General features: G+C 66.1%; 44 protein-coding genes (1 of these 44 running past the window's edge). 24 read left to right on the forward strand and 20 right to left on the reverse strand.

Annotation, left to right across the window (positions count from 1 at the left end; translation table 11 throughout):
* Positions 1–257: contractile injection system protein, VgrG/Pvc8 family (locus V0R62_RS23015; protein ID WP_330105353.1), on the reverse strand; the 257-nt coding region annotated here is incomplete at its 3' end.
* 357 nt (positions 258–614) lie between these two features.
* On the opposite strand from V0R62_RS23015, the gene yiaY reads away from it, so the two are divergent.
* A complete protein-coding gene (gene yiaY, locus V0R62_RS23020) occupies positions 615–1,763 on the forward strand; it encodes an L-threonine dehydrogenase (RefSeq protein ID WP_330105354.1) in 1,149 nt (382 codons plus the stop codon).
* A 55-nt stretch (positions 1,764–1,818) separates the two neighbouring features.
* On the opposite strand, the gene V0R62_RS23025 is transcribed toward yiaY, so the two are convergent.
* The 4 genes from V0R62_RS23025 to V0R62_RS23040 form a co-directional block, all read right to left on the reverse strand.
* The gene (locus tag V0R62_RS23025; RefSeq protein WP_330105355.1) at positions 1,819–3,012 is read right to left on the reverse strand and encodes a hypothetical protein; all 1,194 of its coding nucleotides are present in this window, start codon (positions 3,010–3,012) and stop codon (positions 1,819–1,821) included.
* A gap of 87 nt (positions 3,013–3,099) precedes the next feature.
* Positions 3,100–3,567: a VOC family protein gene (locus V0R62_RS23030; protein ID WP_330105356.1), complete on the reverse strand. Its 468-nt coding sequence runs from the start codon at positions 3,565–3,567 to the stop codon at positions 3,100–3,102.
* A 269-nt stretch (positions 3,568–3,836) separates the two neighbouring features.
* Positions 3,837–5,456 carry an NADP-dependent glyceraldehyde-3-phosphate dehydrogenase gene (locus V0R62_RS23035; protein ID WP_330105357.1) on the reverse strand — a complete coding sequence of 540 codons (1,620 nt, stop codon included), beginning with the start codon at positions 5,454–5,456 and terminating at the stop codon, positions 3,837–3,839.
* Between the two features lie 97 nt (positions 5,457–5,553).
* Entirely contained in the window at positions 5,554–8,685 is a 3,132-nt protein-coding gene (locus V0R62_RS23040) for a dermonecrotic toxin domain-containing protein (RefSeq protein WP_330105358.1), read from the reverse strand.
* 136 nt (positions 8,686–8,821) lie between these two features.
* On the opposite strand from V0R62_RS23040, the gene V0R62_RS23045 reads away from it, so the two are divergent.
* Entirely contained in the window at positions 8,822–11,065 is a 2,244-nt protein-coding gene (locus tag V0R62_RS23045) for a putative bifunctional diguanylate cyclase/phosphodiesterase (RefSeq protein ID WP_408005732.1), read from the forward strand.
* 162 nt (positions 11,066–11,227) lie between these two features.
* Here V0R62_RS23045 and V0R62_RS23050 read toward each other — a convergent pair whose 3' ends face one another.
* On the reverse strand, positions 11,228–11,593 hold the full coding sequence (locus tag V0R62_RS23050) for a response regulator (protein WP_330105359.1): 366 nt from the start codon (positions 11,591–11,593) through the stop codon (positions 11,228–11,230).
* 256 nt (positions 11,594–11,849) lie between these two features.
* On the opposite strand from V0R62_RS23050, the gene V0R62_RS23055 reads away from it, so the two are divergent.
* From V0R62_RS23055 to V0R62_RS23075, 5 genes are read left to right on the forward strand one after another with little or no spacing between them, the layout of a single operon-like run.
* Positions 11,850–15,317, forward strand: coding sequence for a response regulator (locus V0R62_RS23055; RefSeq protein WP_330105360.1), 3,468 nt, complete (start codon positions 11,850–11,852; stop codon positions 15,315–15,317).
* 4 nt (positions 15,318–15,321) lie between these two features.
* Positions 15,322–16,143: a CheR family methyltransferase gene (locus tag V0R62_RS23060; protein WP_330105361.1), complete on the forward strand. Its 822-nt coding sequence runs from the start codon at positions 15,322–15,324 to the stop codon at positions 16,141–16,143.
* Positions 16,140–16,715 carry a chemotaxis protein CheB gene (locus V0R62_RS23065; RefSeq protein WP_330105362.1) on the forward strand — a complete coding sequence of 192 codons (576 nt, stop codon included), beginning with the start codon at positions 16,140–16,142 and terminating at the stop codon, positions 16,713–16,715. Before V0R62_RS23060 ends, V0R62_RS23065 begins: the two co-directional genes overlap by 4 nt.
* Positions 16,709–17,935, forward strand: a complete 1,227-nt coding sequence (locus tag V0R62_RS23070; RefSeq protein WP_330105363.1) for a hybrid sensor histidine kinase/response regulator — start codon at positions 16,709–16,711, stop codon at positions 17,933–17,935. Before V0R62_RS23065 ends, V0R62_RS23070 begins: the two co-directional genes overlap by 7 nt.
* Before the next feature lie 44 nt (positions 17,936–17,979).
* Positions 17,980–18,357 (forward strand): response regulator, encoded by a 378-nt coding sequence (locus tag V0R62_RS23075; RefSeq protein WP_330105364.1) that lies wholly within the window; start codon positions 17,980–17,982, stop codon positions 18,355–18,357.
* Positions 18,358–18,488: 131 nt separating this feature from the next.
* Here the strand turns inward: V0R62_RS23075 and pvdN are convergent, their stop codons facing one another.
* Together pvdN and pvdM are read right to left on the reverse strand one after the other, a co-directional pair.
* Positions 18,489–19,769, reverse strand: coding sequence for a pyoverdine-tailoring periplasmic protein PvdN (gene pvdN / locus V0R62_RS23080; RefSeq protein ID WP_330105365.1), 1,281 nt, complete (start codon positions 19,767–19,769; stop codon positions 18,489–18,491).
* Positions 19,762–21,135, reverse strand: coding sequence for a pyoverdine-tailoring dipeptidase-like protein PvdM (pvdM, locus tag V0R62_RS23085; protein ID WP_330105366.1), 1,374 nt, complete (start codon positions 21,133–21,135; stop codon positions 19,762–19,764). The genes pvdN and pvdM overlap by 8 nt, the downstream gene beginning before the upstream one ends.
* A gap of 214 nt (positions 21,136–21,349) precedes the next feature.
* Between pvdM and V0R62_RS23090 the strand changes: the two genes are divergently transcribed.
* Positions 21,350–21,796: a hypothetical protein gene (locus tag V0R62_RS23090; RefSeq protein WP_330105367.1), complete on the forward strand. Its 447-nt coding sequence runs from the start codon at positions 21,350–21,352 to the stop codon at positions 21,794–21,796.
* A 51-nt stretch (positions 21,797–21,847) separates the two neighbouring features.
* Here V0R62_RS23090 and pbpG read toward each other — a convergent pair whose 3' ends face one another.
* Positions 21,848–22,774, reverse strand: a complete 927-nt coding sequence (gene pbpG, locus V0R62_RS23095) for a D-alanyl-D-alanine endopeptidase (RefSeq protein ID WP_330105368.1) — start codon at positions 22,772–22,774, stop codon at positions 21,848–21,850.
* Between the two features lie 727 nt (positions 22,775–23,501).
* Here pbpG and V0R62_RS23100 point away from each other — a divergent pair.
* Entirely contained in the window at positions 23,502–23,927 is a 426-nt protein-coding gene (locus V0R62_RS23100; protein ID WP_330105369.1) for a GNAT family N-acetyltransferase, read from the forward strand.
* Between the two features lie 23 nt (positions 23,928–23,950).
* On the opposite strand, the gene V0R62_RS23105 is transcribed toward V0R62_RS23100, so the two are convergent.
* Positions 23,951–24,265, reverse strand: coding sequence for a hypothetical protein (locus V0R62_RS23105; RefSeq protein ID WP_330105370.1), 315 nt, complete (start codon positions 24,263–24,265; stop codon positions 23,951–23,953).
* Between the two features lie 159 nt (positions 24,266–24,424).
* Here V0R62_RS23105 and V0R62_RS23110 point away from each other — a divergent pair, with 159 nt between their 5' ends.
* From V0R62_RS23110 to V0R62_RS23120, 3 genes are read left to right on the forward strand one after another with little or no spacing between them, the layout of a single operon-like run.
* The gene (locus V0R62_RS23110; protein ID WP_330105371.1) at positions 24,425–25,069 is read left to right on the forward strand and encodes a secretin and TonB N-terminal domain-containing protein; all 645 of its coding nucleotides are present in this window, start codon (positions 24,425–24,427) and stop codon (positions 25,067–25,069) included.
* Positions 25,066–25,608 carry an RNA polymerase sigma factor gene (locus tag V0R62_RS23115; RefSeq protein WP_330105372.1) on the forward strand — a complete coding sequence of 181 codons (543 nt, stop codon included), beginning with the start codon at positions 25,066–25,068 and terminating at the stop codon, positions 25,606–25,608. Before V0R62_RS23110 ends, V0R62_RS23115 begins: the two co-directional genes overlap by 4 nt.
* 29 nt (positions 25,609–25,637) lie before the next feature.
* Positions 25,638–26,540, forward strand: a complete 903-nt coding sequence (locus V0R62_RS23120; RefSeq protein ID WP_330105373.1) for a FecR family protein — start codon at positions 25,638–25,640, stop codon at positions 26,538–26,540.
* Here the strand turns inward: V0R62_RS23120 and V0R62_RS23125 are convergent.
* Complete coding sequence (locus V0R62_RS23125) at positions 26,533–27,126, reverse strand: PulJ/GspJ family protein (RefSeq protein WP_330105374.1); 594 nt, start codon at positions 27,124–27,126, stop codon at positions 26,533–26,535. The genes V0R62_RS23120 and V0R62_RS23125 overlap by 8 nt on opposite strands.
* Entirely contained in the window at positions 27,123–27,557 is a 435-nt protein-coding gene (gspH, locus tag V0R62_RS23130) for a type II secretion system minor pseudopilin GspH (protein WP_330105375.1), read from the reverse strand. Before gspH ends, V0R62_RS23125 begins: the two co-directional genes overlap by 4 nt.
* 115 nt (positions 27,558–27,672) lie before the next feature.
* On the opposite strand from gspH, the gene V0R62_RS23135 reads away from it, so the two are divergent.
* Positions 27,673–28,113, forward strand: a complete 441-nt coding sequence (locus tag V0R62_RS23135; protein WP_330105376.1) for a type II secretion system protein N — start codon at positions 27,673–27,675, stop codon at positions 28,111–28,113.
* Here V0R62_RS23135 and V0R62_RS23140 read toward each other — a convergent pair.
* Positions 28,095–28,574: a GNAT family N-acetyltransferase gene (locus V0R62_RS23140; RefSeq protein WP_330105377.1), complete on the reverse strand. Its 480-nt coding sequence runs from the start codon at positions 28,572–28,574 to the stop codon at positions 28,095–28,097. The two genes, V0R62_RS23135 and V0R62_RS23140, sit on opposite strands and share 19 nt — an antisense overlap.
* A 244-nt stretch (positions 28,575–28,818) precedes the next feature.
* On the opposite strand from V0R62_RS23140, the gene V0R62_RS23145 reads away from it, so the two are divergent.
* The 4 genes from V0R62_RS23145 (at position 28,819) to V0R62_RS23160 (ending at position 33,215) form a co-directional block, all read left to right on the forward strand.
* Positions 28,819–29,439 carry a LysE family translocator gene (locus tag V0R62_RS23145; RefSeq protein ID WP_330105378.1) on the forward strand — a complete coding sequence of 207 codons (621 nt, stop codon included), beginning with the start codon at positions 28,819–28,821 and terminating at the stop codon, positions 29,437–29,439.
* Positions 29,440–29,457: 18 nt separating this feature from the next.
* The gene (locus tag V0R62_RS23150; RefSeq protein ID WP_330105379.1) at positions 29,458–30,330 is read left to right on the forward strand and encodes an alpha/beta fold hydrolase; all 873 of its coding nucleotides are present in this window, start codon (positions 29,458–29,460) and stop codon (positions 30,328–30,330) included.
* A gap of 250 nt (positions 30,331–30,580) precedes the next feature.
* A complete protein-coding gene (locus V0R62_RS23155) occupies positions 30,581–31,717 on the forward strand; it encodes an HlyD family secretion protein (RefSeq protein WP_330105380.1) in 1,137 nt (378 codons plus the stop codon).
* Positions 31,707–33,215 carry an MDR family MFS transporter gene (locus V0R62_RS23160; protein WP_330105381.1) on the forward strand — a complete coding sequence of 503 codons (1,509 nt, stop codon included), beginning with the start codon at positions 31,707–31,709 and terminating at the stop codon, positions 33,213–33,215. The genes V0R62_RS23155 and V0R62_RS23160 overlap by 11 nt, the downstream gene beginning before the upstream one ends.
* 3 nt (positions 33,216–33,218) lie before the next feature.
* Here the strand turns inward: V0R62_RS23160 and V0R62_RS23165 are convergent, their stop codons facing one another.
* Entirely contained in the window at positions 33,219–33,824 is a 606-nt protein-coding gene (locus tag V0R62_RS23165; protein ID WP_330105382.1) for an START domain-containing protein, read from the reverse strand.
* A gap of 147 nt (positions 33,825–33,971) precedes the next feature.
* Positions 33,972–34,808, reverse strand: a complete 837-nt coding sequence (locus V0R62_RS23170; protein ID WP_028692239.1) for a bifunctional allantoicase/(S)-ureidoglycine aminohydrolase — start codon at positions 34,806–34,808, stop codon at positions 33,972–33,974.
* A 255-nt stretch (positions 34,809–35,063) separates the two neighbouring features.
* Between V0R62_RS23170 and V0R62_RS23175 the strand changes: the two genes are divergently transcribed.
* A complete protein-coding gene (locus V0R62_RS23175) occupies positions 35,064–35,972 on the forward strand; it encodes an NHL repeat-containing protein (RefSeq protein WP_330105383.1) in 909 nt (302 codons plus the stop codon).
* A 973-nt stretch (positions 35,973–36,945) separates the two neighbouring features.
* Positions 36,946–38,508: a threonine ammonia-lyase, biosynthetic gene (gene ilvA, locus V0R62_RS23180; RefSeq protein ID WP_330105384.1), complete on the forward strand. Its 1,563-nt coding sequence runs from the start codon at positions 36,946–36,948 to the stop codon at positions 38,506–38,508.
* A 27-nt stretch (positions 38,509–38,535) separates the two neighbouring features.
* On the opposite strand, the gene V0R62_RS23185 is transcribed toward ilvA, so the two are convergent.
* The gene (locus V0R62_RS23185; protein ID WP_330105385.1) at positions 38,536–39,117 is read right to left on the reverse strand and encodes a LysE family translocator; all 582 of its coding nucleotides are present in this window, start codon (positions 39,115–39,117) and stop codon (positions 38,536–38,538) included.
* Positions 39,118–39,376: 259 nt separating this feature from the next.
* On the opposite strand from V0R62_RS23185, the gene V0R62_RS23190 reads away from it, so the two are divergent.
* Positions 39,377–40,948 carry a TerC family protein gene (locus V0R62_RS23190; protein ID WP_330105386.1) on the forward strand — a complete coding sequence of 524 codons (1,572 nt, stop codon included), beginning with the start codon at positions 39,377–39,379 and terminating at the stop codon, positions 40,946–40,948.
* On the opposite strand, the gene rarD is transcribed toward V0R62_RS23190, so the two are convergent.
* Both rarD and V0R62_RS23200 read right to left on the reverse strand, forming a co-directional pair.
* Entirely contained in the window at positions 40,911–41,798 is an 888-nt protein-coding gene (gene rarD, locus V0R62_RS23195; protein WP_330105387.1) for an EamA family transporter RarD, read from the reverse strand. The two genes, V0R62_RS23190 and rarD, sit on opposite strands and share 38 nt — an antisense overlap.
* Before the next feature lie 34 nt (positions 41,799–41,832).
* Positions 41,833–43,428 carry an EAL domain-containing protein gene (locus tag V0R62_RS23200; RefSeq protein WP_330105388.1) on the reverse strand — a complete coding sequence of 532 codons (1,596 nt, stop codon included), beginning with the start codon at positions 43,426–43,428 and terminating at the stop codon, positions 41,833–41,835.
* 314 nt (positions 43,429–43,742) lie between these two features.
* Here V0R62_RS23200 and hppD point away from each other — a divergent pair, with 314 nt between their 5' ends.
* Positions 43,743–44,819: a 4-hydroxyphenylpyruvate dioxygenase gene (hppD, locus tag V0R62_RS23205; RefSeq protein WP_330105389.1), complete on the forward strand. Its 1,077-nt coding sequence runs from the start codon at positions 43,743–43,745 to the stop codon at positions 44,817–44,819.
* Between the two features lie 93 nt (positions 44,820–44,912).
* Here the strand turns inward: hppD and V0R62_RS23210 are convergent, their stop codons facing one another.
* Entirely contained in the window at positions 44,913–45,599 is a 687-nt protein-coding gene (locus V0R62_RS23210; protein ID WP_330105390.1) for a type 1 glutamine amidotransferase domain-containing protein, read from the reverse strand.
* Positions 45,600–45,744: 145 nt separating this feature from the next.
* Here V0R62_RS23210 and V0R62_RS23215 point away from each other — a divergent pair, with 145 nt between their 5' ends.
* Together V0R62_RS23215 and V0R62_RS23220 are read left to right on the forward strand one after the other, a co-directional pair.
* Positions 45,745–46,194, forward strand: coding sequence for a nucleoside deaminase (locus tag V0R62_RS23215; protein ID WP_234561421.1), 450 nt, complete (start codon positions 45,745–45,747; stop codon positions 46,192–46,194).
* Positions 46,184–48,247 (forward strand): hybrid sensor histidine kinase/response regulator, encoded by a 2,064-nt coding sequence (locus tag V0R62_RS23220; RefSeq protein WP_330105391.1) that lies wholly within the window; start codon positions 46,184–46,186, stop codon positions 48,245–48,247. The genes V0R62_RS23215 and V0R62_RS23220 overlap by 11 nt, the downstream gene beginning before the upstream one ends.
* 9 nt (positions 48,248–48,256) lie before the next feature.
* On the opposite strand, the gene V0R62_RS23225 is transcribed toward V0R62_RS23220, so the two are convergent.
* A complete protein-coding gene (locus V0R62_RS23225; protein ID WP_330105392.1) occupies positions 48,257–49,312 on the reverse strand; it encodes a tetratricopeptide repeat protein in 1,056 nt (351 codons plus the stop codon).
* 208 nt (positions 49,313–49,520) lie between these two features.
* On the opposite strand from V0R62_RS23225, the gene V0R62_RS23230 reads away from it, so the two are divergent.
* Positions 49,521–57,671, forward strand: part of the annotated coding region (locus V0R62_RS23230) for a non-ribosomal peptide synthetase (protein ID WP_330105393.1) (this coding region is incomplete at its 3' end). Its footprint extends 1,566 nt past the window's final position; 8,151 of its 9,717 annotated nt are in view.

The following is a 57,671-nucleotide window of genomic DNA, read 5'->3' on the forward strand; positions in this document are numbered from 1 at the left end:
GAGCCGGTGTCGCCCTGGCTGAAGGCGCTGATCAGGCCGTGGACATGGCGCATCGGGCGCTGGCCGCGCAGGATGGTGAACAGCGCGGGCTTGTCGAGCAGGTGGGCGAAGTCGACGTTGTCTTCGTAGCTGACCAGTTCGAGCACCAGCCTGAACGGGGTGCTGAGGGCTTCGTCGAGGGTGAACGAGACCACTTCGAAAGGGTCCTGGCTGGCCAGGGGCTCGAAGCGGTAGTTCAAGTTGGATTGATGGGTCATGGCACTCCCAGTGTTTATATGTAACTAGTTGTTATCTGGAATTGTCAGGGCTGCTATAGAGTCCGTAGGGCCATGTAAATGGCGAGCAAGAAAATGTCCCTGGCAAAGATGAAGGTCTAGGCTAGAACGCTATTTAAAATAATTAAATAAACTTTGCGTTCTTGTTTTTGTGGGTTTGTAGGATGTTTCTTAGTTGATGTTTTATTGATTGTTATTGCTTGGCAAAAAGGTCCGGCCAGGCACAACTAGATTCGGTATTTCGAACCCCGGCCCGCATCAGTCTTGCCCTGGATCAACGCCTCCACGCCCATTCCGGCGGATGCTGAAAGCCTACCGTCAGCTTGAGAGGATCCGGCCATGAGCAGCACGTTCTTCATCCCCGCCGTGAACATCATGGGCATCGACTGCCTGGACGAGGCTATGGGCGCAATCGCCGGCTATGGCCTGCGCAAGGCGCTGATCGTCACTGACGCCGGGCTGGCCAAGGCCGGCGTCGCCGAGCGCATCGCCGGGATGCTGGCCATGCGCGACATCGATTCGCGGGTGTTCGACGGCGCAAAGCCCAACCCGAGCATCGCCAACGTCGAGGCGGGCCTGGCGATGCTGCGTCGCGAGGGCTGCGACTGCGTGGTTTCGCTGGGGGGCGGCTCGCCCCATGACTGCGCCAAGGGCATCGCCCTGTGCGCCACTAACGGCGGGCATATCAGCGACTACGAAGGCGTGGATCGCTCGACCAGGCCGCAGCTGCCGCTGATTGCGATCAACACCACGGCGGGCACGGCCAGCGAGATGACCCGCTTCTGCATCATCACCGACGAGGCGCGCCACGTGAAAATGGCCATCGTCGACCGCAACGTCACGCCGATCCTCTCGGTCAACGATCCGGCGCTGATGGTCGGCATGCCCAAGGGCCTCACCGCCGCCACCGGCATGGACGCGCTGACCCACGCCATCGAGGCCTATGTCTCCACCGCCGCCACGCCGATCACCGACGCCTGCGCGCTCAAGGCCGTGAGCCTGATCAGCGACAACCTGCGCCAGGCGGTTGCCGATGGCGGCGACCTGGTGGCGCGGGAGAACATGGCCTATGCCCAGTTCCTGGCGGGCATGGCGTTCAACAATGCCTCGCTGGGCTACGTGCACGCCATGGCGCACCAGCTGGGCGGCTTCTACGACTTGCCCCATGGTGTGTGCAACGCGGTGCTGCTGCCCCATGTGCAGCGCTTCAACGCCAAGGTCAGCGCCGCGCGGCTGCGTGATGTGGCCAAGGCCATGGGGGTGAAGGTCTGCGGGCTGGACGCGGAGCAGGGCGCCGGGGCGGCGATCTCGGCCATCGAGCACTTGGCGGCGGCCATCGGCATTCCGGTCGGGCTGGGCGAGCTGGGGGCCAGGGTCGAGGATGTACCGGTGCTCGCGGCCAATGCGTTGAAGGATGCCTGTGGGTTGACCAATCCGCGGGTGGCCAGCCAGGTGGAGATCGAGGCGATCTTCAAGGCGGCGTTCTAGCCCGGGCAAGCCCGCTCCCACAAGGGCCGCGAAATTCGGCCCTTGTGGGGTTTGCTCAGCGTTCGCGCATGAAGAACCCGGCCACGTACTTGCGGAAGGTCTCCAGGCTCTTGAAGTCGGCGTAGCGCTTGAAGTTCTCGGCATCCGGCTCCGGCCCGATCGGCTGCTCCAGCAGCGATACCGACAGCACCCGGTCCTGGTCCGAGGTCAGCACCAGTTCGTCCATCACCTGGCCGCCGATCACCGGGCGGCGCATCAACACCTTTACGCCCTTGCTCGCCATCCAGTCGATCAGCGACACCAGCGCCTTGAGCGGTTCGCGCTCTTCGTCGCGGTACACCGGGAACAGGTGCCCGCGCGACAGCACCGGCACGCTGGCGACATGGATCAGCTCGTAGAAATGGCTGCCGGCGGTGGCCGGCGAGTACAACGCCAGGGCCAGCAGCGGGCCGGAGACGCGGTTGCCGCCCCAGTAGTGGTGATGGCCCTGGAAGTCGAAGCCGTCCTCGCTGCGGTTGTTGAACAGCTTGCGCCCCTTGATCTGGTCGACGCAGTCGAGCAGCAGGCCATGCCGGCGATGGTTGCCGAACACCGTGGCCTCGCGCAGGCGCGCCTTGAGCATCATCATGTGCTTCATGTCCAGGCGCGTTTCCAGGTAGTTGCTGGCCGGCACCCGTTCCAGCAACGGGTAGCGGCCGGCGACGCCGCGCAGCTCGGCGAACTGGGCGGTGAGGTCCTTCTTCAGGTGGGTGGCGTAGACGTTCAGGCCGCTGGCCTCGATCCAGGTCAGCAGCAGCGACAGCAGGCGTTGCTGCTCACGGCGCTCGCCGGGATCGCGTGCTCCGGCGGCCGTTTCGCCATCGCTGGCACGACGGTAGTCGCCGAGCAGCCGCAACGGCGCATCCGGGGCCAGCCAGGCCGCGGGCGGCGTGTTGTCCTCGGCGCTTGCGCCGGCCTCGCGCTCATCCTTACTGAACGGGCAGCCCGGGGTATGTTCGGGGGTGTCAGGGTTGTTGCGCAGGAACAGGGTGCCGGTGTTGCCGTTCAGCGATACGTTAAGCACCGGCAGGGCATCCTGGCGGCAATCGCAGGCCAGCCACTGGTTGGCGCTGCGCACTTTCATCAGCCACTGGTTGGCCTGCAGCAGGCGGGGGCCGGTCAGGGCGCCGGTGGCGAAGCTGGCCAGCAGTTCCTCTTCGGCCAGGGTCAGGCTGCGCACCTGCGCGCCGGATTTTTCGATGATACGCATTGAGAGGCAGCTCCAAGCTACAAGCCTCAAGCTTCCAGCAAAGCGCGACGGCTTTCAACTTGAAGCTTGCGGCCTGGAGCCTGCCGCTCACTGGCCGCTGAACAGCTTGGCGGCGCGGGCGCGGATTTCCTCGGGGGTGAGGTCTTCCTTGTGGGTGGAGACGAACCACAGGTTGTTGAACGGATCCATCAGGGTGCCGCTGCGGTCACCGTAGAACTGGTCCTGCACTTCCCGCACTTGTGTCGCGCCAGCACGTAGGGCCTGGGCATAGACTGTGTCGCAGTCCTCGACATACAGGTGCAGGCCGACCCCCGGGGCCTCGAGGTCCTCGCTGGGCTTGAGGCCGCCCTCCATGTCACAGGGTGAGCCGAGCATCAGCGACGAGTCGCCGATTTTCAGCTCGGCATGGCCGATGCTGCCGTCAGGGCCTTCGAGGCGGAACATCTCGATGGCGCCGAAGGCCTTCTTGTAGAACTCGATGGCCTTGGCGGCCTCCCTGATGCCGAGGTAGGGGGTGATGCTGCGCTGGCCTTCGGGGATGGGTTTGACTGCCATTTTCGTAAGCTCCTTTCACGTGGGTTGTTGTTTGCAACATCCTGGTGATTAGAGTCGTCTACGTGAATGGAAAATCGACAGTCGCGTTATATCGATTGTCGATTAAAAAACCGGTTTTGGGACTGACGCGGTCAGGGTAGGAGCGGCCTTGTGCCGCGAAAGGGCTGCGTAGCAGCCCCGGCGATCAATGCATCAATGCTGAAATCCAGGGGCCGCTGCGCGGCCCTTTCGCGGCACAAGGCCGCTCCTACAGGGGGAGTGCAGGAGATTTAGAAGATGTAATCGGTCGTCAGGAAACTCGACTGCCGATTACGGATGATCTCGCTGATCAGTTCCTTGTTCGCCTCCTGGAACTTGGTCGCCACCAAAGTACGGATGGAGAACACCCGCAGCGCATCATGCACCGACAAGGTTCCCTCGGCGCTGTTCTTGCGGCCGTTGAACGGGTAAGTGTCCGGCCCGCGCTGGCACTGGGCGTTGAGGTTGATCCGACCGACCTGGTTGGCGAAGGTGTCGACCAGCGCGCCGACGGTCTCGGGGTCGTTGCCGAACAGGCTCAGTTGCTGGCCGTAGTCGGAGTCGAGCACGTAGTCGATCACCGTCTGCAGGTCGCGGTAGGGCACCACCGGCACCAGCGGGCCGAACTGTTCCTCGTGGTAGACACGCATGTCCTGGCTGACCGGGTAGAGCAGGGCGGGGTAGAAGAACGAGCCACGGCTGTGCCCGCCGCCTTCATTGAGTACCCGTGCGCCCTTGGCGGTGGCGTCGGCCACCAGGCCGTCGAGGTAATCGACCTTGCCCGGCTCCGGCAGCGGCGTCAGCGCCACCCCGGGCTCCCAGGGCATGCCCGGCTTGAGCGCGGCGAGCTTGCGCTGGAACTTGTCGAGGAACGCATCGACCACGTCTTCGTGCACGAACAGGATCTTCAACGCCGTGCAGCGCTGGCCGTTGAACGACAGGGCGCCGGTGACGGCCTCCTCGACGGCGTTGTCCAGGTCGACCTGGGGCAGGACGATGCCGGGGTTCTTGGCGTCCAGGCCCAGGGCCGCGCGCAGGCGGTGCGGACGTGGGTGGAGTTTCTTCAGGTCGCTGGCGGCCTTGTGGGTGCCGATGAAGGCGAACACATCGACCTTGCCACTGGCCATCAGCGCGCTGACAGTCTCGCGGCCACGCCCGTAGATGACGTTGATCACCCCCGGCGGGAAGCTGTCGCGGAAGGCCTCGAGCAACGGACGGATCAACAGCACGCCGAACTTGGCTGGCTTGAACACCACGGTGTTGCCCATGATCAGGGCCGGGATCAGCGTGGTGAAAGTTTCGTTGAGCGGGTAGTTGTAAGGGCCCATGCACAGCGCCACGCCCAGCGGCGCGCGGCGGATCTGACCCAGTGTGCCCTGTTCGAGCTCGAAGCGGCTGGAACGGCGGTCGAGATCCTTGAGCGCGTCGATGGTGTCGACGATGTAGTCGCAGGTGCGGTCGAACTCTTTTTCCGAGTCCTTGAGGTTCTTGCCGATCTCCCACATCAGCAGCTTGACCACCGCCGTGCGCTGCTCGCGCATGCGTGCCAGGAAGGCCTCGACATGCTGGATGCGCTCGGCCACGCGCATGTTCGGCCAGGCGCCGCGGCCCTTGTCGTAGGCGGCGACGGCCGCGTCGAGGGCGGTGAGCGCGGTGTCGGCGTCCAGCAGCGGCGCGCTACCGAGGATCACCTGGCGTTCGCTGTCACCTTCCTTGAGCCACACCGGGCTGCGCACGGTGGCCAGCGGGCCGTCCCAGCGGCGCAGCTCGCCGCCGACCAGGTAGTCGCGTTGCTCCAGCGGCGCGCCCAGGCGCCAGGCTTCGGGGATGTCCTCGAGGGCGGGAAACAGCGAATCGAGCAAACGGTCCATGGGTACTGCACCTCTCAAATCCGGATGATGAAACGCTTCAGCCTGCGAGCATGCGCCGACCGGCTGAAAATTGCCAGTCTGGCGCAGCCGCACGCGGTCATTCCTCGAAGGGCGGCGGGAACACCTCGTCGTCCATCAGCCGCATCGCGCCGATCGACAGGCCATAGTCCATGGCCCGAGGGTCGGCGAACGTGCGCAGGCGCTGCCACAGCTGCGGCTGAGTGTAGTCCGGCAGGTCCTGCAGCCCGCGCAGGTCGCGGCGATATTGCAGCGGCAGGGCGTTCCAGATGTTCCAGTCGTCGACATCGGTGTCCTCCAGCATCTCTTCGTACTCGGCGTCGGCCACCAGCAAGTCGACGCCATTGCGCTCGTAGTAGGCCTGGATCTGCTGGCTGACGCGCTCGCTGAGTTCGGCGCTCTCCAGCCACAGAGCCTGGCCTGCGACCCGCGACAAGCGCAGGTCGTCCGGCAAATGGGTGAAGTGGTTATCGCGCAGATCGAAAATGATGGGTCGCCAGTCGTCATCGTTGCGGATGCCGGCTGGCCAGTCGGCCAGTTCGCAGGTGTTGAGATTGAGCATGTCCAGCACGGCCAGGCGGCTCAGGTCCGGGCTGCGGGCCAGCGGGTTGTGCGACAGGTCGAGCAAGCGAAGGTGGTCGAGGCGATCCAGGGCAACCTGGTTGGCGTCGTTCCAGAGGATGCTGTTGCCTTGCATATCGAGCCATTCCAGAGAGTGCGGCACGGCGACCGCTGGTATTTGCTCGAAGTCGCAGTTCATCAGGTGCAGGCGTTGCAGGTGGGGAAACCGTTCGAGGAACTCCGCGGGCAGTTCGCTCAGGGCGGGGTTGGCGGTCAGGTCGATGCGCTGGATATGGGTGAAGCGATTAGGTAGCGCCAGCGAGGCCAGGTCCTGGTTGGTCAGGTTCAAGTCGGTCAGGCTGATCAGGTGGATAACCCGGCCTTCTTCCTCTGAGTACTCCGAGATCCGTTGCCAGTTGCTCACCAACCGTCGTGCGGCGGCCTGGCGCAGCGGGTTGTTGCCTGCCCAGGCACGCATCTGGTCGCGGAATGCAAGCAGTTGCCGCTCCAGTTCGGCGAGCTGCTGCGCCGGATCCAGGCCGGCCTCGAACCATTGGGTCAGTTGCTCGTTGACCTGGAAATCGGCTGTTTCGGGGTAGAGCGCGCGGTAGCGGCGAAAGAACGCGCCGACGTCGATGCGCTGTGCGGGTGGAGCAGGCTCGTCCATGCCACCGCGCAATTGGCCATGGTTGCCCCAACCTGGCGTCGAGTCGTTTAGTAGACTTCCAGCCATGGCACGGTCCGACAGGGCCAGGGTGTGGATCTTGCGGCGCAACTCATCGACATTGGTGGCGGTCATGCCAAGTGCCGCACGGTCGTCGGAGGACAGCGCCTGCATGAGCGCACGGCAGAGGTCGTGGTCCTGTTGCAAAGGGACCGGTCGATCTCCGAGGTAGGCTTCATAGCCCTCGGCTGACTTGAGCACCGTGCAGACGCGGCTGGCGTCGCTGGTGCCAGCGGCAAGCAGTAGTGGGCCTTGGGGGGACGCGGCCCGCAGTTCCAGGCGCAGATGCTCCGGCCAGCCGCGCAGTCGCGGCATCACATTGATGATCAGCCGCTCGCTCAGCAGGCTGGCCTGATCGGGAAGATACAACCCTTTCAGTGCATGCTTCAGGACGCTTTCGTCACGCTGGACAGCCTGATCGACGCGCCGCAGGCGCTGGCTGCCGTCTTTGAGGGTAACGGGTTCGAGGCTTTCCATCAGCGGACTGCTGGCTAGGTGTGACGCGGCCTTGCCAGCCAGGTGCAAGCCGCCGATCAATGCCAGGTTCAGGCCCACCGACTGGAGGTGGGCCATGGCCTGCACGCGGTCACCGACCTGCCAGGATTCATAACCTTCGTAGGCTTCATCCAGCAGCTGGTAGGCAATCACCGCTGTCATGAGCGTGCCCAAGGCGGGGACGAACATGCCGGCGATCATCAGCATGTCGAGGCCGGCGCTGTCCCAGAGGGCCTTGCGTGCCTTGAGCGCCTGTTCATCGGCCTGCGCGGTGGGCACGGCCAGTTGCCGGGCTTCGTGCTTCAGGCGTGCAACGTGGTCGTCATGAAGGAAGTCGTACAGGTCTGCGGCGATGGGCAGGGTACGCAAGCGCAGGTCGCCACCAGCATTCTGACGCAGGCGGCTGGCGAACTGGCCCTGCTGCTCGCTTGGCACATAAGCCATGAACGCTTGGCGAAACAGCGCTTGCTGCAAATCGCTGCGTAACTGGCGATGCAGGGTTTCGAGGTTGTCTAAGGCGCGCAGGCTGTATGTCTGTCCCGGCAGGTAGAGCACGATGCCCGAAGTGCCGGTGTCAATCAGCATCGCCTCGTGCAGGGTGATGCCGAACAGGCTCAGTTGGCTGCAGGGCAGTGCCTTGCCATCGTCCAGCAGCGCCTGTAGCGCATCCCATCCCGCACCACTGAGCTGGTGGCGCATGCGCGCCAGGTCGGCCGCCAGGCGCAGGTTGTCCTGGTGAACGCGCAGTGCCGCCGGGTGCACGCCAGACGCGGCGAAGGCGGTATCGAGGTGATCCTGGTACGCCTGGCCAAGATCTAGCTCGCGGCAGGTCCTGGCGAAAGCCTCGGGGGTGAGCGCCAGGGCCTTGACCCGGATCTGCTCCGAGGGCAGGTCGATGTCGACTTCGGTTTCGCTGTCGCCCAGGGTCGTCTTGCCGGTGACCACGGTCTGGCTGACCTGCCAGTCGCCGTCCAGGGCGAGGGCGCTGTCACGGCTGAAGGTCACGGTGTCGCTGAAGTTGTGCAGGGCGGCTTCGAGCAGGCTGCGCTGTTCGTGGTGAGTGAGGTAGACCTGGAAGCTGTAGAGATGCTTCACCCAGACCAGCGACGTGCTGCGCAGTGGTGCGTTGAATGCATGTTGCGTGCGCAGGCGCTCGGCAAGCAGGGGCTCGGCGAATTCGTTGATGTTCTTCAGACCTCGCAGGTGCCGTGCCAACGCCCGCTGCGTATGCATCAGGCGCGCCTGGCTGGCCTCGACCGCCTCGCGCAGGTGTGGCGCGGCATTGGCGAACCAGGCCGCCTCGGCGCCGGGCCGGCCCTGCGCCGGCAGGATGGCGCCGCTCAGTCGCTGCCAGTGTTCGGCGTCGGCCTCCCGTGCCCAGGCGGGCAGTTGGCGTTGCAAAAGGGCTTGATGTGGGTTGGGGGCTGTCATCTGTGTCTCCTTGCAAAGCGCACATCAGAGCAGCCGTGACGGACTTGTCGGTGGTACATGTTTGTACTGGCAAAACAGGCCTCAATATTGGCCGCGCAGCGCCGATAACTGCGTAATTGCCTGCCATCGCCTGCCTATGATCACTCCCCAGCCCCCACAAGATCCCACGCCAGCCCCAACCGGGACCTTGCGCCAATCGCTCAATCGCCTGCTGCCGGTCGGTCTCGCCCTGGTGGGCATCGGCCTGTCGGTCGTCCTGGGGCACCTGGATGCGCAGCGCGAGCGCACTGAGCAACTGGGCAATCTCGCGGCCCGCCTGGCGGGAATGCGTGGCGCCCTGGAAGCCCAGCTGGGTGCGGCATTCGGCGAGGCCGAGGGCATCGCCCAACTGATCAGCGCCGATGGCGGCATCAGTCCGGCGCATTTTCACGGCATGGCCCGCGATGCCTTGCAGTCGGTCCCCTACATGCGTCATATCGCACTGGCGCCGGGGGATGTGATCGGCGATGTCTATCCGATGGCGGGCAACGAGCAACTGATAGGGCTGGACTATCGCCAACTGCCGGATCAGTTCCCGCTGGTGCGATCGGCCCGTGACCAGGCCCAGCCGATTCTGGCCGGTCCGCTGCAGCTGTACCAGGGCGGTCGGGCGCTGATCTACCGGCGCCCGGTGTTCGTTACCGGCAAGCGCGGCGTGCGCTTTTACTGGGGTAATGTGTCGATCGTCGCCGATATCGATCGCTTGCTGCTTACGGCAGGGTTACGCCCGGATACCGAATTCGAGGTTGCCGTGCGGGGCGGCGACGGCAAAGGCGCAGAGGGCGCGCTGATCTGGGGCGACCCGCAGCTGTTCGAGACGTCGCAGGTGAAGATGACCGTGGAGGTGCCGGGCGGCGTCTGGCAACTGGTGGCAGCACCACGGGGCGGCTGGTCGGGGCTGGACCTGTTCGGCTCGCCGCTGTTCCTGTTCGCCCTGAGCTGCACGGGGCTGTTCAGCGTGTTCGTCGCCCAGCTCAACCGTAAGCAGCGCCTGCTCGAACAGCGTAACCGCGAGCTGCAGCGCTACCAGGCCCAGCTCGAGCGTCTGGCCCACTACGACACCATCACCGGGCTGCCTAACCGGATCCTGTTCCAGCAACAACTGGGCGCGGCGATTCTGCAAGGGCATGGCCTGGCGGTGCTGATGCTCGATATCGACGGCTTCAAGCAGGTCAATGACAGCCTAGGGCACCCGATGGGCGACCTGTTGCTGCAGCAGGCGACCGCGCGTTTCCTGCAGGAGCTCGACAGCCAGGATCGCCTCTGTCGCCTGGGCGGCGACGAATTCGTGTTCATGTTGCAAGGCGCCCAGGGCCAGGTGAACCACCAGATTCGTGCCTTGTTGCGTTGCCTGCAGCGGCCGTTCGACCTCAATGGCAACGCCGCCCTGGTCACCGGCAGCATCGGCCTGGCCTGGTGCCCGCAGCACGGCGAGGACGCCGACAGCCTGCTGCGCCACGCCGACACTGCCATGTACGCGGCCAAGGAAGCGGGGCGCGATGCCTGGCGCCCCTATCACCCGGACATGACCGAGCGCCTGCAGCAGCGCCTGGAGCTGGAGCGCAACCTGCGCCGGGCGCTGGAGCACAACGAATTCGAATTGTGGTACCAGCCCAAGGTCGATCTGTTCAGCGGGCAGTTGGAGGGCGTCGAGGCCCTGCTGCGCTGGCGCGACCCCGAGCATGGCCTGGTCTCGCCGGGGGAGTTCATTCCCCTGGCCGAGCGCACCGGGTTGATCATCCCGCTGGGCGAGCGGGTGCTGGAGCTGGCCTGCGCGCAACTGGCCGAGTGGCGCGCAGGCGATGGTTTGCCCGGGCCGCTGGCGATCAACGTCGCGGCTCTGCAGATCGAGCGTAGCGACTACGTCACCAGCCTGGCCTCGGCGCTGGAACGCCATGGCCTGCCGGCCAATCTGCTGGAAGTGGAAATCACCGAGAGCCTGCTGATGGAAAGCCAGCAGCAGGCCTGCGCGGTGCTGGCGCAGTTGCAGGCCATGGGCGTGGCCACGGCGGTGGACGACTTCGGCACCGGTTATTCGTCGCTGGCCTATCTGCGAGCGTTGCCGATCGATCACCTGAAGATCGACCGTGCCTTCATCAAGGACCTGCCCGGGGACGACGACGCGGTGGCCATCGCCAGGGCGATCATCGACCTGGGCCATGCCCTGGGTTTTCGCATCACCGCCGAAGGCATCGAAACCCAGGAGCAATACGATTTCCTGCGCCATGCCGGCTGCGACCAGGGCCAGGGCTTCTTGCTCGGACGACCGATGCCAGCCGAGGCGCTGCGCCGCTGGCTGGCCGACAACCACGAACGGCGGCATCGTCCGCCGGGGCGCTAGTGTCCTGTCTCGGAAATAAGCTGTTCACTTTTGGCGGCGTCTTGGGCGCCCGGCCTGCGTTGCCACTCCTCGCCATAGCCCTGCTATGACTCGTCGCGGCGCCTTGGCCGAACACCCAAGCCACTCGCCAAAAGAGAACGTATTTCCGAGACAGGACACTAGTCACAGTCCGTCGATGGAGGTTTGGTCGAGAATCTCCAGCACCTTGTCGCGTAGTTGATCGATGCTGAACGGCTTGCCGATCAGGTGCATGCCCTCGGGCACCGCGAAGCTCTCGGCGTAGCCGCTGGCGAACAGCACCGGCAGCAATGGCCGGGCCTCGCGGGCCTTGGCGGCCAGTTCCTCGCCGCGCAGGTCGGGCAGGCCGACGTCGGTCATCAACAGCGCCAGGGGCTGGTCGGGATCCTCGATGATCTTCAGCGCCGCGCCGGCGCTGTCGGCCTCGATGGCGGTGTAGCCCAGTTCGTCGAGCACTTCGACAATCAGCATGCGTACGATGTCGTCGTCTTCGACTACCAGAAGGTGCATGGTGCGGATCCTGTTTCGATGGATTGTCTCTACTCTGTGCGCAAGGCGGTGGCAGAAGTTCCCAATCTTAACGGCACGGGTAAAGAGATGGAACGATTGCCGCAGACAGGCTTCAAATACTGGCTAAATGCCCTGCCAGATCCGCCAAAGCTGGTTAGACTCGCTGTATTCCCCCGGTCGGTCTGGCGCAGGGCAACCCTTACACGATGTAGACGCCAGTCTGTTCAATGGACTTTTTTCACTCGGGCACTTTCAGATGATTCAAGCAGCCTCGATGGACCAACGCAGCTTTCGCAAACTGCTGAGCCGCAACGTCGGCCTGCCCCTGGGCGTGGGGCTCCTGGGCGCCGTGGCGTTTGTCGCGGTGATCAACTACCTGCTCTCGGCCATGCAGTGGGTCGAGCACACCGACCGGGTGATCGGCAATGCCAACGAGACGATCAAGCTTTCGATCGACATGGAAACCGGCATGCGCGGCTACCTGCTGACCGGCGAGGAGCGTTTCCTCGATCCGTACGAGGTGGCCAAGCCGCGCATCTTCGGCAGCCTGGACAGCCTGAAGGAAATGGTCGCGGACAACCCCCAGCAGGTCGACCGCATCGACCGCATCGCGGCCTTGCAGCGTGAATGGAACACCTTCGGCAACGAGATGATCAGCCAGCGCCGCAGCCAGGGCGATGTGCAAGCGTCGATCGGCCGTGGCCGCGGCAAGCGGCTGACCGACGAGATCCGCAAGGAGTTCGACACCTTCATCAATACCGAGCAGCAACTGCGCACGACGCGCAACGAGACGGTGAGCAGGGTCACGGTCACCGCGATCTCGGCCTTCGTGCTGTTCATCGTCGCCCTGAGCGCCTTGCTCGCCTACCTGGGGCGTCGTGACTTGCTGGCGCTGTCGTCCAGCTATGTGTCGAACCTGGAGGCCCAGCAACGCGCCGCCGAGCGCCTGGAGCACCAGGCCTGGCTGCGCGCCGGGCAGACCCAGCTGGCCGAGCAAGTGCTGGGCCAACTGACCCTGCCCATGCTCGGCGACAATATCCTGCGCTTCTTCGCCGGTTACCTGGGCAGTGTGGTCGGCGCGCTTTACGTGCGCGACGAGCATGGCCAGTTGGTGCGGGTCGCCACTTATGGCCTGGACGCCGAGCAGCAGGGGAGCGAGCCGCGCCTGGGCGATCATGCCGGTCTGCTAGGCGAGGCGGTGGTTCAGGCGCGCCTGCTGCGCCTGGACGAGCTGCCCGAGGACTACTACCGCTTGAGCTCGGGCCTGGGCCAGGGCCTGCCACGCAGCGGCGTGCTGGTACCGTCCCAGGACGACGGTCGGGTCAATGGTGTATTGGAGCTGGGCTTCCTGCGCACGCTGCAGGAGCGCGATGTGGAGCTGCTGGAGCGGATCACCGAGAACCTGGGCATCTCCATCGAGAGCGCGCGCTACCGTCAGCGCCTGCAGGAGGTGCTGGCCGAGACCCAGCAGCTCAACGAGGAGCTGCAGGTGCAGCAGGAGGAGCTCAAGACCGCCAACGAAGAGCTCGAGGAGCAGTCGCGGGTGCTCAAGGAGTCCCAGGCCCATCTGGAGACCCAGCAGGCGGAACTGGAACAGACCAACGAGCAGCTGGCCGAGCGCACCGAGGCCCTGGACCGCAAGAACAGCGAGCTGAACCAGGCCCAGGTCGAGCTGCAGGCCCGCGCCGACGACCTGCAGCGTTCGAGCAAGTACAAGTCCGAGTTCCTTGCCAACATGTCCCACGAGCTGCGCACGCCGCTCAACAGCTCGCTGATCCTGGCCAAGCTCTTGTCCGAGAACGCCGAGGGCAACCTCAGCGAGGAGCAGGTCAAGTTCGCCGAGTCGATCTACTCGGCCGGCAACGACCTGCTGAACCTGATCAACGATATCCTCGACATCGCCAAGGTCGAGGCCGGCAAGCTCGAGGTGCGCGCCGAGAGCACGCCGCTGGAGCGCCTGGTCGACGGGCTGCGGGGCATGTTCCAGCCGCTGGCCCAGGACAAGGGCCTGGCCTTCGAGGTCAAGCTTGACCAGCCGCTGCCGGCGAGCCTGTTCACCGACCGTCAGCGCCTGGAGCAGATCCTCAAGAACCTGCTGTCCAACGCCATCAAGTTCACCGAACGTGGCCAGGTCAGCCTGGGCATCAGCCACCAGGCCGGGCTGGGCATCGTCTTCGCCGTGCGCGATACCGGCATCGGCATCGCCGCCGACCAGCAGCAGGCGATCTTCGGCGCCTTCCACCAGGTCGATGGCACCAGCAACCGCCGCTACGGCGGCACCGGGCTGGGCCTGTCGATTTCCCGTGACCTGGCGCACTTGCTGGGCGGGCAGATCAACGTCGACAGCAGCCCGGGGCAGGGCAGCGTGTTCAGCCTGATCCTGCCCGAGCACTTCGAGCCGTCGGCGCAGCAGGTCGAGGTGCACAGCCTGCGCCCGGCGGTCGACGAACTGCCGCCGGCGCCGCCGGTACCGGTGCCGGTGCGCACCGAGCGCCCGGCCCCGGCCTTCGCCGACGACCGCGCCCAGGCGCCGTTCGCCAACCGCTGCATCCTGGTGATCGAGGACGAGCCGAACTTCGCCCGCATCCTTTTCGACCTGGCCCACGAACTGGGCTACAGCTGCCTGGTGGCCCATGCTGCCGACGAAGGCTTCGAGCTGGCCGCGCAGTACCTGCCCGACGCCATCCTGCTGGACATGCGCCTGCCCGACCATTCCGGGCTCACCGTGCTGCAGCGCCTGAAAGAGCAGGCCGGCACCCGGCACATTCCGGTGCACATCATCTCGGTGGAGGACCGCGTCGAGGCGGCCATGCACATGGGCGCGGTGGGCTACGCGGTCAAGCCCACCAGCCGCGAGGAGCTCAAGGCGGTGTTCGGCCGCCTGGAGGCCAAGCTCACGCAGAAGCTCAAGCACATCCTGCTGGTCGAGGACGACGACCTGCAGCGCGAGAGCATCGCCCGCCTGATCGGCGACGACGACATCCAGATCACCGCCGTGGCCATGGCCCAGGACGCCCTGGCACTGCTGCGCGAGAACATCTACGACTGCATGATCATCGACCTCAAGCTGCCCGACATGCTCGGCAACGAGCTGCTCAAGCGCATGACCGCCGAGGACATCCGCAGCTTCCCGCCGGTGATCGTCTACACCGGGCGCAACCTCACCCGCGAGGAAGAGGCCGACCTGCTCAAGTATTCGCGCTCGATCATCATCAAGGGCGCGCGTTCGCCCGAGCGCCTGCTCGACGAGGTGACGCTGTTCCTGCACAAGGTCGAGTCGCAGCTGTCCAACGAACGCCAGCGCATGCTCAAGACCGCGCGCAGCCGCGACAAGGTGTTCGAGGGGCGCAAGGTCCTGCTGGTGGACGACGATGTGCGCAACATCTTCGCCCTGACCAGCGCCCTGGAGCACAAGGGCGCCATCGTCGAGATCGGCCGCAACGGACGCGAGGCCATCGAGTGCCTGGAGGCCAACGACGACATCGACCTGGTGCTGATGGACGTAATGATGCCGGAGATGGACGGCTACGAGGCCACTCGCCTGATCCGCCAGCAGCCGCGCTGGCGCAAGCTGCCGATCATCGCCGTGACCGCCAAGGCGATGAAGGACGACCAGCAGCGCTGCCTGCAGGCCGGGGCCAACGACTACCTGGCCAAACCGATCGACCTGGACCGCCTGTTCTCGCTGATCCGGGTCTGGCTGCCGCAATTGGAGCGAATCTGAAATCTTGACCAGTGAACGCAACACCGATATCGAGATCCGGCTGCTAATCGAGGCGATCTACCTCAAGTACAGCTACGATTTTCGCGATTACTCCGGCGCCTCGATCAAGCGCCGGATTCTTCACGCCGTGCGCCAGTTCGACTGCCGCACGGTGTCGGCGCTGCAGGAGCGGGTGCTGCACGATCCGGGCATGTTCCTCGAGCTGCTGCAGTACCTGACGATCCCGGTCAGCGAGATGTTCCGCGACCCCGGGCATTTCCTCGCGCTGCGCAACGAAGTGGTGCCGCTGCTGCGCACCTGGCCGTCGCTGAAGCTGTGGATCGCCGGCTGCAGCACCGGCGAGGAGGTGTACTCCATGGCCATCCTGCTGCGCGAGGAAGGCCTGCTGGAGCGCACCATACTTTACGCCACCGACATCAACCCGCACTCGCTGGAGCGCGCCAAGCAGGGCATCTACTCGATGCAGAGCATGCGCGAGTACGAGGAGAACTACCGCAAGGCCGGTGGCCGACGGGATTTCTCCGAGTACTACACCGCCGCCTACGGCAACGCCATCATGGACTCCAGCCTGCGCGACAACGTGACCTTCGCCGACCACAGCCTGGCCACCGACAGCGTGTTCTCCGAGACCCAGCTGGTGTCGTGCCGCAACGTGCTGATCTACTTCAACAAGGGCCTGCAGGACCGCGCCCTGGGTCTGTTCCACGAGTCGCTGTGCCACCGCGGCTTCCTGGTGCTGGGCAGCAAGGAATCGGTGGACTTCTCGGCCTACAGTGAAGGCTTCGAGCCGCTGGTACGGCCCGAGCGGATCTACCGCAAGGCATGAACGGCGTGCGCGCGATCGTCATCGGTGCCTCGGCGGGCGGCGTCACGGCCCTGTTCAGTGTGCTCGGCGCATTGCCGACGGCTTTCGCCATCCCGGTGCTGTGCCTGCTGCACCTGCCGGACGACCGCCACAGCCAGCTCGCCGAAGTGCTGCAGCGGCGCTTGCGCCGACCGGTGCGCGAAGCCCTGGACAAGGCGCGGATCGAACCGGGGCTGATCTACGTGGCGGGGCCGGGTTATCACTTGTCTGTCGAGCGCGACTTCAGCTTCTCGCTCAGCCAGGAAGCGCCGGTGCATTTTTCGCGCCCGGCGATCGATTTTCTCTTCGAGTCGGCCGCCGATGCCTATGGCCCGGGCTTGCTCGGCGTGCTGCTCACCGGGGCCAACGAAGACGGTGCCCGGGGGCTGTTGCGCATCAGACAAAGCGGTGGCCGGACGGTTGTCCAGGACCCCCGCGACGCACAGGTTGCGTTGATGCCGGAGGCCGCCCTGGCCCTGCACGACCCTGACCATATTCTTTCCCTGAGCGGTATCGGGCAGTTGCTCGCCACCCTGGAACCCAGCGCATGCTAAGCCATATCACCGCGAAACTGCTGATCGTCGATGACCTGCCGGAAAACCTGCTGGCCCTCGACGCCCTGATCCAGGGCGAGGACCGCGAGGTGCACCAGGCGCAGTCCGCCGAGCAGGCCTTGTCGCTGCTGCTCGAACACGAGTTCGCCTTGGCCATTCTCGATGTGCAGATGCCGGGCATGAACGGCTTCGAACTGGCCGAACTGATGCGCGGCACGGACAAGACCCGCAGCATTCCCATCGTTTTCGTCAGCGCCGCCGGGCGCGAGATGAACTACGCCTTCAAGGGCTACGAGAGCGGCGCCGTGGACTTCCTGCACAAGCCGCTGGACACCTTGGCAGTGAAGAGCAAGGTGTCGGTGTTCGTCGACCTGTTCCGCCAGCGCAAGGCCCTGGATCGGCAGTTGCAGGCCCTGGAACAGGGCCGCCAGGAGCAGGAGCTGCTACTGGGCCAGCTGCAGGTGGCACGGGGCGAGCTGGAGCACGCGGTGCGCATGCGCGATGACTTCATGTCGATCGTCTCCCATGAGGTGCGCACGCCGCTCAACGGATTGATCCTGGAAACCCAGCTGCGTCGCCTGCACCTGGCCCGGGGCAACCTGGCGGCGTTCAGCGAGGACAAGCTCAAGGCCATGGTCGAGCGCGATGAGCGCCAGATCAACAGCCTGATTCGCTTGGTCGAGGACATGCTCGATGTGTCGCGGATCCGTACCGGCAAGCTGTCGATCCGCCCGCGGACCTTCGACCTCGGGCAACTGGTGCGGGGCCTGGTGGAGAACTTCGCCGCCCAGGCCGGCGCCGTGGACACGCCCCTCGAATTGCAGCGTTGCGACACCTTGCCGGGGGAGTGGGACGAGTTCCGAATTGAACAAGTGGTGGCCAACCTGCTGTCCAATGCCTTGCGCTATGGTGATCGCAAACCGGTGCAGGTGCGGGTGTTCGAAGCGGGCGAGATGGCCTGCGTGCAGGTGCAGGACCATGGCATCGGCATCGATGCCCAGCACCTGCAGCGGATCTTCCAGCAGTTCGAGCGCGTCGCCGCGCAGCAGGCCACGGGTGGGCTGGGGCTGGGCCTGTACATCTCCGAGCAGATCGTCCTGGCCCATGGCGGGCGGATCCAGGTCGACAGCCAGGCCGGCGTCGGTTCGACCTTCACCGTGCATCTGCCGCTGTCGGCGCAGTCGCCACATTGCGACCCGGCCCGCGCAACCTCTGCGTAGTGCTGGGGTCTGATGGCCAACCTGTTGAATACGAAGGCGTTGTCATGAGTGAAGATGCACAAGACGTGGTACTGGTGGTCGAGGACGAGCCGGCGATCCGCATGATCCTGCGCGACTACCTGGCCGGCGAGGGCTACCACGTGCTGGTGGCCGAAGATGGCGAGCAGGCGTTCGCGATCCTGGCGAGCAAGCCGCACCTGGACCTGATGGTCACCGATTTCCGCTTGCCGGGCGGGATTTCCGGGGTCGAGATCGCCGAGCCGGCGGTGAAGCTGCGCCCGGACCTGAAGGTGATCTTCATCAGTGGCTACCCGGCGGAGATCGTCGAATCGGGCAGCCCGATCGCGCGCCAGGCGCCGATCCTGGCCAAGCCGTTCGACCTGGATACTTTGCACGAGCAGATTCAGGTGTTGTTGCGCTAGTGTTAGTGCGTGGCGGGGGCGTGGGAGCGGGCTTGCCCCGCGAACACCGGCTTGGCCGGTGCCATCCTGTACGTCCGCAATCGCGGGGCAAGCCCGCTCCCACGCAGCCTTTGTCGGGCCAACGACGAGGCTTACCCGATCTGCTTACGCAACAGCGCCATGGCCCGGTCGACCTGCTGCTCGTCGTTGAGCAGGCTGGGCGCGAAGCGGATCACCGGCCCGACATCGCGGTCCACCGCATCGACCATGACCTTGTTGGCGTTCAGGTAAGCCGCCACGGCGTCGGGGTCGCGGTCCTTGATACGGAAGAAGGTGAAGCCGGCGGAGAACTCGCGGCTGGCCGGGGTCACCAGCTCGATGGCGCGGTGCTCGGCCAGGCGTGCCTTGAGGTAGTCGTTGAGTTGGTGAATGCGCGCCTGGACATCGGCCTTGCCCAGGGCCAGGTGCAGCTTGAAGGCCTCGCCCAGCGCCCAGCGGTGCTCGAAGGCGTGATAGCCGCCCGGGGTCATGATGGTGCCGAAGTCCTCGTTGCGCGAGAAAGTGGCGAAGGTCGGCGTCAGGTGCTGCATCTTTTCCGAGGCCGCGCAGATGATCCCCGTGCCCCGTGGGCCGAACATCCACTTGTGGGTGCCGGCGATGAACCAGTCGCAGTTGAAGTCGGCGAAGCGCACATTCTCCACGCCGAAACCATGCACGCCATCGACCACGTAGAGGATACGCTCGGCCTCGTCGCGGTTGCGGTTGTGCTGGCGCACCAGCTCGCCGATGGCGCCCACCGGCAGCTTGACGCCGCTGCCCGAGTGTACCCAGGTCATGCCCAGCACCCGGGTTTCGGGGCGGATGCTGCGGTCGATCAGGCTCAGCACGCGGTCGGTGGAAACCTCGCCGGGCTTGTCGAACAGGCGCAGCTTGCGTACCTGGGTGCCGTGCTGGCGCTGGCGGAATGCCAGGCAGTTGTGGGTCGAGTAGTGTTCGTGCTCGGTGGTGAGGATCTCCTGGTGCGGCGCCACCTGCAGGCCGCCGTAGATCATGCCGAGGCCCTCGGTGGTACTGCCGGTCAGGGCGATCTGGCGGGGGCGCACCTCCAGGTAGCGGCCTGCCCACTCGCGGACCTCGTCCTCACGTTTCCATTCGTACTGGCTCTCCCAGTCCATGCACAGGGCCGGGTTGCGGTCGAGGGTGGCGCGGTGGCGGTCGATCGCGTCCTGCACCGGGCGCGGATGGGCGGTGATCAGGAAGTTGGCGAAGTGCGCGACATCCGCAGCCAGGGGGAACAGTTGGCGCAGCTGGCGCCACTTGTCAGCGCCTTGCAGGGGCGGCGGCGCCGGTTCGGCGGCCAAGGCGCTGGGCAGCAAGGGCAGGCTGGCGGCCAGGGCGGCGGCCTGCTTGAGGAAGGCGCGCCGGTCAGTCATGGCGGACTTCCCGGGTGTTGGTGTCGAGCAGGGCCACCGGGTTGGCGGCTTTCTGCACCTGCCCCCATACCCGCAGGAAGTTGCCCGCCCAGAGCTTGGCGATATCGGTCTCGGAGTAGCCGCGGGTCAGCAGCTCGGCGGTGACATTGCGGATTTCGCCGACGTTCATGAACCCGCTGACGCCGCCGCCATCGTTGAAGTCGGAGCTGATGCCGACATGGTCGATGCCCATCTTCTTCACGGCGTAATCGATGGCGTCGACATATTCCTTGAGGCCGGCACGGGGCTCTTCGTCGACGATGGCATAGAGGCTGCTGGCGTACTCGCCGAAGCGCGCCTCGGGCCAGATGGCGATGATCGGATCGCCCGGCATCAGTGCGTTGGTCAGGCCTTGCAGCGGTTGCAGGTCGAAGCGTGCGCGCAGGGCCTCGAGTTTTTCCAGGGTCGGCTTGCTCAGCGGCTTGAGGTAGGTGGTGAAGGCCACCACTTGCAGCACGCCGCCGCTGTCCTTGATCAGCTGCATCTCCTTGTCGGAGAGGTTGCGCGGGATGTCCACCAGTGCCCGTGGCGCCGAGTGTGAGGCCACGAACGGGGCGCGGCTCAGGCGGGCCACGTCTTCCAGGGCCAGGGTGGACATCTGCGAGACGTCGATGATCACGCCCAGGTCGTTGAGCCGCTTGACCGCCTGTTCGCCCAGCGGTGACAGGCCGCCGAGGGCATCGGGGGTGTCGTTGAAGAACGGCAGTGGGCGCGAGGAGTCGGCCCAGGCATTGTTGCCGGTGTAGCTGAAGCCGAACATGCGCATGCCGCGCTTGCTCCACAGGTCGAGCTGCGACAGGTCGTTGCCCAGCGGGTAGGCGTTGAGCATGCTGATGAAGATGGCGAACTTGCCTTCGCCGTTCAGGCGGCGGAAGTCGTCGGGGGTGTAGGCGATGCCGACCTGGTTGGGGAAGTCACGCACGATGCCGCTGATGATCTTGTAGCGCACTTCCTGCTGGTTGCGGGCCTCGTCGACAAAGCCCGGGGTCGGGCGGTGCGGGGCGTTCGGGCCGTTCCACAGCTCGGGCCAACCGAAGATGGTCAGCGCCGCGCCCGACAAGCGGCCCTTGGCCGCCTTGGCCAGGTCGAACTGACCGCGACCGTCCTTGTCGGCCTCGTAGCCGTCGCTGCCGTAGCCCAGCGGCACGGTGACATGGCTGTCGAAGGAGAGCATGTGTTCGTGCAGGTCGTTGGCCTGCTGCACGATCGCGCGGGGATAGCCGCTGTCCTGATTCCAGAAATAGTAGCCGGCGGCTCCACCCAGGGCGGCCACCAGGGCCAGGGGCAGGCCGATGTACAGGGCTTTGCGGGAACGGGTCTTGGTCATTGCCATCTCGTTGCGGGGCTGATCGGGTCGGCCTGCCGGCAGGGCAGGGCCTGGGTATCAGGTGGACGAACGAGTGGCGGGCAAATTTACCCGCGAAGGCACGGCTAACTGCCAGAAAGATAACGTTTTCAGGCAGGCGTGGGCGGTGATTCAAGAACCGGGAATCCTGGCCGATAACCAGCCATGTAAGAATCCACCTCAAGGAAGGTATGAAATGGTCGGAATAACCGCAGCCAATATCAACATCCCCAGCGTTGCCGGGGCCACGCCTGCGACTTCATCCGCAACGTCCAACACTTTGCCTGGCACGCCCACGGTAAACGAGCGGGGCGGCCTGGTGTTCAAGAGCGATGCGTTCAAGCACGAGACCAAGGCCGAGCAGATCAACGACAGCGTTGAAAGTAACGAGGACCCGGCCATCAAGGAGCAGCGCGAGCAGATCAAGCGCCTGCAGAAGCAGCTGGCCGAAGAGCAGAAACAACTGGCCCAGTTGATGGAGCAAGCCAGGCGCGACCCGTCCAAGATGGCGGCGGTCACGGCCAAGCAGGCCAGTATCGCCACCCTCACCGGGCTGATCATGGCGGCTACCGCGCAATTGCTCGAAGCGCTGCGCCAGGCCGGGGGCACCAGCGCCGGCGGCTCGGTCAACACCCGCGCCTGAGGCGCGGGGTCAACGCTACAGGAGGCTGCCTTGCAGCCCCTGTTCAGGTCTTCAGTCCACAGCGACGCGGGCGCGGTTCTGTCGCTCGCTCTTGTACTGCATGGCTACTGCCGGCGCCGGCTTGGCCGCGCCGGTCTCCAGCCACTGACGCATGCGGCTGGCGTCGGCGAAGTGGGTGTACTTGCCGTAGGCGTCGAGAATCACCATGGCCACCGGACGGTTGTCCATCTTCGTCAGCAGCACCAGGCAATGCCCCGCTTCGTTGGTGAAGCCGGTCTTGGTCAGGGCGATGTCCCAGTTGCTCTTGTTCACCAGATGGTCGGTGTTACGGAAGCCCAGGGTGTAGTTGGGCTTGCGGAACGCCACGGTCTTCTCGCGGGTGGTCGACAACTCGCTGAGCATCGGATACTTGCGCGAGGCGATCAGCAGCTTGGCCAGGTCGTGGGCGGTGGACACGTTCAGGGTCGACAGGCCGGTCGGCTCGACGTAGCGGGTGTGGCTCATGCCCAGGCTGCGAGCCTTGGCGTTCATCGCCTTGATGAAGGCGCCATAGCCGCCGGGGTAGTGGTTGGCCAGGGTGTTGGCCGCACGGTTTTCCGACGACATCAGCGTGATCAGCAGCGTCTCGCGACGGTTCAGCTCACTGCCAAGACGCACCCGCGAGTACACGCCCTTCATCTCCGGGTTGTTGGCAATGGTCATGCTGAGCATTTCGTCCATGGGCAGCCTGGCGTCGAGCACGACCATCGCGGTCATCAACTTGGTGACCGAGGCGATGGGGCGCACGCGATCGGCGTGGCTGGCATACAGCTCCTTGTTGGTGTTGAGGTCGATCAACAGGGCGCTGCCGGAGGCCAGGTGCAGCTTGCTGGGGTCGCGCTGGACCTGGGCCGGGGGTTGTGCAGCAGCGGTCGACGGTAGGGTCGCGGTTCCTGTGAGCAACAGCAGCAGGCTGAGGATGGACAGGGAAGTTTTCACGTTGAGGCTCACTAAATGTTGGTATGTCGTTGGCTGTGCAAGGGTTTTCCCCCAAAAAACCGTTGCATTCTGGAGTATGGCTCAGCGGCTGTCGAATGCCTTATATCTAAAGGGCGCAACGTGAAGGAAATTTAATCCTGTACCAATTCTGTACCCATTACTGCAGCCTCAAGCTTGGCAAGTTCGGTCCAATCGTTCGTTGAATTCAGTCACTTGGCGTAGATGGTGATCCACTGCCTGGAGACTACTGTGGGCGCGGGATTTTTCCTGGCTCTGGCCAATTGAGCGGATCCGAAAATCGCCCCATATCCCGGACATCCATCTCCGCCTGCGTACAGCCGACTCGCCTGGCGCGTTCTTCGAGTGCCCATACTTCGCCACCCCATTGCGCGGGGCGTCCTTGCAATTTGAAAATCATTTTCAGCGCAGCCTTGGCATTGGTCGTGCCTGCGCAGTCCCAGACACGCTGCGCCTCGGATGTTGGCATTGGGGCATTTAGCGTGTGTTCAGCGCCTTCCGAGAGATGCGTGGGGGTACTGCTGCAGCCTGTCAAGGCAAGCAGCAAGAGCATGGCGGTATGGTGTCGCATGTGATTTCCAGTAATGTGGGGGTGGGACGTTCTACACGAGGTGCGCGTTCCACACCAGTAGCCCCCGTACCTGAAAGCAGTAAATTTGATCTGGCGCGTTTTGCGCCTCTTTCCATGTGGTCAACCGGACGACCTGCCATGACGCTCACCATCGACTTCACCGACCAGGCCACCAGCCTGCACCACGATGCGATCCTCAAACCCTTGCGCGCCTTCAACGACGGTGTGATCGGCTCTCCCGGCGCGGCTACCGTCGCCTGGACGCTGCGCGATCCCGCCAGCGATGAGGTGGTCGGCGGGCTGTACGCCAGGCTCGGTGGGCACTGGTTGTTCGTCGAGCTGCTGGTGGTGCCCGAGCGCATGCGCGGGCAGGGCACCGGGCGCGAGTTGATGGCCCAGGCCGAGGCCTTGGCGAGGGAGAAGGGCTGCTGTGGGATCTGGCTGGACACCTTCAGCTTCCAGGCGCCGGACTTCTACCGCAAGCTGGGGTTCGAGGTGTTTGGTGAGCTTGCCGACTTCCCGCCCGGGCATACCCGCTATTTCCTGCACAAGCGGTTGACCTGAGCCCTCCCAGGTCGCGCCTTGCATCAAGGCCTTTGCGGTACCGCCGAGCTGCCAAAGCTGTTGCCCATGCGCGTTGACGTCGCCGCCGGTGTCGCCAGCCCCATCTGGTTCGGCGCCCTGCGCTGCATCTGCCGCGCCGGATCCAGCTGTTCGCGCAGCCCCTTGGCGGCGCGCGGATCACTGCCTTGCAACTGCTGGGTCAGGCAGTCATAGGCCAGTGCCCGTGACTGGCCAACCTGCACGTCGATGCAGCCCTGGCCGTCCTTGGGCGGTTCGGCGAGCGCCGGCAAGGCGCAGGCCAGCAGCAGGGGCAGGGCGGTCAGGGGCAGGCGGTGCATGGCGGGTCTCCTGGCAATCTTCCTCGGTGCAGTCTAGCGCCCGCAGGCGTTGATCGGGGTGAAGCTTTGGTTGCCGCCGGCTGTCACCACAGCGTCATACACAGGCCCCAGGATGACGTTTCCCCGGCGACGGCGGCCAGCAAGGAGGCCCGGACAGCTGTGCGTGCATTGCTCGTGGCCGGCGCGCTGATGCTGGCCTGGTTGCTGGCGGCCCCCGGACTGCGTGGCCAGCCGTTGCTGACCCTGGATATCCCGGCGCAGGCGCTGGACCGGGCGCTGGACAGCTTCGGCCGGCAGAGCGGCCTGGCCGTGCTGGTCGACCAGGCCTTGCTCGCCGGCCAGCGTTCCAGCCAGGTTCAAGGCCGTTACCCGGCGCGCGAAGGCTTGCAGCGACTGCTGCAGGGCACCGGCCTGCAGGCGTACCACAGCGGCGCGGGCTTCACCCTGCAACCGCTGCGCCTGCGCGGCACACCCGAGCGTGGGCGCGCTGGCGGCCTGGCATCGGGCAGTTATGCGCTGGCACTGCAGCATGCGGTCGAGCGCGCCCTGTGCGCCTCGCCGTTGACCCGGCCGGGCGCTTACCGGGCGGCCTTGCAGGTGTGGATCGATGCCAGCGGCCAGCTGGTGCAGAGCCGCCTGCTGGCCTCGACCGGCGATTTCGCCCGCGACGCCGCGCTGGTCGAGCGCTTGCGCACGGTGCGCCTTGAGCAGGCGCCGCCGACATCCCTGGCGCAGCCGCTGACCCTGCTGCTGCGCCCGGAACCTATGGATTGCCCACTTTCGCAAGGAGCTGCGGCGGCATGAACAAACCTCGGGACAGTGCGCTGGTCAAGCTGTTTCTGACCTCCTACGACGCCTTCAGGGTACGCCTGAGGCGTCGGCTCGGTTCTGACGACCTAGCCAACGACGTGCTGCAGGAAACCTACCTGCGGGTGGACCGCATGGATACGACGCACGACCTGCAGCGCCCCGGCGCCTACCTGTACCGCATGGCCCTGAACGTCGCCGCCGACCGTCGCGAGGCCGACGCCCGGCTGCTCACCGGCGCCGAGATCGAGGCGCTGCTGCAGGTGGCCGAAGACCAGGACCCGGCGCGCATCGTCGGCGGCCAGCGCGAGATCCAGAACCTGCTGGGCGCGCTCTACGAACTGCCGGCCCGACGTCGGCGGATCTTCATCGCCGCCCGCCTGGAGGAGGCCTCGCACCTGGAAATCTCCCAGCGCTTCGGTATCTCCACGCGCACGGTGGAGAAGGAACTCAAGGCGGCGCTAGGGCATTGCGCGATGCGCCTGGACCGAAAAGTGTTTCAGCGGTTCGGTCCCGGCGCGGGAAAACCGTCTTGAACGATAGTCGACCTCTTCATGTGAGCCCCATGTCCCAGATTCCGCCCGATTCCGACTTGCAGCGCCAGGCCCAGGACTGGCTGCTGCGGCTGACGTCCGGCCAGGCCACCCAGGCCGATGCCCGGGCCCTGCGCCAGTGGTGCGCGCGCAGCCCGGCGCATGCCGAGGCCTTTGCCCAGGCACGCCAGCTATGGCAGCTGCTCGGGCCAGCGGCCCGGCAGGCCCGGCAGGGCGCGCCGTGGCTCGGGCGTCGGGCGCTGCTGGGTGGCGCGCTGGCGGCGTCGGTGGCGCTGGTGGTCTGGCGCGGCGGCCTGCTCGAGGAGGCCATGGCGCCGGCACCGGCGTTTGCCACCGAGGTCGGTGAGCAGCAACGGGTGGAACTGGCGCCCGGGATCGAGCTTGAGCTGAATGTGCGTACCCGGGTCAGCCGCGAGGCCGAGGGTATCGCACTGCTTGCCGGCGAGATCGAGGTGCAGGCCGATCAGCCCCTGCGGGTGCGGGCGCAGGGCGGCGTGATCAGCGCCGACCAGGCCCGTTTCAACGTGCGTGAGGACGATGAAGGTGTCTGCGTCACCTGCCTGGGTGGCGAGTTGCGCGTGGCTGTCCAGGGGCAGGTCGAGACGCTGCCGGCGGGCCGTCAGTTGCGCTATGGCGCGCAAGGCATCGGTATGCCAGAGCCGTTCGATCCGGGCCAGGTGATGGCCTGGCGCGAGCGCATGCTGGTATTTCGTGATGCGCCGCTGGCCCTGGTGATCAACGAGATCAACCGCTACCGCCCCGGCCGCCTGGTGCTGCTCAACCCCACGCTGGGGCGTCGACGGGTGCAGGCGCGGTTCAGCTTCGACCAGCTGCGCCAGGCCGCCGAACTGATCCGCGTCGCCTATGGCGCGCGCTGCCTGGAACTGCCGGGCGGCGTGGTGCTGGTCAGTTGAACGGCCCCAGTACCTGGCGGTAACGTTCCTCGCCCTGGGGGCCACGGCGGTTCAGGCGTACTTCGAGACCGGCGGGGTTGTCGTCGGCTTCGCTGGCCGGTGAGCGCCAGCCGCCCTTGGCCTGCCAGCTGCGCAGCTCGAAGGCGCTGACGTTGTCCAGCACGGCCACCGCGGCCTTGGGCGCGGGCAGCGCAAAGCGCTCGCGCAGCGGCGCGGCGGCGCGATACAGGGTGCCGCCGCGTACGTACCAGCGCACCCGTTGCAGGCCGCTACCGTCGACGGCGCCGGAGCGCACCAGCTCAAGGCGGTCGGCACGCGCGCGCACCGCGGGCAGCAATGGCTTGCCCGGCGGTTCGCGGCCGGGCAGGGGTGGTTCGACCAGTTCGACGGTGGCGCGCAGGGCCAGGTCGCGCTCCAGCTGCTGGAACACCCGCAGGATCGCCTGTTGGTCCTCGCTGGTCTCACGCACATGCCGGTCGGCGCGGCTGACACTGTCCAGCCCGCGCCAGGCGATCAGGCTGACCACCGCCATCAGCAGGATGGCGATCATCACTTCGATCAGGGTGAAGCCTGCTTGCCGGTTCATGGCTGGCTGACCCGCACCTGGCCGGCGGCGTTGCGCGCCAGTTCCATCCGCAGCGCGCCGCTACTCAGGCGCAGGGTCAGCGGCGTGCCGATCCATTCGCCATCGAGCCACACCGCGCCACGGGGCTCGCGCTGCACCTTGACCGCCTCGGCCTGCCAGCGGCGTGGCTTGAGCGGGCCGTCGGCGAGCACCCGGCCATCGGCGCGGACGAAGCGGTAGCCGTCGCGGTCGCTGTGCCAGCGCAGCGGCTGGCCATCAGCCTGGGCTTCGCTCTGCGCCAGTTCCAGCAGGCGTGCCAGGCGCTCGGCGTCGGCGCGCAGGTGCTTGCCCGGGTCGGGGCGGATGTTCAGGCTGATGGCGGCGCTGGCGATACCGACGATCACCAGCACTACCATCAGTTCGATCAGGGTGAAACCACGTTGTCTGTTCACGGGGCGCTCCTTGTCCTGCCCGACAGCTTGCCCGCGCAAGATGATCGCCGTGTGAAACAAAACCGTGAGATTAGGTCGGTATGCTTGGGCGCAGGCACACAAGGAGCGCGTGACCATGCGTATTGCCCATCCAAAGCTGTCCCCTGGCCTGTTGTTGCAGGGTTTGGGGGTGCTGGCCCTCATCGCCGGCCTGGTGACCTGGACCAGCCTGTTGCTGCAGCCCTCGCCGGGCGTAGCCTCGCTGCAGCCTGCCGAAGCCCTGGCACCTGGTGAAACGCCGGCCGGGCGTTGGTTCGCCGACCTGCCGTTGCAGGTGCAGATCCAGGTCAGCGGGGTGATGGCCGGCAGCCAGGGCGCGGTGGCCATCGTCAGCATCGACGGTGGCCCGGCGCGTGCCGTGCGTAACGGCGAGGAACTGGCCCGCGGCGTGCGCCTGGTGGCTATCGAAGACCGCGGCCTGGTGATCGAGCGCGGCGGCCAGCGCAGCCGCGTCGAGGTGCCGGTGCTGGCGCAGGCGTCGTTCTGGGGCGAGGCGCCTCAGCCTTCGGCAAACTGACGCAGACGCTCGCCGTCGAGGCGGTAGCGGATCCACTCGTCCTGCGGCTCGGCGCCCAGCGAGCGGTAGAAACCGATGGCCGGCTCGTTCCAGTCCAGCACGCTCCATTCCAGGCGACCGCAGCCATTCTCCACCGCCTCGCGGGCGATATGCCGCAGCAGCGTGCGTCCGGCACCGTCGCCGCGCTGTTGGGGCGTGACGTAGAGATCCTCGAGGTAGATGCCGTTGCGCCCCAGCCAGGTGGAGTAGCTGTAGAAATACACGGCGAAACCGATGGTCTGGCCGTCGTGCTCGCAGACCAGGCTGCGCACCGTGCTGCTCTCGTCGAACAGGCTGTGCTCGATGTCGGCGAGGGTCGCCACCACTTCGTGGCGAGCGCGCTCGTAGTCGGCCAGCTCGGTGATGAAGGTCAGGATCTGGGCGGCGTCGCCGCGAACTGCGGGGCGGATGGTCACGGGCATGGTGGGGCTTCCTTGTAATTTATGAGGTGCGTAGGCGGTCTGTAGTGTCAGGGAAGAGGAGGGAAGATCGCCAGGTGTCTGGTGAAGATTTGCCGCGCCGGTGTATCCATGGCGGCCAGCAGGCATGCATGTGGATGAAACAGAAAGTTGTATCTGCTCAATTTCACCTAACTGTACCGGTCATTCCCCCCAGCCCTCCGCTACTGTGGCCTTTCGATAATCAGAAAAGCCGGAAACCGCCGCCATGCTTGCCTCCCTCGATCTGCTCAGTGCGTTCGTCCTGTTCGCCTTCGTTTCTTCCATCACCCCCGGTCCGAACAACACCATGCTGCTGGCCTCGGGGGTCAACTTCGGCGTGCGCCGCACCATTCCCCACGCCCTGGGCATCAGTGTCGGCTTCATGGTGATGGTGCTGGCGGTGGGCCTCGGGCTGGGCGAGGTGTTCAAGGCCTGGCCGCCGCTGTACGGCATCCTGCGCTACGCGGGCGCGGCGTACCTGCTGTACCTGGCCTGGAAGATCGCCACCTCCGGGCCGATGTCCGGCGATGCCGCCAGCAGCCGCAAGCCGCTCGGGTTCTGGGGCGCCGCGGCATTCCAGTGGGTCAACCCGAAGGCCTGGGTGATGGCGATCGGGGCAATCACCACTTATACGCCGGCCCAGGGCTACGTGTTCAACGTGATCGTCATCGCCACCGTGTTCGCCCTGGTGAACCTGCCCAGCGTCGGCATCTGGGTGATGTTCGGCAGCGCCTTGCGCAACCTGCTGCGCAATCCGCGCGCGGTGGTGCTGTTCAATGTCCTGATGGCCGTGCTGCTGGTGATTTCACTGTATCCGCTGCTGTTTGTAGAATCGGCGTTTTCCTAGAGCCGATGAGTGCCGTCGATGGAGTTGATTCCCTGGTCCCATGAATGCGCCGAAGGCTTTACCCTGCGTGGATGGCGAACCCCCGCCAGTGGCAAACCGCTGCTGCATTTTCTGCATGGCAACGGCTTCTGCAGCCTGGTTTACCAACCCATGCTCATGCGCTTGGGTGAACACTTCGACCTGTGGCTGAGCGATGTGCAAGGCCATGGCGACAGTGACTACGGCGGCGCCTTTTGCGGTTGGAATCGCAGCGCGGCGCTGGCGGTGGAGGCGTTCGAGGCTGGACGCGGCGAATACGGCGATATCCCGCGTTACGCCTTGGGCCACAGTTTCGGCGGCGTGCTCACCGGCCTGATCCTGGCCAGTGAGCCGCAGTTGTTCCAACGCGCCGTGCTGCTCGACCCGGTACTGTTCAGCCGGCGCATGATCGGGGTGATGGGCGCCGCCGCCATGGTCGGCCTGCACCGTCGTCACGCCCTGGCGCGCAAGGCCGCCACCCGCCGCAGCCACTGGCCCGACCGCGAGGCGGCGCAGGCCTCGCTGCAAGGGCGGGGGATCTTCAAGGGCTGGACCGACGCTGCCTTGCAGGCCTATGTGGAGCACGCCATCGGCGATTGCGGCGAAGGCGTGGTGCTCAAGTGCCGGCCTAGCCGCGAGGTGGAGATCTTCAGTTCGTTCCCCGAGCGCATGTGGCAGCAGCTGGGCCGTATCCAGACGCCGACGCGGATTCTGTATGGGGAGCAGACCTACCCGTTCGTGCCGCACTCGGTACAGCGCCTGGCGGGGCTCAATGCGAAGGTGAGCGCGCAGCAGGTGGCGGGCGGGCATTGCTTCATGCAGGAAGACCCGCAGATGGCCGCGGAGCAGGTGCTGGCGTTCCTGCAGGATTGAAGGCAGCGGACGCCCCCCTGTAGGAGCGGCCTTGTGCCGCGAAAGGGCCGCAAGGCGGCCCCGGCGATCTTTGCATCAACGCTGCTATTCTGGGGCCGTTCCACGGCCCTTTCGCGACACAAGGCCGCTCCTACAGGTCCTCTACTCGCTGATCTGCTGTCCATTTCGCGACGATTGCTTGCCGATTCGCGAGCGAACGACAATCGCAGATTCCGTACCCTGGCGCTCCCCCCACCGGATGGAGCCCAGCATGAACCAGGCGGTCAGCCCAGATCCCCAGCACACCCTCGAACAAACCCGCGCCCGGCGCCGCCAGCGCCTGCTGCGCTTCGGCCTGGCCGGGGGACTGGGGCTGCTGGTGGCGGCCTATGGCGGCTACTGGTGGCTCGATGGCCGTTTCCTGGAGCAGACCGACGACGCCTACGTGCGCGCCGACTGGGCGCCGATCAGTGCCCGGGTCAGTGGCTATGTGGCCGAGGTGGCGGTGGCGGACAACGCCACGGTCAAGGCCGGCGACCTGCTGGTGCGCCTGGACGAACGCGACTTTCGCGATCGCCTGCGCAAGGCCGAGGCGCAACTGGCGGTTAGCGAGGCGGCGCTGCAGGTGCAACGCATGCGCCTGCGTGCCTTCGCTGCTGAGCAGGACGAGCAGGCCCACGCCATCGCCCGCGCCGACGCCGAGCGCGGCGGCAGTCGCGGCGAGGCGCAGAGGGCCGAGGCCGACTGGCAGCGCTACCAGCACCTGGCGCAATGGCAGGCGGCCAGCGTGCAGCGCATGGAGCAGGCCCGCGCCACCCGCATCCAGGCCCAGGCCATGCAGCGCGCCGCCGACGCCGAACTGGCCCGCCAGCATGCGCGCAAGGCGATGCTGGAGCAGCAGGGCAAGCAACTGGAAGCCGAATTGCTGCAGCGCCAGGCCGACCTCGACCAGGCCCGCGCCGAGGCGGACCTGGCCCGCAGCGCCCTGGCCGACACCGAAATCCGCGCGCCGTTCGACGGCGTGGTCGGCCAGCGCAAGGTGCGCCAGCAGCAGTACGTCACTCCCGGCCTGCCGCTGCTGGCGCTGGTGCCGGTGGCGCAGGCGTATGTGGTGGCCAACTTCAAGGAAACCCAGCTGGCGCAGATGCGCCCCGGCCAGCCGGTGACCCTTGAGGTGGACACCTTCGGCCAGCACTGGCACGGCACGGTGGACAGCGTCTCCCCAGGTTCCGGCGCGGTGTTCGCGCTGCTGCCGCCGGACAACGCCACCGGCAACTTCACCAAGATCGTCCAGCGTTTCCCGGTGCGCATCCACCTCGACCCGGAAGGTGACGACAGCCCACGGCTGCTGCCCGGCATGTCGGTGATCGCCACTGTCGACACCCGGCAGGCCCGCCATGAGCGCTGAGGACAACGTCTCCCTGCGCGCCTGGGTGGCGGTGATCGGCGGCCTGTTCGGCTGCTTCATGGCCGGCATGAACGTGCATGTCACCAGCGCCGCCCTGCCCGAGATCGAGGGCGCGCTGGGGGCCAGTTTCGAGGAAGGCTCGTGGATCTCCACGGCCTATCTGGTGGCCGAGATCAGCATGATCCCGCTGACCGCCTGGCTGGTGCAGGTGTTCTCCCTGCGCCGGGTGATGCTGGTGGGCTCGGCGGTGTTCCTGGTCAGCTCGGTGAGCTGCGCCATGGCCGGCAGCCTGGAGGCGATGATCAGCCTGCGGGTGATCCAGGGCGCCTCGGGCGCGGTGCTGATCCCGCTGTCGATGCAACTGATCATCACCGAGCTGCCGGCCAGCCGCCTGGCGCTGGGGATGGCGCTGTTCAGCCTGTCCAACAGCGTGGCCCAGGCCGCCGGGCCGTCGATCGGCGGCTGGCTCACCGATATGTACTCCTGGCGCTGGATCTTCCTGCTGCAGCTACCGCCGGGCGTGGCCCTGCTGGCGGCGGTGGCCTGGTCGATCAAGGGCCAGGCCGGTGATCGCAGCGCACTGCGCCAGGCCGATTGGCTGGGCATCGTCGCCATGGCGCTGGGGCTGGGGGCGTTGCAGGTGGTGCTGGAGGAGGGCGGGCGCAAGGACTGGTTCGAATCGCGCTTCATCGTCGGTTTCAGCCTCGTCGCGGTGATCGCCCTGGCGCTGTTCATCCAGCGCCAGCTGTGGGGCGCGCGGCCGTTCATCAACCTGCGCCTGCTGGGCAGCTACAACTTCGGCGTGTCGAGCCTGGCCATGGCGGTGTTCGGCGCGGCCACCTTCGGCCTGGTGTTCCTGGTACCCAACTACCTGTCGCTGGTGCAGGGCTACAGCGCCAGCGAGATCGGCAAGAGCCTGATTGCCTACGGCCTGGTCCAGCTGCTGCTGGCGCCGTTGCTGCCACGCCTGATGCGCTGGCTCAACGCCAAGCTGCTGGTGGCCAGCGGCTTCGCCATCATGGCCCTGGGTTGCTGGCTGGGATCGACGCTGACGGTAGACGCGGGCAGCAACGTGATCATCCCCTCGACCGTGGTGCGCGGCATCGGCCAGCCGCTGATCATGGTGGCGCTGTCGGTGCTGGCGGTGAAAGGCCTGGACAAGGCCCAGGCCGGCTCGGCCTCGGCGCTGATCTCGATGCTGCGCAACCTCGGCGGCGCGCTGGGCACGGCGTTGCTGACGCAACTGGTGTCGCAGCGCGAGCGCTTTCATTCGGTGCGGGTGGGCGAAGGGCTGACGCTGTTCGATGGCGCGCTGCAGCAGCGCCTGCCCGGTGGCATGGTCGACCCGCAGTCGCCACAGGTAATGCAGACCCTGGCATTGATCGACCAGAGCGTGCGTGAGCAAGCCTACCTGATGGCCTATTCGGATGCGTTCTACCTGTCGTGCGTGGCGTTGCTTGGTTGTGCGCTGGCGTCCCTGCTGCTGCGCAGTCGCTAGCCATTACGGTTGGCGCTCGGCCACGGCACGGAGGGTTTTCAGGGTGACCATCGGCGCATCCACCACGAAGCGGTTGGCCAGCCACCCCGGCACATCGCCGGCCGGGTCGGCGCGTAGCTGGTAGGTGACCTCGGTCTCGCGCTCGCCCAGCGGGCGCATGATCCACTCGCCGCTGAGCCGGCGCACGCGGATCAGCCCGGGCGCGGTCGGCACCCGTCCGGGCTCGGCGCTCAGGTGGCGGACCAGGGTGTCGTCGTCGAGGCGCTCAGTGCGGACCTTGAGCACCATGTCGCGGGGCTTGGCCGGCCAGGGCAGGGCGGTGGTGAGGTAGACCCAGGTGGTGTCGCCGTCCACCTCCAGCAGGCGCATGTTGGCGCAGGCGTACAACCATTTGCAGGCTACCCGCAGGTTCTCCTGCAGGTCGGTGAGGGTGCGCAGGCTGGCCTTGATCCGGGTGACGCCGCGGAATTGCTGATAAGGCGAGCCGTCGACGCTGCTCAGGTAGACATCGATGCCGTCTTCCTGGTGGGCGAGTTGCCAGTCATCCGCCCACGGCACGGTGCCCGGCAGCAGGAGCAGCAGGACGAACAGGGGGCGCAGGAGGGTCATGGCGGGGAGGCCGAAGGGGGGAAGGTCCGATCAGTATGGATCAAGACCTGCAGGAGGTCGTCCGTGCGGTCCCTCTGTAGGAGCGGCTTCAGCCGCGATGCAGGCAACGCGGCTGAAGCCGCTCCTACAGAGGTCAAGCAACGGGCATCAACGCTGCGGATTGAGCGTCAGGTGCACGTGACGGTTGACGTCCTTGTACAGCAGGTAGCTGAACGGACCCGGGCCGCCGGAGTAGCAGGCTTGCGGGCAGAAGGCGCGCAGCCACATGAAGTCGCCGGCCTCGACCTCGACCCAGTCCTGGTTCAGGCGGTACACCGCCTTGCCTTCCAGCACGTACAGGCCGTGTTCCATGACGTGGGTTTCGGCGAACGGAATCACCCCGCCCGGCTGGAAGGTCACGATGTTCACGTGCATGTCGTGGCGCATGTCGGCCATGTCGACGAAGCGGGTGGTGACCCAACGGCCTTCGGTGCCCGGCATCTCGATGACGGTGGCGTTGTCGCGGTGGGTGACGAACGACTCCGGAACCGGCAGGCCTTCGACCTTCTGGTAGTGCTTGCGCAGCCAGTGGAAGGTGACGTTGGCCTTGCTGTTGTTGCGCAGGCTCCAGTCGGCGCCCGGGGCCAGGAACGCGTAGCCGCCGGGAACCAGGGTGTGGTGCTTGCCTTCGACGGTGATGTCGATCTCGCCCTCGACCACGAACAGCACCGCTTCGGCGTTCGGGTCCAGCTCAGGACGCTCGCTGCCGCCTTCGGGGGCGACTTCGACGATGTACTGGGAGAAGGTCTCGGCGAAACCGGTCAGCGGGCGGGCGATGACCCACATGCGCATCTTGTCCCAGAACGGCAGGTGGCTGGTGACGATGTCACGCATCACGCCCTTGGGGATGACGGCATAGGCTTCGGTGAACATGGCACGGTCAGTCAGCAGCTCGGTCTGAGCCGGGTGCCCACCGTGAGGGGCGAAGTAGGAAGGTTTCGACATGAACGGTCTCGACTTGTTGTTCTCTCCCCATGCCTTGGACCACACCGGCCGGTGCGTGCAGGGGATGCACCGACAGCATAGGGGTGGGCCGACGCCATCTACAAATTAAATGTTGGAATACCCAGTATCCAGTTGCTGAATGTGATGACAGTGTTCTCATGGCGCGGCTGTAGGAAGTTTCTCAAGGCTTGTGGTCATGACATTTTTTTCACATCACCTTGCTAGCATCGCCAGCACTTCCCTGGAGCTGAATCGATGATGCCTGTCCTGCGCCAACGTGCCGTCCGCTTTGCCCTGGCCGCTACCGGAGGCCTGGTGGCCTGTACCTTGGGCTTCTTCGGCTGGCAGTCCTTCTACCCGGTGCAGGCCGCCGAGGGCTGGGGCGTGCAGGTGCTGCACAACTCGGTGACCCGGGCCGCTTCGCTGCTACCCCAGGCCGACGGCAGCCTGCTGGTCAGCCGCGAGCTAAACGGCGGCAAGGGCAGCATCATGCGCATCACCGCCGAGGGCGACCGGGTGGTGGTGCTCGAGGGTCTGTCCAAGCCCGATGGCATGGTCGCCGTCGACGGCGGCTGGGCGTTCAGCCAGGAGGTGGGCGGGGCGCCGGTCAGCGTGTCGCGTGATGGCCAGGTCAGCCAGCTGTTCGAGGGCAACAACGTGCAGGGCCTGTACAACGATAGCCAGCACCTCTACGCCATCGAGGACCGCAAGGGCGATGGCCGGCTGATGCGCTACGACTGGCGCAGCGGCGAGCTCGATGTGCTGCGTGCGGGGTTGACCGAGACCGAAGGGCTGACCCGTTGCACCGATGGGCGGCTGCTGTATACCGAGAAGGCCGCCGGCAAGATTCGTGCGTTCAATGCCGAAGGCGCCGATCCGGTGGTGGTCGAGGGGCTGCGTAATCCGACCTTCCTGCTTTGCGATCAGCGTGGGCTGTGGATCAGTGAGGACTCCACTCATCGGGCGCGGTTGGTGCGTATTGATGGTGATGGTACTCGGCATACGATTCTCAGCTATCTGAAGGCGCCTCAGGCTATTGTTCCGGATGGCAAGGGGGGGTATTTGCTGGCTGAAGGGGGGCGGGATCGGGTGTTGCGGTTGACGCCGCCGGTCGCGGCTAGCACGGCTCAGGCTGACGCGTTGCCTCGGGGGCCTGGGGCCTGACCTGGGGTTGTTGTTGTTGTTGTTGTTGTTGTTGTTGTTGTTGTTGTTGTTTGGTGGGTTTGGAAGTTGTATGCGCATTCATTTGCGATGTCGACGCTTATTCACCTTTCCGCCCTTACGGCGGGTTACTTTGGTCGTGGCCAAAGTAACCAAAGCCGTTGCGCTCCATTCATCCGGCCCTACGCTTCGCTCCGGGTTCCCTCACTCCGGCCTTGCTCCCGGGAGGACCGCGCTGCAGGGCCCATCCTGGGCCCCAGCGCTTGACGGGCATCCATGCCCGTCACCTCCCTCCGCAAGTCCTACGTTCGGCCTCCTGAAGTCGCGAAGTTACGAGCGGTGCCTGGACTGGCGCAGCTCTCGCTAGTTGAAACTTAACTAATCTCTCGATCGCATCGCGGGGCAAGCCCGCTCCCACGCAATAGTCGTCGCTATATAGAGCCCTGTAGGAGCGGGCTTGCCCCGCGAAAGGGCCGGGACAGCCAAGTTATAACTAATGGTCAAACAACTAACTTTTTGCTCTTGCTCTTGCTCTTGCTTCTAAGTGCGCAATAGTTCAGGCAACACCAATTGCGACTTCAGGAGCAAGAACGGAGCGAGGGAACCCCGGAGCGAAGCGTAGGGGTCGGATGAATGGAGCGGGGCAGGCCCATGGTTACTTTGGCCGCGGACGGCGAGTTAAGACCAAAGTAACCCGCCGTAAGGGCGGAAAGGTGAATAAATGTCGATATCTTCTACGAATGTGCATACATATTTTAAAACCACCTCTCTTGAAGCCAAGCCAAAGCCCCCTTGACTTCCCCCCGCCCTCAAGCTAGCTTCCCACCCCATGAACCCATTCCCGCTGCATCGCGCCCTCAGCATTATTACCGCCATTATCAGTTTGGCGGGCTAGCGCACACATGCACTGAACCCGCCCTGGAGGCGGGTTTCTTCTCTCTGACTCCTGGGCACACAAAAAAACCAGGAGTCATCGATGACCAGCCTCAACGTCACCCCGCGTACCCCGACAACGCCCCAGCAACTGCTGTCCGAGCAAGTGCGGCGGATTCTCTCGGCCCCGGTGTACGACCTGGCCATCGAAACCCCCTTGCAAGCGGCGCCGGCCCTGTCGGCCAGCCTGGGCAACCAGATCCTGCTCAAGCGCGAGGACCTGCAACCAACGTTCTCCTTCAAGATCCGCGGCGCCTACACCCGCCTGTCGCGCCTGAGCCCCGCCCAGCGCGAGCGCGGCGTCATCACCGCGTCGGCCGGCAACCATGCCCAGGGCGTGGCCCTGGCCGGTTCGCACCTGGGCATCAAGACCACCATCGTCATGCCCACCACCACCCCCTCGCTCAAGGTCGAGGGGGTGCGTTCACGGGGCGGCCATGTGGTGCTGCACGGCGAAAGCTTCCCCCACGCCCTGGCCCATGCCCTGCAACTGGCCGATCGCGACGGGGCGACCTTCGTGCCGCCGTTCGACGACCCTGACGTCATCGCCGGGCAGGGCACCGTGGCCATGGAGATCCTTCGCCAGCACCCCGGCCCGCTGCATGCGATCTTCGTCCCGGTCGGCGGCGGCGGCCTGATCGCCGGCATCGCCGCCTACGTCAAGTACCTGCGGCCCGAGGTCAAGGTGATCGGCGTCGAACCTGAGGACTCCAACTGCCTGCAGGCCGCCATGGCTGCCGGCGAGCGGGTGATCCTGCCACAGGTCGGCACCTTCGCCGATGGCGTGGCGGTGGCGCAGATCGGCGCCCACTGTTTCGAGCTGTGCCGCCACTTCGTCGACGAGGTGGTGACGGTCGGCAGCGATGAACTGTGCGCGGCGATCAAGGACATCTACGACGACACCCGCTCGATTACCGAACCCTCCGGCGCCCTGGCCGTGGCCGGCATCAAGCGCTATGTGGCCCGCGAAGGCCTGCAGGGCCAGGCCCTGGTGGCGATCGACTCCGGCGCCAACGTCAACTTCGACCGCCTGCGCCATGTGGCCGAGCGCGCCGAGCTGGGCGAGCAGCGCGAGGCGATCGTCGCCGTGACCATCCCCGAGCGCCCCGGCAGCTTCCGCGCCTTCTGCAGGGCCCTGGGCAAGCGTCAGATCACCGAGTTCAACTACCGCTACTACCCGGGCAAGGAGGCGCGCCTGTTCGTCGGCGTGCAGACCCACCCCCAGCACGACCCACGGGAGCAGTTGCTGGCCAGCCTGGGCGAGCAGGGCTACCAGGTGCTCGACCTGACCGACAACGAACTGGCCAAGCTGCACGTGCGTCACACCGTCGGCGGCCACGCGGCGCCGGGGGCCGGCGAGCGGGTGCTGCGCTTCGAATTCCCCGAACGTCCAGGAGCGTTGCTGGGCTTCCTCGAGCGCCTGGGCAAGCGCTGGAACATCAGCCTGTTCCACTACCGCAACCATGGCGCGGCGCAGGCCCGGGTATTCGCCGGGCTGGAGGTGCCGGACGACGAACTGGCCGGGCTGTCACGGGCGCTGGACGAGATGGGCTACCCGTACTGGGACGAAACGGAGAACCCGGCGTACCGGCTGTTCATGGGGTAATCATGTCGGCACTGGCAATGCCGGTCATCACAGCATCAGGTAGACCGCGCTCGCCACCAGCAACCCCGCCAGCACCCGATTGAGCAGGCGCATCCGCCATGGCTCGGCCAGGTACTGGCGGATCACGCTGCCGGCCCAGGCCCAGCTGGCTACCGACAGGAAGCAGATCGGCCCGTAGATCCAGGTGAACAGCCACAGCAACTGCTGTTCGCCGCCGGTATAGGCGCCGATCCCGGCCACCGCCGCCAGCCAGGCCTTGGGGCTCAGCCACTGCATGGCCGCGCCGTGCCAGGCGCTGGGCGCTCGCGCGGTATCATCCGTGCCCAGCCCGCCGTCGTCGCTGGCCAGCTTCCAGGCCATGTACAGCAGAAACAGCACGCCACCCCCGTGCAGCAAGCGCCCCAGCAAAGGCCAGCGCAGCAACAGCTCATGCACGCCCAGCCCCACCAGCACCAGCAGTAGGCAGAAACCCAGGGTGGCGCCGGCTACATGCCCGATGCTGGCCCGCAGACCATGGCGCGCGCCGCTGCCGAGGGCGACGATATTGACCGGGCCGGGGGAGATGGAGGCGGCCAGGGCAAAGGCCGCCATGGACAAGGTCAGGCTCATCGAAGGTTTCCTTGAAGGGAAAGGTGTGGTCATCCTGGCCGAGCCCGTGACAGGTGTATTGAACAAAAATGCCCATCGGCACCTGTTACAGCTTTTGTAATAGTTTTGCGCTATCAGAGAAATCTGCTTCGATTGTAGGATCGACATCCCTATTTTCTATCAAGGTCTATATGAGCACCTTCGCGGAGCCCCCCAGTCCCTGGCCGTCCCGGCCTTCCTTCCTGCGTCCTCGTGACGCCGCCCTCGTGAGTACCTGCTAATGGAATGGCTAGCCGACCCCACGGCCTGGCTGGGCCTGTTGACGCTTATCGTCCTCGAGCTGGTGCTGGGTATCGACAACCTGGTGTTCATCGCCATCCTCGCCGACAAACTGCCGCCGCACCAGCGCGACCGCGCCCGGGTGATCGGCCTGTCGCTGGCGCTGATCATGCGCCTGGGCCTGTTGGCCAGCATCTCGTGGATGGTGACCCTTACCGCGCCGCTGATCGAAGTGTTCGGCAAGACCTTCTCCGGCCGTGACCTGATCATGCTGTTCGGTGGTGTGTTCCTGTTGTTCAAGGCCACCATGGAGTTGCACGAACGCCTCGAGGGCCATGTCGCCCAGAGCGGCGGCGTGACCCGTCACGCGGCGTTCTGGCCGATCGTCGCGCAGATCGTGGTGCTCGACGCGGTGTTCTCGCTGGACGCGGTGATCACCGCCGTGGGCATGGTCGAGCAGCTGTCGGTGATGATGATCGCGGTGATCTTCTCCATCGGCATCATGATCGTCGCCAGCAAGCCGCTGACCCGCTTCGTCAACGCCCATCCGACGGTGATCATGCTGTGCCTGGGCTTCCTGATGATGATCGGCTTCAGCCTCACCGCCGAAGGCCTGGGCTTCCATATACCCAAGGGCTACCTGTACGCGGCCATCGGCTTCTCGCTGCTGATCGAGCTGTTCAACCAGTTGGCCCGCGCCCGCCGCAAGCGCAGCCTGCATCAGCACCGGCCATTGCGTGAGCGCACGGCCCACGCGGTGCTGCGCCTGATGGGCGGGCGCCGGGTCGAGGCCGACGAGGTGGGCGAGGAGATCGCCGACCTGGTGGCTGGTGGCGACGAGCAGGTGGTGTTCGACCGCCGTGAGCGGGTGATGATCAGCGGTGTGCTCAACCTGGCCGAGCGGCCGATCCGCACGGTGATGACGGTGCGGGCCAAGGTCGATGCCATCGACCTGTCGCAGCCGGCCGAGGCGATCACCCAGATGCTGGTCAACTCGTCGTACTCGCGCCTGCCGCTGATCCGCGACGGGCGCATCGAGGAGCCGCTGGGCTACGTGCACAAGAAGGAGCTGCTCAAGGAACTGCTGGGCGGCAACCAGCCGGCGTTGGAACACCTGGCGCGGGCGCCGTTGAACCTGCTGGAGAGCTTCAGCATCCTCAACGCCCTGGAGCAGATGCGCGCCCAGTCCACCCACATCGCCTTCGTGGTCAACGAATTCGGCGACTTTACCGGGGTGCTGACCATGACCGACATCCTCGAGTCGATTGCCGGCGAGCTGCCGGACGCGAGCGAGGTGGAGGGGCCGGGCGTGGTCGAGGAGGCAGGCGGTTTCGTGGTCAGTGGCGCCCTGAACCTGGCCCAGGTCCAGGCGCGTACCGGCTTCGCCGCTCGCGCCACCGAGGACTATCAGACCCTGGCCGGCCTGGTGATGAGCCTGCTGGACCGCCTGCCGGTGGTGGGCGATCACCTGGCCTGGAACGGCTGGACCATGACCGTGGTGGCGGTGGAGGAGCGTCGGGTGCGCCAGGTGCGCCTTACACCGAACGCCGACGCTGACGCAGCAGGTGCTTGAAGCCTTCGAGCACCAGCACCAGCACGGCGGCCCAGATCGGCAGGTAGGTCAGCCACTGGTCGGGGCCGATGGTCTCGCCCAGCAGCAGGGCCACGCCCACCAGCAGCACCGGCTCGACGTAGCTGAGCAGGCCGAACAGGCTGAACGGCAACAGACGGCTGGCCAGCACGTAGGCGATCAGGGCGCAGGCGCTGATCGCCCCGAGCAGCGGGATCAGCCCGTACAGGCCCGGGTGCTCGGCGAGGTCCGCCGCCGACAGCGGGCCCTGGATCACGAAGTACAGGGCCCACGGCAGCAGCAGGCACATGTCGCACCATAGACCGCCCAGGTGGTCGGTGCGGCAGCGTCGTCTGAGGACGAAGTAGATCGGGTAGCCGATCATCACCAGCAGGGTTTCCCAGGCAAAGCTGCCGTGCTGGTACAGTTCGTGGCCAACCCCGAGCACGGCGAAGCTCACCGCGACCTTCTGCAGGCGCGACAGGCGTTCGCCATACACCAGCCGTCCGGTCAGCACCATGGCCAGCGGCAGCAGGAAGTAGCCCATCGACACTTCCAGGCTGCGCCCATGCAGGGGCGCCCAGAGGAACAGCCACAACTGCACGCCCATCAGCCACGAGGTGCCGACCATGCCGAGCAGCAGCAGCGGCGTGCGGCGCACCCGCCCGAGCAGCTCGCCGACCCGTTTCCAGTCCTTCGAGACCAGCATGAACAGTGTCAGGCAGGGCAGGGTCAGCAGGGTGCGCCAGCCGAAGATCTCCTCGCCGTCCAGGGGCTTGAGGAAGGAGGTATAGAAGTACATCACGGCGAACAGACAGGACGCCATGACCGACGAAAGAATGCCTTTTGACACGAATGCCTCGGAAAACGGGAAGTGAGCGGGCGGATCAGCCGCGCATGATCTCAGGGGCGTTGCCCGGCGGCAACTGCGGGCTGCCCGGCTGGGCGGCCAGGGCCAGCAGCAGTTCGCCGGCGGGCATCGGCCGGGCGAACAGGTAGCCCTGCTGGAAATCCACCCCGTGGCGTGCCAGGTAGTCGCGCTGCACCTCGGTCTCCACGCCTTCGGCGACGATGCCCAGGCCCAGTTTGGCCGAGAGCTCGATGATGGTGTCGAGGATGTGCTGGGACAGGGCGTCGCCGCCGATCATGGCGACGAAGCTCTGGTCGATCTTCAGGTAGTCGACCTGGAACTGGCGCAGATAATTGAGGCTGGACTGGCCGGTGCCGAAATCGTCCAGGGCGATCATCACGCCCATGCCGTGCAGCTTCTCGAACAGTTCCAGGGTTACCGGGGTCGGCTCGATCAGCTTGCGTTCGGTCAGCTCCAGAGTCAGCACTACGCGCCCGGGCGGGAAGTGCTGGAGGAAGGTCTGGCAGTCGTCGAGCAGGCTCAGGTCGCGGCAATGGTCGGCGGTGATGTTGATGCCGACATGAAAGCCGTCCTCTAACAGCGCCGCATGCGGAGCCAGGGTCTGGGCGGTGTGCAGCATCAGGGACCGGGTCATGGCGACGATTTGGCCGCTGTGCTCGGCGTAGGGGATGAACAGGTCCGGGCGCACCAGCCCTTCGCGGGGGTGCTGCCAGCGCATCAGCACCTCGACCCCGGCCCAGCGGTAGTCGCCCTTGCGCACCACCGGCTGGAAGTACGGCACGAACTCGTCGGCGTCCAGGGCCCGGTCCAGCTCGCCGCGCGATGAGCTGGCGCGGCGGATCTGCCAGCGACAGGCGGCGCCGGCCGCCACGCCCAGCAGCAACAACAGGCTCAGCAGGGCGGGGTAGCGCGAGCGCATCAACGCAGCCTGCTTGCCTTCCTCGTAGCCGGCATGCACATCGAACGGATAACGGGTGGAGGCATATTGGGTGGCGGCGGTGGCCGCGACCGGCGGCTCGCCGTCGTGAACCTGGCCATCGCTGCCCATCCAGTGATTGCCGACATGTACCTTCAACAGGTTGTCGGCGCCGATCAGGTGCAGCGCGGTGAGCAGGTGGCGACCATCCACGGTGGTGATCGCGCCCCGGTCGCCACGGCCTTCCTGGCTGACCCGGTAGACCAGCAGGGCCTGTCCCGGGGTGACCGAGTTGCCGTTCATCAGCCACAGTTGGCCATTGGTGTAGTCCCTGGCATCCACCGGCTCGTCGAAGTCGCCGAACAGCGAGGTGCAGTACAGCCGATTGTGATCGAACAGGTTGGTCGAGCGCACGAAGGCGTTGCGCGTCACCTCGATGCGCAGGGCCAGCTGCACCTGGTCGCAAGGCAGTCCGGCCTTGGGCAGCAGCTGGTGGGCGGCGGTGGACAGGCTGTCGAGGATCGCTTCGACATGCATGCCCACTTCACGGGCCGTGGCCTGGCTGCTGGCCTGCAGTTCCTGTTCAGTCTGCCAGCGCATCACCGCCAGCCCGCACAGCAGCGGCAGCACGCCGACGCCCCAGGGCAGCAGGGCGCGCCAGCTCCAGCGGGCGGGGCGTTTGGCGGTCAAGGGCATGCGCGGGCGAACCTTCTGCGAGGCGACGGGATGCTGCTGAGAATAGCCGTTTGTCGGAACAACCTGCGAACTAAAGCGCGACAAACAAATTTACGCACTGTAGAATCGGGTTACGAATACAACAATAAGGTTCTCCGCCTCCCGGGGAATCAAGCCCGCCGAGAATGGGTCCATATGACATACCATGGGTTCAAGCTGATCATTGGTGACTTCCTGGCCCGCAGCGTGCGCGGGATCCCCTGCTCACCACCACGCCATTTCCACATCCAAAGCCTGTAATAAACCGTTTTTCGCTTATAGATGAGGACACCCACATGGCAGATATCTTCGACAACCCGATGGGCCTGGAAGGCTTCGAATTCATCGAGCTCGCTTCGCCGACCCCTGGCGTGCTGGAGCCGGTATTCCAGATTCTCGGCTTCACCAAGGTGGCCAGCCACCGCTCCAAGGATGTGCACCTGTATCGCCAGGGCGGCATCAACCTGATCCTCAACAACGAGCCCAAGAGCATCGCCTCGTACTTCGCCGCCGAGCACGGCCCGTCGGTGTGCGGCATGGCCTTCCGCGTGCGTAACGCCCATGAAGCCTACGCCCGTGCCCTGGAACTGGGCGCCCAGCCGGTGGAAATCGAAACCGGCCCGATGGAACTGCGCCTGCCGGCGATCAAGGGTATCGGCGGCGCGCCGCTGTACCTGATCGACCGCTACGAGGAAGGCAGCTCGATCTACGACATCGATTTCAAGTTCATCGAAGGGGTAGACCGCAACCCGGTCGGCGCGGGTCTGAAAATCATCGACCACCTGACCCACAACGTCTATCGCGGGCGCATGTCCTATTGGGCCGGCTTCTACGAGAAGCTGTTCAACTTCCGCGAGATCCGCTACTTCGACATCAAGGGCGAGTACACCGGCCTGACCTCCAAGGCGATGACCGCACCGGACGGCATGATCCGCATTCCGCTGAATGAGGAATCGTCCAAGGGCTCGGGGCAGATCGAAGAGTTCCTGATGCAGTTCAACGGCGAAGGCATCCAGCACGTGGCCTTCCTCACCGACGACCTGCTCAAGACCTGGGACGCGCTCAAGGGCCTGGGCATGCGCTTCATGACCCCGCCGCCGCAGACCTACTACGAGATGCTCGAGGAGCGCCTGCCGGGGCACGGCGAGCCGGTCGACCAGCTGCAGGCTCGCGGTATCCTGCTTGATGGCGCCTCGGAAGCAAACGACAAGCGCTTGCTGTTGCAGATCTTCTCGGAAACCCTGCTGGGCCCGGTGTTCTTCGAGTTCATCCAGCGCAAGGGTGACGACGGCTTCGGTGAAGGCAACTTCAAGGCGCTGTTCGAGTCGATAGAGCGTGATCAGGTGCGTCGCGGCGTGTTGAGCGTCGAATAACGCGCTTCAGCTGCATGATCCATCGCGGGGCAAGCCCGATCCCACGCCAGACGGGTGTGGGAGCGGGCTTGCCCCGCGATGCTTTTGTGGCGGCTACCGGCTGCGCAAGTAGCGAATGACCGCCTCGGCCACGCCGGCGGTGGATGCAGGGTTCTGCCCGGTGATCAGGCTACCGTCCTCCACCACGAAGGGCGCCCAGGGATCGTCCGCCTTGCTGTACTCGCCGCCACGGGCACCTAGCTCGTTTTCGGTCAGGAACGGCACCACCTCGTCCAGTTCCGCCAGTTTCTCCTCGGTGTTGGAGAAGCCGGTCACCCTGCGCCCTTTGAGCAGCAGGCTGTTGTCGCTGAGCTTGATATTGAGCAGACCGACCACGCCATGGCACACCGCGGCGACCGCGCCGCCGCGCTCATGGATGCACCGCGCGAGCTCTTGCAGCGGCTGGTTGTCGGGGAAGTCCCACATCACGCCGTGCCCACCGGTGTAGTAGATCGCGCTGTACTGCTCGGCCTTGACCTGGCTGGGGCTCAGCGTGGTGCCCAGGCGGTTCATGAAGGTCCTGTCGTCGTACCACTGCCAGTCCAGCTCCGGCGCCATGCGCAGGCTGTGCGGGTCGATGGGCACGTAGCCGCCCGCCGGGCTGACATAGTCGACGGCAAAGCCTGCCTGCTGCACCTTGTCGATGAAGTGCACGGCCTCACCCAGCCACAGTCCTGTGGCGCGCGGGATGGTGGGGTACTTGGCGGTATTGGTCAGCACGACCAGGAGCTTCTTGTTCATGTGTGCATGCCCGTCGAATCCATGGGAAAACGGTTGGCCAGCAAGATCGAAAGCCCTATCAGCATAGTCCCCGCCACGCAATGCGCCACGCTGGCGGACGCTGTGCTAGGCTGCTGCAAAATCGATGCATTACCGGGGAGAAACCATGGACAAGGGCACTTCCACTTTCCTGCAGGCCGCCATCGACGAGGCTCGCAAGGGGCTCGAGGAGGGCGGCATCCCGATCGGCTCGGTGCTGGTGCACGACGGCAAGATCATCGGCCGCGGCCATAATCGCCGGGTGCAAAACGGCAGCGCCATCCTGCATGGCGAGATGGACGCCCTGGAAAATGCCGGTAGACAGCCTGCCCGCGTGTACCAAGAGTCCACTCTTTACACCACCTTGTCGCCTTGCGCCATGTGCAGCGGGGCTATCCTGCTATACGGCATCAAGCATGTGGTCATCGGCGAGAACACCACGTTCTTGGGAGAGGAAAAACTGCTCGGCAGTCGGGGTGTACGCCTGGACGTACACGACGATGAAGCCTGCAAGGCGCTGATGCGCCGGTTCATCGAGGAAAAACCCGAGCTGTGGGACGAAGATATTGGCCGCTGACTTGCTTGCCGGCGGGGGCGAGATCCAGGTCATTCACCTGGCGCCGCCTTCCTCCCCGCTGGCCACCATGGGCAAGCCCATCGCCGACTTCGACTGGTTCACGACCCCGCTGGGGCCGCTGACGTCCTGGCCGCCCGCCCTGCGTATCGCCGCCGACATGGTGCTGCTGTCACCGTTTCCCTGTGCGCTGGTCTGGGGCCCGGCGCTGACCGTGATTCACAACGAACCCTACCAGGCCCTGCTGGGCGGTGAGGGTGGCCATCAGGGGAGGTCCTTCGATGCACTCTGGGCGCAGAACTGGGAGGGCATGGGCGCGGCGGTGTTCAAGGTGCTGGAGGGGCAGGGTAGCCTGATCGAGGACGCGCCGTTGCCTGTCACTCGAGAGGGCTCCGCGGTGACGGCCTGGGTGACGGGTTGCTATTCACCTATCCGTAACGACCAGGGTGAGATTGCCGGCTTCCTGCATGCCCTGATCGAGACCACCGCCAGTATCGAGACCGGGCGTGAGTGGCGTGAACTGGCGCTGTCCTTCGAGGCGCGCCTGGAGCAGTACCTGAGCGATCCACAACATACCTGGCAGCTGTCGCCCGACGTGATGCTGATGCTCGATGCCAACCTGCACGTGCGCTCGTCGAATCCTGCCTGGCATCGCTTGCTGGGCTGGGGCGAGGAGTCGCATCTGCAGGTGACGTTGCCTGAACTGTTTCACCCCGCCGATCGCACCGAAGCCCAGCTTGCATTGAAGTCGCTGCTGCAGGGACAGGGCATGACGGCATTCGATGCTCGGGTCAGGCACAACGAAGGGCACTATTGCTGGTTCCGCTGGACCGGGGTTGCCGATCCGGCATTGCCCGCGCTGGTGGGACGGGACATCACCACTGACCGCCAGGCGGTCCAACGCCTGGCCGAGGCGGCGGTGCGGGACGGCCAGCGCATGGAGTCCGTGGTGAAGGTTGCGGGTGGCCTGGCGCATGAAATGAACAACGTGCTGTCCGGTGTGGGCAGTAGCCTCGAACTGCTCGAGCGGCGCCTGGCTCAGGGGCGGATGGAGCGTGTCGAGGAGTATGTGCAGATGGCCCGGGAATGTGCCCAGCGCGCCATTGGCCTGACCCAGAACCTGCTGGCGTTCGCCCGTAGTCAGCTGCTGTCGCCCAACCCACTGAATATCAATCGCCTGCTGCAGGAGATGGAGCCGATGTTGCGCCAGACCCTCGGCGCCGAAATGCACCTGGAGTGGCAACTGGATGTCGCGCCCTGGCTGTTGCAGGTCGACTCCGATCAGTTGCGCAACGCCCTCCTGCACCTTTGCAGCAATGCCCGGGATGCCTGTCTTGGCAAGGGCACCCTGACGATCAGAACCTCCAACGAGCGCTTGGCGTTGGCCAGCGAGGGGCCGGCCAGTTTACCGGCGGGCGATTACGTCACGTTGCAGATCGAGGACGATGGTCACGGCATGTCCCGGGATGATGTGGCGAGAGCCTTCGAGCCGTTCTTCACCACCAAGCCGTTGGGGCAGGGGGCGGGCCTGGGGCTGCCCATGGTGCATGGTTTCGTGCGCCAGTCGGGCGGGCAGGTGTGGATCGAATCGACCTTGGATCAAGGGACTCGGGTGGTGCTGATGTTCCCGCGCCATTCGGGTGTGCTGCCCGAGAGCGTCGCCCTGGAAGCGCTGCCGGTTCAGGCCCGGGGCGAGCGCCTGCTGTTGGTCGATGACGAAGTCAATCTGCGCGGCCTGATGAAAGAGGCGCTGGTCGAATGCGGCTTCGAGGTGTGCGATGTGGCCGATGCCAATGGCGCACTGAGTGAGTTCAGGCATCACGGTCCGTTCGACCTGGTGATCACTGATATCGGCTTGCCGGGAGGCTTCAGCGGGCGCCAGGTGGCCAAGGCGCTGCGGATGATGAAGCCGGAGCAGAAAATCCTGTTCATCACTGGTTTTACCAGCGACCCGGTCGAGCAGGTTTTGCTCGACGAACCGGGCACGGCGTTGATGTTCAAGCCGTTCTCGCTGCAGACGCTGGTCGTCAAGATCCAGCGTATGCTGCAAGCCTGAGGGCGGGTTTCAGAGCCCCTGCTGCAGGTAGGGGTCGTCCGGGTTCTGCCGTTCCAGTTCGGCCAGCAGGACCTGGACATTCTGCAGTTGGCCGGTTTCCTTCCAGTACTCGATCAGCAACACCCGCGCCCGGCGATTGGCGGGCTGGCGGTTGAGCACGGTCTCCAGCTGCTTCTGCGCGGCATCCACCTGTTCCAGCTGGTGCAGGGTGACGGCCAGGGTGTAGCGATAGTCGTTGTTCTCCGGCTCCAGCTCGACCGCCCGTGCCAGGGCGAGCAGGGCGTATTCCTGTTGCTCGTGGCGGGTCAGCCACAGCCCCAGTTCGTATTGCAGGAACGCCGAGTCCGGGCGCAGCGCCAGGGCCTTGGCCAGCACCTCGCGAGAGGCATCGTGCTGGCCTTGCTGTTCCAGCAGGCGCACCTGGGTGGCCAGGGCGTCCAGACCCTCGGGGGCCACGGCCAGGCTGCGCTGCAGGGCCCTGGCGGCGGCGTCGTAGGCTTGCTCGTGCATGTACAGCCGGGCCAGGTGCACCTGGGCCGCGGCGTCATCGGGCTGTTGCTCCAGGGTCTGCTCGTATTGCTCCAGGGCGTCCTGCAAGGGACCGAAGTACAGGCCGATGGCGTCGGGGTCGAGGCCGAGCAGGGCATCCACCGCGGCGAAGCGCACGCTTTGCTCGTCATCCTCGAGCAACGGGCCCAGCACCAGGCTGCGCTGGGCGGCCGGCAGCAGGCGGCGAATGCTGGCGATGGCGGCGCGGCGGACCAGCGGGTCGGCGTGTTCCAGATCCTGCCGGGCCAGCTTGAGCGCCTGTGGCGACGGGTAGTTGGGCAGTTCGGCGTACAGCGCGGCGCGGCGGATCGCTGGCAGGTCGTCGCGTTGCAACTGCTGGTAGAGCACCCGGGCGGCGCCCGGCAGGCCGTCGTGGGCCTGGCGCAGAGCCTTGGCATAGCTGTGTGGTGGCAGGCTGGGCGCCGCGGGCTGCTGGTCACGCCACAGGTAGCCGATCGCGATGGGCAGTACAAGTACAAGCAGCAGGGCGATCAGGAGAAGGTGGCGTCGTTGCATCTGGCGGTCCGTGGTGGCGGTACGGCAGAGCTTGGGGCAGGCGGGGGGTAATTGCAATGATCGGGCGGCGCTTGATCTCCCAGGCGGTGCCCCTCGCCGGTCGAACTCCCGTGGGTCTGGATTGTCCCCCCTTCCCATGTCAGCCCGTTCCCCTTCGATCCATTAGCGTTCCGAGCATTTCCGACTGGCTAAAGCAGGATGCTTACCAATGCTCTTCAACGAACTCATGGCAGCGCTCTCCACCCGTGCGATCCGACTCCAGCGCGAGGAGGCCGACCTGATCGTCGAAGGCGATGAAGACACCCTCGATGACGCCTTGTGGGACGCATTGGCGGCCCACAAGCCGGCGCTGCTGGAGATGCTCGACGGCCTGGATCACGGCTGGCTGAGCCCGGCGTTGCGCATCACCCCCGACATGCTGCCCCTGGCCGGCCTCGACCAGGCGGCCATCGACCGCATCGTCGCCACGGTGCCCGGCGGCGCGGCCAACCTGCAGGATATCTATCCGCTGGCGCCGCTGCAGGAGGGCATGCTTTACCATCACCTCACGGCGGCCGAGGGCGACCCCTACGTGCTGCAGGCGCAGCTGCGCTTCGCCAGCCCCGCGCGCCTGCAGGCGTTCGCCGAGGCGCTCGACTGGGTGATCCAGCGCCATGACATCCTGCGCACGGCGCTGGCCTGGGAATACCTCGACCAGCCGCTGCAGGTGGTGTGGCGCAAGGCGCCGCTGGTGTGCGAGGCCGTCGAGCCGAACGGCGACGGGGATGTGCTGGGCCAGCTGCGGGCGCGCTTCGACTCTCATCACTACCGCATGGACCTGGGCCAGGCGCCGCTGCTGCGCCTGGTGCATGCCCAGGCCCGCGACGGCGAGGTACTGGCCCTGTTGCTGTTCCACCACACCGTCATGGACCACACCGGGTTGGACATCGTGCGCCGCGAGATCCAGGCCTGCATGGCGGGTGAGGGCGAGCGGCTACCGGCCCCGGTGCCGTTCCGCGACCTGCTGGCCAGAAGCCGTCAGGCCCAGGACGAACAGGCTCACGAGGCCTTCTTCGGCGCCATGCTCGCCGACATCGACGAGCCGACCCTGGCCTTCGGTGTCCAGGAGGTGACCGGTCAGGCCATGGAGCAAGCGCGTCTGACCCTGGCGTCCAGCCTCAGTCAGCGCCTGCGGGCCCAGGCACGGCTGCTCGGCGTGAGCCCGGCGAGCATCATGCACCTGGGCTTGGCGCGCCTGTTGGGGGCACTGTCCGGGCGCGAGTCGGTGGTGTTCGGCAGCGTGCTGCTCGGGCGCATGGCCGCAGGCCAGGGGGGGGAACAGGCCCTGGGCATGTTCATCAATACCTTGCCGCTGCGCGTAGACCTGCGCGGGCAGGGTGCGCGTGAGGCGCTGTTGGTCACCCATCGGCAGCTGACGGCGTTGCTCGACCATGAACAGGCGCCCCTGGCCCTGGCCCAGCGCTGCAGCGGCGTGGTGGCGCCGACGCCGCTGTTCAACAGCATGCTCAACTACCGTCACAGCGCGGCGGGTGATGCCGACGCAGTGATCGCGGTGGCGCCCGGCATTGACGTGGTGGGGGCCGAGGAACGCACCAACTACCCCCTGAGCCTGGCCGTCGACGACCTCGGAGAGGACCTGCGCCTGACGGTCCAGACCCTCGCGGATTGGGGCGCCGAGCGCTTGTGCGGGCAGTTGCGGCACGTTTTTGAAGGACTGGTGGAGGCGCTCGAAGAGCAGCCCGAGCGACCATTGCTGGACCTGCCGGTGCTGACGCCAGAGGAACGCCTTCAGTTGCTGGTGGACTGCAATGCCACAGCGCTAGACCACGATCTGGAGGTAACGCTGCACGCCCTGTTCGAGCGTCAGGCGCAGTTGCGCCCCGAGGCGCTCGCGGTGGAGGTCGATGGCGAGCGACTGAGCTATCGCCAGCTCGACGAGCAGGCCAACCGCCTCGCCCATCACCTGATCGAGCTTGGGGTGAAGCCCGATGACCGGGTGGCGATCTGCATCGAGCGCGGCGTGTCGATGGTGGTCGGCCTGCTGGCCATCCTCAAGGCCGGCGGCGCCTACGTGCCGCTGGATCCGGGTTACCCGGCCGGGCGCATCCGTCATATGCTCGAAGACAGCGCGCCATTGGCGGTGCTGGTTCACGGTGCTACCCGCGAGGTGCCGGGCGAGGTGGCGGTACCGCGGATCGACCTCGACCAGCCGACCTGGGAAGCCTTGCCCGCTACCCGCCCATGGGTGGCCGGGCTCACCTCGCGGCACCTGGCCTATGTGATCTACACCTCTGGTTCCACTGGGACGCCCAAGGGGGTGATGGTCGAGCACCGCAGCGTGGTCAACCTGGTGCGCTGGGCCGCGGGGTTGTGCCCGACCAGCGCCGACGGCGCGTTGTTGCACAAGACGCCGATCAGTTTCGATGCTTCGGTGTGGGAGCTGTTCTGGCCGCTGTGCAGCGGGCTGCGCCTGGTGCTGGCGCGACCGGATGGCCAGCGCGACGCCGACTATGTGGCGCGGCGGATCATCGAACGGCAGGTCAGCGTGGTGCAGTTCGTGCCGGCGCTGCTGCAGCAATTTGTCGAGCAGGCGCGCAGTGCGCAGTGCACCAGCCTGACCGATATCGTCTGCGGTGGCGGTGAACTGACCGAGGCATTGGCGCGTCAGGTGCGCGAGCGCTTGCCGCAGGTGCGCCTGCACAACGTCTATGGTCCCACCGAAACCACGGTCGATTGCACCGTCTTCACCCTGGAACCGGGGCAACCTGTACCCCACGGCGCGCTGCCGATCGGCCGGCCGATCGACAACACCCGCCTGTACGTCCTGGACGATGCCGACCAGCCTCTGCCGTGGGGCGTGGCCGGGCACCTGCACATCGGTGGCGCGGGGGTGGCGCGTGGCTACCTGGGGCTGGCTGAGCAGCAGGCTGAACGCTTTATCGACAGTCCGTTCGTCAAGGGTGAGCGCCTGTACCGAAGCGGTGACCTGGTGCGCCAGCGCGCGAACGGGACCTTGGTGTTCCTTGGCCGCAACGACCATCAGGTCAAGCTGCGCGGCCTGCGAATCGAGCCGGGCGAGATCGAGGCCTGCCTGAACCGCGTGGCCGGTGTGCGCGAGGCGCTGGTCGTGCTGCATGAGCACCCGCACAGCGGCCCGCGCCTGGTGGCCTACCACACCGGCCAGGTCCAGGTCGCGCAAGACTTGCGCGGGCAACTGCTGGGTCAATTGCCCGAGTACATGGTGCCGGCGCTGTTCATCCACCTCGAGGCCATGCCGTTGACACCCAACGGCAAGGTCGACCGCAAGGCCCTGCCGGCGCCCGAGGCGCCGACGCGTCAGTACCAGGCGCCCGAGGGGCCGGTCGAGACGGCCCTGGCGGCGATCTGGACGGACCTGCTGGGCGTCGAGGCGGTGGGGCGTGAGGACAACTTCTTCGAACTGGGCGGCCACTCGCTGCTGGCGGTGCGCCTGATCGAGCGCATGCGCAAGGCCGGGCTGGATGCTGACGTGCGTGTGCTGTTTGCTCAGCCGACCCTGGCCGCGCTCGCGGCCTCGGTGGGCTCGGGGCGTGAAATCGAGGTGCCGGCCAACCTTGTCCCAAGCGATGCGACGCAGATCACGCCGGACATGCTCAGCCTGATCGACCTGGACCAGGCCAGCATCGATCGTATCGTCGCCAGCGTGCCGGGTGGCGCCGCCAACGTGCAGGAAATCTACCCGCTGGCGCCGTTGCAGCAGGGCATCCTCTATCACTACCTGAGTGCCGAACAGGGCGATCCGTACCTGATGCAGTCGGGGCTGGCCTTTGACAGCCTCGAGCGCCTGCGTGCCTGGACCGAGGCCCTGCAGCAGGTCATCGACCGCCACGACATCCTGCGCACCTCGGTGGTCTGGGAGGGGCTGGACGAGCCGGTGCAGGTCGTGTGGCGCCAGGCGCGCCTGGCGGTCAGCGAAGTCACCGGCCTGGGCGAGGACGCGGTGACGGAGCAACTTCAGGCCCGATTCGATGCCCGCCAGCAGCGCCTGGACCTGACCCGGGCGCCCTTGCTACGCCTTGTCTATGCCGAAGATCCTCGCCATGGCGAGTGGGTGGCCTTGTTGCAGTTCCACCACCTGACCCTCGACCACGCCGCCATGGCCGTGGTCGGTGAGGAAATGCAGGCGTTGCTGGAGGGGCGTGGCGCCACATTGCCGGCCGCGGTGCCTTATCGCAACTATGTCGCCCAGGTCTGCCTCGGTGACGAACAGGCCCGCCACGAAGCGTTCTTCCGCGCGCAACTGGGTGATGTCGACGAGCCGACCCTGCCGTATGGTCTGACCGATGTGCAGGGCGACGGTGGACGGGTCGAGCATGCCGTCCTGATGCTGCCACGCGCCCTGGCCCATGGCCTGCGTGAGCAGGCCCGGCACCGTGGCGTCAGCGCCGCCAGCCTGATGCACCTGGCTTGGGCCCGTGTAGTGGGCGTGCTGGCCGGGCGTCACGATGTGGTGTTCGGCACCGTGCTGATGGGCCGCCTGCAGGGCGGCGAGGGCGCCGACCGAGCGCTGGGCATGTTCATCAACACCCTGCCATTGCGGGTGGACACCGCGTTGCCGGTGGACCAGGCGCTGCGTTCCACCCATCAGCGCCTGTCGGCCCTGCTCGGCCATGAGCACGCGCCCCTGGCCCTGGCCCAGCGTTGCAGCGGGGTGGCGGCCTCGGCGCCGTTGTTCAGCGCCTTGCTCAACTACCGCCCCAGCACCCAAGGCTTCGTCCATGACGGCAAGGGCATCTGGGAGGGCGTGCGCCTGTTCGGTGGCAAGGAAAGCAGCAGCTACCCGCTGACCTTGAGCGTCGACGACCTCGGCGAGGACTTCGCCCTGAGCGTGTTGACCGCCGAGGGGGTGCCGGCGGCACAGGTCGGCGGCTGGATGGTCAATACCCTGGAGCAGCTGGTGCGGGCGCTGGAAAAGTCCCCCGGGCAGCTGCTGCAAGGTCTGCCGATGTTGGACGACGAGGCCTCGCGCCAGGTGTTGGTGAATTTCAACGCCACCGCCGTGGCCTATCCGCAAGGGCAGACCGTGCACGCGCTGGTCGAGGCCCAGGCGTCTGATGCATTGGCCGTTGTACAAGGTGAGCAGCGCCTGAACTACGGCGAACTCAATCAGCGCGCCAACCGTCTGGCTCATTACCTGATCGAGCGTGGCGTGGCCCTGGGCGACCGCGTGGCGTTGTGCCTGGAACGCGGCCCGCAACGGTTGGTGGCGATGCTGGCCGTGCTCAAGGCCGGCGCGGCGTATGTACCGGTCGACCCGGGCTACCCGGCGGAGCGCATTGCCTACCTGCTCGGTGACAGCGCGCCGGCGCTGGTGCTGGTCGAGTCGGTCACCGAAGCGTTGGTAGGGCATGTAGCCAAGGCTGTTCTGGATGATGATGCCTGGGCCGACCAGCCCGCCAGCAACCCAGTGGTTGCGGGGCTGGACCAGGATCAGCTGGCCTATGTGATCTACACCTCCGGCTCCACCGGCCAGCCCAAGGGTGTGATGGTCGAACACCGCACCCTGGCCAACCTGATCCACTGGCATTGCCAAACCTTCGGGCTGGGCGAGGGCAGCCACAGCTCCAGCGTCGCCGGCTTCGGCTTCGACGCCATGGCCTGGGAGGCCTGGCCGGCACTGTGCGCCGGGGCGGTGCTGCACCTGCCACCGGCCTCTATTGGCGGCGAGCATGTCGACGAACTGCTTGACTGGTGGCTGGAGCAGCCGCTGCAGGTCAGCTTCCTGCCGACGCCAGTCGCCGAGCAGGCGTTGCGCCGCGAACGCCAGCACCCGACCCTGCGCACGTTGCTGGTCGGCGGCGATCGCCTGCGCCAGTTCGACCGCGATCCGGGCTTTGCGCTGGTCAACAACTACGGCCCGACCGAGACCACCGTGGTGGCGACGTCGGGGCAACTGCAACCGGGCGGTGTGCTGCATATCGGCAAGCCGACTGCCAACACCCGTGTCTATGTACTGGACGAGCAGCGCCAGCCAGTGCCGGTGGGTGTGACCGGTGAGCTGTACATCGGTGGCGCGCAGGTCGCTCGGGGCTATCTCAACCGTCCTGAGTTGACTGCCGAGCGTTTCCTCGATGATCCGTTCAACGGCGGGCGGATGTACCGCACGGGTGACCTGGTGCGCTGGAACACCGACGGCATGCTGGACTACCAGGGCCGCAACGACGACCAGGTGAAGATCCGTGGCGTGCGGGTCGAGCTGGGTGAGATCGAAGCCGCGCTGAAGGCCCAACCGGGAATTACGGATGCGGTGGTGCTGGTGCGCAACGAACGTCTGCTGGCGTGGTTCACCGAAGCTGCCGTGGTCGATCTCGACGCCTTGCGCCAAGGGCTGCAAGCCAGCCTGCCGGGTCACTTGATACCGCAAGCGTTCACGCGCCTGGACGAGCTGCCGCTGACTCGTCACGGTAAGCTGGACCGCAAGGCCTTGCCGGAGCCGGCCATGCTTACCGGCCAGACCTACGCCATGCCGCAAGGCCCGGTGGAAACCACCATCGCCGCGATCTGGGCCGAGGTGCTGGGCGTTGCGCAGGTGGGTCGCCACGACAACTTCTTCGAACTGGGCGGTCACTCGCTACTGGCCGTGAGCCTCACCGCGCGCCTGCGCCAGGCCGGCCTGCAGGCCGACGTGCGCACGTTGTTCGGCCAGCCGACGGTGGCGGCGCTGGCGGCGACCCTGGGCCATGGCCGCCAGGTCGAGGTCCCGGCCAACCGAATCCCGGCCGGCTGCACCCAGATCACCCCGGACATGCTGTCGCTGGTTGATCTGGACCCGGCCGTTATCGAGCGCATCGTCGCCACGGTACCGGGCGGCGCGACCAACGTGCAGGATATCTACCCGCTGGCGCCGTTGCAGGAGGGGATCCTCTACCACCACCTCAGCTCGCCGGAGCACGACCCCTATGTGCTGCAAGCGCGCATGGTGTTCGATAGCCCGACACGCCTGGAGGCGTTCGCCGCAGCCTTGCGCCAGGCCATCAGCCGTCACGACGTGCTGCGTACCGCGGTGCTTTGGGAGGGCCTGGCGCAGCCGCTGCAGGTGGTCTGGCGCGAGGCCCCGCTGCTGGTCGCGCCGCTGGACGGGCAGGACCTGCAACGCCTCGACCTGGCCCGGGCGCCACTGATTCGACTGCTGTACCGCAATGATGCCGACAGCCAGCGCATCGAGGCGCTGCTGCAGTTCCACCATATTGTCCTCGACCACACCGCCCTGGAGATCATCGGCGCGGAGCTGTTGGGCTACCTGCAGGGCAGCGCGGCACCGCTGCAGCCCCCGGTGCCTTACCGCAACTACGTGGCCCAGGCGCGCCTGGGCGTCAGCCAGGCCGAGCATGAGGCGTTCTTCCGTGAGCTGTTGGGCGATATCGACGAGCCGACGCTGCCCTACGGCCTGAGCGATGTGCAGGGCGACGGCCAAGCCATCGAGGAGGCTCAACTGTGGCTGGACGAGACCCTGGCCGCGCGGCTGCGGCAACAGGCCCGGCAGTTGGGTACCAGCCCCGCCAGCCTTTTCCACCTGGCCTTCGCCCGTCTGTTGGCGGCCGTCAGTGGCACTGATCGAGTCGTGTTCGGCACTGTGCTGCTGGGCCGTCTGGAGGCTGGCGAAGGTGCCGAGCGTGCCCTGGGCATGTTCATCAATACCTTGCCGCTGCGCCTCGACCTGGCCGGCGTCGACCTGCACGACGCGGTGCACCAGACCCAGCAGCGCCTGAGCGCTTTGCTCGCCCACGAGCATGCCTCGCTGGCCCTGGCCCAGCGTTGCAGTGGCGTGCCGGCCCCGGCGCCGCTGTTCAGCGCCATGCTCAACTACCGTCATGGGCAGGCGGCGAGCGAAGACCGGTATCTGGAGTGGCAGGGCATCGAGTTCCTCGATGGCCAGGAGCGCAGCAACTACCCGCTGAGCCTGAGCGTGGACGACATGGGCGAAGGCTTCCGTCTGGTGGTGATGACCCCGGCGAACGTCGGCGCCCAGCGGGTCTGCGGGCAATTGCGGCATGTGCTGCAGGCCATGGTCGAAGGCCTTGAGGCACAACCACGGCTGGCGCTGCTGGAGGTGCCGGTATTGCCGACAGAGGAGCGTGAGCATCTGTTGCAGGCCTGTAACGCGACCGCCCAGGCCAACGACCTCGAACAGCCCATCCAGGCGGTGTTCGAACGGCAGGTGGCGCAGAATCCCGAGGCGATCGCCGTGCAGGCGGACGACGGTCAACTAAGCTATCGCCAGCTCAACGCCGAGGCCAACCGCCTGGCCCATCACCTGATCGCGCTGGGCGTGCGGCCCGACGACCGGGTGGCGGTCTGTGTCGAGCGTGGCCTGTCGCTG

The sequence above is a fragment of the Pseudomonas carassii genome (assembly GCF_036324045.1).
Taxonomy (GTDB): Bacteria; Pseudomonadota; Gammaproteobacteria; order Pseudomonadales; family Pseudomonadaceae; genus Aquipseudomonas; species Aquipseudomonas peradeniyensis.

Excerpts from the sequence above, each read along its gene's own strand:
- V0R62_RS23040 (WP_330105358.1), bottom strand. The coding sequence starts at position 8,685 with ATGACAGCCCCCAACCCACATCAAGCCCTTTTGCAACGCCAACTGCCC.
- V0R62_RS23185 (WP_330105385.1), bottom strand. The coding sequence starts at position 39,117 with ATGAGCCTGACCTTGTCCATGGCGGCCTTTGCCCTGGCCGCCTCCATC.
- V0R62_RS23070 (WP_330105363.1), top strand. The coding sequence starts at position 16,709 with ATGCTAAGCCATATCACCGCGAAACTGCTGATCGTCGATGACCTGCCG.
- V0R62_RS23075 (WP_330105364.1), top strand. The coding sequence starts at position 17,980 with ATGAGTGAAGATGCACAAGACGTGGTACTGGTGGTCGAGGACGAGCCG.
- yiaY (WP_330105354.1), top strand. The coding sequence starts at position 615 with ATGAGCAGCACGTTCTTCATCCCCGCCGTGAACATCATGGGCATCGAC.
- V0R62_RS23150 (WP_330105379.1), top strand. The coding sequence starts at position 29,458 with ATGGAGTTGATTCCCTGGTCCCATGAATGCGCCGAAGGCTTTACCCTG.
- V0R62_RS23100 (WP_330105369.1), top strand. The coding sequence starts at position 23,502 with ATGACGCTCACCATCGACTTCACCGACCAGGCCACCAGCCTGCACCAC.
- V0R62_RS23155 (WP_330105380.1), top strand. The coding sequence starts at position 30,581 with ATGAACCAGGCGGTCAGCCCAGATCCCCAGCACACCCTCGAACAAACC.
- V0R62_RS23115 (WP_330105372.1), top strand. The coding sequence starts at position 25,066 with ATGAACAAACCTCGGGACAGTGCGCTGGTCAAGCTGTTTCTGACCTCC.
- V0R62_RS23065 (WP_330105362.1), top strand. The coding sequence starts at position 16,140 with ATGAACGGCGTGCGCGCGATCGTCATCGGTGCCTCGGCGGGCGGCGTC.
- V0R62_RS23145 (WP_330105378.1), top strand. The coding sequence starts at position 28,819 with ATGCTTGCCTCCCTCGATCTGCTCAGTGCGTTCGTCCTGTTCGCCTTC.
- V0R62_RS23200 (WP_330105388.1), bottom strand. The coding sequence starts at position 43,428 with ATGCCCTTGACCGCCAAACGCCCCGCCCGCTGGAGCTGGCGCGCCCTG.
- V0R62_RS23215 (WP_234561421.1), top strand. The coding sequence starts at position 45,745 with ATGGACAAGGGCACTTCCACTTTCCTGCAGGCCGCCATCGACGAGGCT.
- V0R62_RS23190 (WP_330105386.1), top strand. The coding sequence starts at position 39,377 with ATGGAATGGCTAGCCGACCCCACGGCCTGGCTGGGCCTGTTGACGCTT.
- V0R62_RS23050 (WP_330105359.1), bottom strand. The coding sequence starts at position 11,593 with ATGCACCTTCTGGTAGTCGAAGACGACGACATCGTACGCATGCTGATT.
- V0R62_RS23170 (WP_028692239.1), bottom strand. The coding sequence starts at position 34,808 with ATGTCGAAACCTTCCTACTTCGCCCCTCACGGTGGGCACCCGGCTCAG.
- V0R62_RS23090 (WP_330105367.1), top strand. The coding sequence starts at position 21,350 with ATGGTCGGAATAACCGCAGCCAATATCAACATCCCCAGCGTTGCCGGG.
- V0R62_RS23125 (WP_330105374.1), bottom strand. The coding sequence starts at position 27,126 with ATGAACCGGCAAGCAGGCTTCACCCTGATCGAAGTGATGATCGCCATC.
- V0R62_RS23175 (WP_330105383.1), top strand. The coding sequence starts at position 35,064 with ATGATGCCTGTCCTGCGCCAACGTGCCGTCCGCTTTGCCCTGGCCGCT.
- hppD (WP_330105389.1), top strand. The coding sequence starts at position 43,743 with ATGGCAGATATCTTCGACAACCCGATGGGCCTGGAAGGCTTCGAATTC.
- V0R62_RS23025 (WP_330105355.1), bottom strand. The coding sequence starts at position 3,012 with ATGCGTATCATCGAAAAATCCGGCGCGCAGGTGCGCAGCCTGACCCTG.
- V0R62_RS23160 (WP_330105381.1), top strand. The coding sequence starts at position 31,707 with ATGAGCGCTGAGGACAACGTCTCCCTGCGCGCCTGGGTGGCGGTGATC.
- V0R62_RS23105 (WP_330105370.1), bottom strand. The coding sequence starts at position 24,265 with ATGCACCGCCTGCCCCTGACCGCCCTGCCCCTGCTGCTGGCCTGCGCC.
- ilvA (WP_330105384.1), top strand. The coding sequence starts at position 36,946 with ATGACCAGCCTCAACGTCACCCCGCGTACCCCGACAACGCCCCAGCAA.
- V0R62_RS23140 (WP_330105377.1), bottom strand. The coding sequence starts at position 28,574 with ATGCCCGTGACCATCCGCCCCGCAGTTCGCGGCGACGCCGCCCAGATC.
- V0R62_RS23225 (WP_330105392.1), bottom strand. The coding sequence starts at position 49,312 with ATGCAACGACGCCACCTTCTCCTGATCGCCCTGCTGCTTGTACTTGTA.
- V0R62_RS23035 (WP_330105357.1), bottom strand. The coding sequence starts at position 5,456 with ATGGACCGTTTGCTCGATTCGCTGTTTCCCGCCCTCGAGGACATCCCC.
- V0R62_RS23045 (WP_408005732.1), top strand. The coding sequence starts at position 8,822 with ATGATCACTCCCCAGCCCCCACAAGATCCCACGCCAGCCCCAACCGGG.
- V0R62_RS23120 (WP_330105373.1), top strand. The coding sequence starts at position 25,638 with ATGTCCCAGATTCCGCCCGATTCCGACTTGCAGCGCCAGGCCCAGGAC.
- V0R62_RS23055 (WP_330105360.1), top strand. The coding sequence starts at position 11,850 with ATGATTCAAGCAGCCTCGATGGACCAACGCAGCTTTCGCAAACTGCTG.
- pvdM (WP_330105366.1), bottom strand. The coding sequence starts at position 21,135 with ATGACCAAGACCCGTTCCCGCAAAGCCCTGTACATCGGCCTGCCCCTG.
- V0R62_RS23210 (WP_330105390.1), bottom strand. The coding sequence starts at position 45,599 with ATGAACAAGAAGCTCCTGGTCGTGCTGACCAATACCGCCAAGTACCCC.
- V0R62_RS23135 (WP_330105376.1), top strand. The coding sequence starts at position 27,673 with ATGCGTATTGCCCATCCAAAGCTGTCCCCTGGCCTGTTGTTGCAGGGT.
- pvdN (WP_330105365.1), bottom strand. The coding sequence starts at position 19,769 with ATGACTGACCGGCGCGCCTTCCTCAAGCAGGCCGCCGCCCTGGCCGCC.
- V0R62_RS23030 (WP_330105356.1), bottom strand. The coding sequence starts at position 3,567 with ATGGCAGTCAAACCCATCCCCGAAGGCCAGCGCAGCATCACCCCCTAC.
- V0R62_RS23165 (WP_330105382.1), bottom strand. The coding sequence starts at position 33,824 with ATGACCCTCCTGCGCCCCCTGTTCGTCCTGCTGCTCCTGCTGCCGGGC.